This is a genomic window from Pseudooceanicola sp. (assembly GCF_041987405.1).
GTDB lineage: Bacteria > Pseudomonadota > Alphaproteobacteria > Rhodobacterales > Rhodobacteraceae > Pseudooceanicola.
The window spans coordinates 905586-960765 of record NZ_JBHIWR010000001.1 but is presented as its reverse complement, the minus strand read 5'-3'; the positions used below and the strand labels follow the sequence as shown (position 1 = coordinate 960765).

The 55180-nt window shown below is 65.6% G+C and carries 53 protein-coding genes, 1 tRNA gene and 1 pseudogene (1 of these 55 running past the window's edge); 26 read left to right on the top strand and 29 right to left on the bottom strand.

The annotated features are described in order from the left end of the window. The first annotated feature begins 34 nt into the window (after positions 1–34). A complete protein-coding gene (locus ACFC2Y_RS04270; protein ID WP_375175293.1) occupies positions 35–640 on the top strand; it encodes a flavin reductase family protein in 606 nt (201 codons plus the stop codon). Between the two features lie 141 nt (positions 641–781). Then, positions 782–1534 (top strand): hypothetical protein, encoded by a 753-nt coding sequence (locus tag ACFC2Y_RS04265; protein ID WP_375175294.1) that lies wholly within the window; start codon positions 782–784, stop codon positions 1532–1534. Positions 1535–1635: 101 nt separating this feature from the next. Here the strand turns inward: ACFC2Y_RS04265 and ACFC2Y_RS04260 are convergent, their stop codons facing one another. Beyond that, entirely contained in the window at positions 1636–3264 is a 1629-nt protein-coding gene (locus tag ACFC2Y_RS04260) for a SulP family inorganic anion transporter (protein WP_375175295.1), read from the bottom strand. 206 nt (positions 3265–3470) lie between these two features. Here ACFC2Y_RS04260 and ccmA point away from each other — a divergent pair, with 206 nt between their 5' ends. The 7 genes from ccmA (at position 3471) to ACFC2Y_RS04225 (ending at position 7957) form a co-directional block, all read left to right on the top strand. Further along, the gene (ccmA, locus tag ACFC2Y_RS04255) at positions 3471–4088 is read left to right on the top strand and encodes a heme ABC exporter ATP-binding protein CcmA (RefSeq protein WP_375175296.1); all 618 of its coding nucleotides are present in this window, start codon (positions 3471–3473) and stop codon (positions 4086–4088) included. Next, positions 4085–4741 (top strand): heme exporter protein CcmB, encoded by a 657-nt coding sequence (ccmB, locus tag ACFC2Y_RS04250; RefSeq protein WP_375175297.1) that lies wholly within the window; start codon positions 4085–4087, stop codon positions 4739–4741. The genes ccmA and ccmB overlap by 4 nt, the downstream gene beginning before the upstream one ends. A gap of 40 nt (positions 4742–4781) precedes the next feature. Next, positions 4782–5513 (top strand): heme ABC transporter permease, encoded by a 732-nt coding sequence (locus ACFC2Y_RS04245; protein WP_375175298.1) that lies wholly within the window; start codon positions 4782–4784, stop codon positions 5511–5513. Continuing rightward, positions 5510–5668: a heme exporter protein CcmD gene (ccmD, locus tag ACFC2Y_RS04240; RefSeq protein WP_375175299.1), complete on the top strand. Its 159-nt coding sequence runs from the start codon at positions 5510–5512 to the stop codon at positions 5666–5668. Before ACFC2Y_RS04245 ends, ccmD begins: the two co-directional genes overlap by 4 nt. Next, the gene (locus ACFC2Y_RS04235) at positions 5661–6200 is read left to right on the top strand and encodes a DsbE family thiol:disulfide interchange protein (protein ID WP_375175300.1); all 540 of its coding nucleotides are present in this window, start codon (positions 5661–5663) and stop codon (positions 6198–6200) included. The genes ccmD and ACFC2Y_RS04235 overlap by 8 nt, the downstream gene beginning before the upstream one ends. A gap of 352 nt (positions 6201–6552) precedes the next feature. Next, entirely contained in the window at positions 6553–7422 is an 870-nt protein-coding gene (locus tag ACFC2Y_RS04230; RefSeq protein WP_375175301.1) for an S-methyl-5'-thioadenosine phosphorylase, read from the top strand. Position 7423: 1 nt separating this feature from the next. Further along, positions 7424–7957 (top strand): adenine phosphoribosyltransferase, encoded by a 534-nt coding sequence (locus tag ACFC2Y_RS04225; RefSeq protein ID WP_375175302.1) that lies wholly within the window; start codon positions 7424–7426, stop codon positions 7955–7957. A 270-nt stretch (positions 7958–8227) separates the two neighbouring features. On the opposite strand, the gene ptsP is transcribed toward ACFC2Y_RS04225, so the two are convergent. Together ptsP and ACFC2Y_RS04215 are read right to left on the bottom strand one after the other, a co-directional pair. Next, positions 8228–10474, bottom strand: coding sequence for a phosphoenolpyruvate--protein phosphotransferase (gene ptsP, locus ACFC2Y_RS04220; protein ID WP_375175303.1), 2247 nt, complete (start codon positions 10472–10474; stop codon positions 8228–8230). 101 nt (positions 10475–10575) lie between these two features. Continuing rightward, positions 10576–11049 (bottom strand): MarR family winged helix-turn-helix transcriptional regulator, encoded by a 474-nt coding sequence (locus ACFC2Y_RS04215; protein ID WP_375175304.1) that lies wholly within the window; start codon positions 11047–11049, stop codon positions 10576–10578. A 78-nt stretch (positions 11050–11127) separates the two neighbouring features. Between ACFC2Y_RS04215 and ACFC2Y_RS04210 the strand changes: the two genes are divergently transcribed. After that, positions 11128–11865: a hypothetical protein gene (locus ACFC2Y_RS04210; protein ID WP_375175305.1), complete on the top strand. Its 738-nt coding sequence runs from the start codon at positions 11128–11130 to the stop codon at positions 11863–11865. Between the two features lie 9 nt (positions 11866–11874). Here the strand turns inward: ACFC2Y_RS04210 and ACFC2Y_RS04205 are convergent, their stop codons facing one another. The 5 genes from ACFC2Y_RS04205 to ACFC2Y_RS04185 all read right to left on the bottom strand — a co-directional run bounded on the left by ACFC2Y_RS04205 (position 11875) and on the right by ACFC2Y_RS04185 (position 15278). Next, positions 11875–12255 (bottom strand): SH3 domain-containing protein, encoded by a 381-nt coding sequence (locus tag ACFC2Y_RS04205; protein WP_375175306.1) that lies wholly within the window; start codon positions 12253–12255, stop codon positions 11875–11877. Positions 12256–12335: 80 nt separating this feature from the next. After that, the gene (locus ACFC2Y_RS04200) at positions 12336–13571 is read right to left on the bottom strand and encodes an aspartate kinase (RefSeq protein ID WP_375175307.1); all 1236 of its coding nucleotides are present in this window, start codon (positions 13569–13571) and stop codon (positions 12336–12338) included. Between the two features lie 96 nt (positions 13572–13667). Beyond that, complete coding sequence (locus tag ACFC2Y_RS04195) at positions 13668–14318, bottom strand: SDR family NAD(P)-dependent oxidoreductase (RefSeq protein ID WP_375175308.1); 651 nt, start codon at positions 14316–14318, stop codon at positions 13668–13670. Positions 14319–14321: 3 nt separating this feature from the next. Further along, the gene (locus tag ACFC2Y_RS04190; protein WP_375175309.1) at positions 14322–14741 is read right to left on the bottom strand and encodes a DUF1178 family protein; all 420 of its coding nucleotides are present in this window, start codon (positions 14739–14741) and stop codon (positions 14322–14324) included. Positions 14742–14804: 63 nt separating this feature from the next. Continuing rightward, entirely contained in the window at positions 14805–15278 is a 474-nt protein-coding gene (locus tag ACFC2Y_RS04185; protein ID WP_375175310.1) for an NUDIX hydrolase, read from the bottom strand. A gap of 317 nt (positions 15279–15595) precedes the next feature. Between ACFC2Y_RS04185 and ACFC2Y_RS04180 the strand changes: the two genes are divergently transcribed. Beyond that, complete coding sequence (locus ACFC2Y_RS04180; protein WP_375175311.1) at positions 15596–16294, top strand: CDP-alcohol phosphatidyltransferase family protein; 699 nt, start codon at positions 15596–15598, stop codon at positions 16292–16294. A 579-nt stretch (positions 16295–16873) separates the two neighbouring features. Here the strand turns inward: ACFC2Y_RS04180 and ACFC2Y_RS04175 are convergent. After that, positions 16874–16947, bottom strand: a tRNA-Cys gene (locus ACFC2Y_RS04175). A 206-nt stretch (positions 16948–17153) separates the two neighbouring features. On the opposite strand from ACFC2Y_RS04175, the gene ACFC2Y_RS04170 reads away from it, so the two are divergent. The 3 genes from ACFC2Y_RS04170 (at position 17154) to ACFC2Y_RS04160 (ending at position 20758) form a co-directional block, all read left to right on the top strand. Continuing rightward, positions 17154–17807 (top strand): protein-L-isoaspartate O-methyltransferase, encoded by a 654-nt coding sequence (locus ACFC2Y_RS04170; RefSeq protein WP_375175312.1) that lies wholly within the window; start codon positions 17154–17156, stop codon positions 17805–17807. Positions 17808–17841: 34 nt separating this feature from the next. Then, positions 17842–19260, top strand: coding sequence for a TolC family outer membrane protein (locus ACFC2Y_RS04165; protein WP_375175313.1), 1419 nt, complete (start codon positions 17842–17844; stop codon positions 19258–19260). Between the two features lie 73 nt (positions 19261–19333). Beyond that, entirely contained in the window at positions 19334–20758 is a 1425-nt protein-coding gene (locus ACFC2Y_RS04160) for a hypothetical protein (RefSeq protein ID WP_375175314.1), read from the top strand. A gap of 135 nt (positions 20759–20893) precedes the next feature. Here the strand turns inward: ACFC2Y_RS04160 and ACFC2Y_RS04155 are convergent, their stop codons facing one another. After that, positions 20894–21214, bottom strand: a complete 321-nt coding sequence (locus ACFC2Y_RS04155; RefSeq protein ID WP_375175315.1) for a DUF6280 family protein — start codon at positions 21212–21214, stop codon at positions 20894–20896. Between the two features lie 231 nt (positions 21215–21445). On the opposite strand from ACFC2Y_RS04155, the gene efp reads away from it, so the two are divergent. Beyond that, positions 21446–22009 carry an elongation factor P gene (gene efp / locus ACFC2Y_RS04150; protein ID WP_375175316.1) on the top strand — a complete coding sequence of 188 codons (564 nt, stop codon included), beginning with the start codon at positions 21446–21448 and terminating at the stop codon, positions 22007–22009. 114 nt (positions 22010–22123) lie between these two features. On the opposite strand, the gene ACFC2Y_RS04145 is transcribed toward efp, so the two are convergent. Next, a complete protein-coding gene (locus ACFC2Y_RS04145; protein WP_375175317.1) occupies positions 22124–22876 on the bottom strand; it encodes a YgfZ/GcvT domain-containing protein in 753 nt (250 codons plus the stop codon). Between the two features lie 75 nt (positions 22877–22951). Between ACFC2Y_RS04145 and ACFC2Y_RS04140 the strand changes: the two are divergent. Next, positions 22952–23557, top strand: a pseudogene (locus ACFC2Y_RS04140) (glycosyltransferase); the annotation flags it as partial. On the opposite strand, the gene ACFC2Y_RS04135 reads toward ACFC2Y_RS04140, so the two are convergent. The 3 genes from ACFC2Y_RS04135 to ACFC2Y_RS04125 all read right to left on the bottom strand — a co-directional run bounded on the left by ACFC2Y_RS04135 (position 23493) and on the right by ACFC2Y_RS04125 (position 27318). Continuing rightward, a complete protein-coding gene (locus tag ACFC2Y_RS04135; RefSeq protein WP_375175318.1) occupies positions 23493–25388 on the bottom strand; it encodes an ABC transporter ATP-binding protein in 1896 nt (631 codons plus the stop codon). The pseudogene ACFC2Y_RS04140 and the gene ACFC2Y_RS04135 sit on opposite strands and share 65 nt — an antisense overlap. After that, positions 25385–26065: a tyrosine-protein phosphatase gene (locus tag ACFC2Y_RS04130; RefSeq protein ID WP_375175319.1), complete on the bottom strand. Its 681-nt coding sequence runs from the start codon at positions 26063–26065 to the stop codon at positions 25385–25387. Before ACFC2Y_RS04130 ends, ACFC2Y_RS04135 begins: the two co-directional genes overlap by 4 nt. 86 nt (positions 26066–26151) lie before the next feature. Then, positions 26152–27318: a flavin-containing monooxygenase gene (locus ACFC2Y_RS04125; RefSeq protein WP_375175320.1), complete on the bottom strand. Its 1167-nt coding sequence runs from the start codon at positions 27316–27318 to the stop codon at positions 26152–26154. Positions 27319–27437: 119 nt separating this feature from the next. Between ACFC2Y_RS04125 and ACFC2Y_RS04120 the strand changes: the two genes are divergently transcribed. Continuing rightward, complete coding sequence (locus ACFC2Y_RS04120) at positions 27438–28637, top strand: pyridoxal-phosphate-dependent aminotransferase family protein (RefSeq protein WP_375175321.1); 1200 nt, start codon at positions 27438–27440, stop codon at positions 28635–28637. Between the two features lie 233 nt (positions 28638–28870). Further along, a complete protein-coding gene (locus ACFC2Y_RS04115; RefSeq protein ID WP_375175322.1) occupies positions 28871–29002 on the top strand; it encodes a hypothetical protein in 132 nt (43 codons plus the stop codon). Between the two features lie 81 nt (positions 29003–29083). Here ACFC2Y_RS04115 and ACFC2Y_RS04110 read toward each other — a convergent pair whose 3' ends face one another. Continuing rightward, complete coding sequence (locus ACFC2Y_RS04110; protein WP_375175323.1) at positions 29084–30193, bottom strand: pyridoxal phosphate-dependent aminotransferase; 1110 nt, start codon at positions 30191–30193, stop codon at positions 29084–29086. 120 nt (positions 30194–30313) lie between these two features. Here ACFC2Y_RS04110 and ACFC2Y_RS04105 point away from each other — a divergent pair, with 120 nt between their 5' ends. Continuing rightward, a complete protein-coding gene (locus tag ACFC2Y_RS04105) occupies positions 30314–31099 on the top strand; it encodes a crotonase/enoyl-CoA hydratase family protein (protein ID WP_375175324.1) in 786 nt (261 codons plus the stop codon). 86 nt (positions 31100–31185) lie between these two features. Here the strand turns inward: ACFC2Y_RS04105 and ACFC2Y_RS04100 are convergent, their stop codons facing one another. From ACFC2Y_RS04100 to rpiA, 7 genes are all read right to left on the bottom strand, one after another. Next, positions 31186–32028: a hypothetical protein gene (locus tag ACFC2Y_RS04100; RefSeq protein ID WP_375175325.1), complete on the bottom strand. Its 843-nt coding sequence runs from the start codon at positions 32026–32028 to the stop codon at positions 31186–31188. Between the two features lie 222 nt (positions 32029–32250). Then, complete coding sequence (locus ACFC2Y_RS04095) at positions 32251–33606, bottom strand: Do family serine endopeptidase (RefSeq protein WP_375175393.1); 1356 nt, start codon at positions 33604–33606, stop codon at positions 32251–32253. A 319-nt stretch (positions 33607–33925) separates the two neighbouring features. Continuing rightward, the gene (locus ACFC2Y_RS04090; protein ID WP_375175326.1) at positions 33926–34123 is read right to left on the bottom strand and encodes a DUF2065 domain-containing protein; all 198 of its coding nucleotides are present in this window, start codon (positions 34121–34123) and stop codon (positions 33926–33928) included. Beyond that, positions 34120–35208: an SPFH domain-containing protein gene (locus tag ACFC2Y_RS04085; RefSeq protein WP_375175327.1), complete on the bottom strand. Its 1089-nt coding sequence runs from the start codon at positions 35206–35208 to the stop codon at positions 34120–34122. The genes ACFC2Y_RS04090 and ACFC2Y_RS04085 overlap by 4 nt, the downstream gene beginning before the upstream one ends. A 2-nt stretch (positions 35209–35210) precedes the next feature. Next, complete coding sequence (hflK, locus tag ACFC2Y_RS04080; RefSeq protein WP_375175328.1) at positions 35211–36371, bottom strand: FtsH protease activity modulator HflK; 1161 nt, start codon at positions 36369–36371, stop codon at positions 35211–35213. A 65-nt stretch (positions 36372–36436) separates the two neighbouring features. After that, on the bottom strand, positions 36437–37798 hold the full coding sequence (gene gor / locus ACFC2Y_RS04075) for a glutathione-disulfide reductase (RefSeq protein ID WP_375175329.1): 1362 nt from the start codon (positions 37796–37798) through the stop codon (positions 36437–36439). 145 nt (positions 37799–37943) lie between these two features. Beyond that, positions 37944–38732, bottom strand: a complete 789-nt coding sequence (gene rpiA, locus ACFC2Y_RS04070) for a ribose-5-phosphate isomerase RpiA (protein WP_375175330.1) — start codon at positions 38730–38732, stop codon at positions 37944–37946. 180 nt (positions 38733–38912) lie between these two features. Between rpiA and ACFC2Y_RS04065 the strand changes: the two genes are divergently transcribed. Next, a complete protein-coding gene (locus ACFC2Y_RS04065) occupies positions 38913–40283 on the top strand; it encodes an L-serine ammonia-lyase (RefSeq protein WP_375175331.1) in 1371 nt (456 codons plus the stop codon). 63 nt (positions 40284–40346) lie between these two features. Here ACFC2Y_RS04065 and ACFC2Y_RS04060 read toward each other — a convergent pair whose 3' ends face one another. Further along, positions 40347–40919 (bottom strand): hypothetical protein, encoded by a 573-nt coding sequence (locus ACFC2Y_RS04060; RefSeq protein WP_375175332.1) that lies wholly within the window; start codon positions 40917–40919, stop codon positions 40347–40349. A 303-nt stretch (positions 40920–41222) separates the two neighbouring features. On the opposite strand from ACFC2Y_RS04060, the gene ACFC2Y_RS04055 reads away from it, so the two are divergent. Then, the gene (locus tag ACFC2Y_RS04055; RefSeq protein WP_375175394.1) at positions 41223–42170 is read left to right on the top strand and encodes a DMT family transporter; all 948 of its coding nucleotides are present in this window, start codon (positions 41223–41225) and stop codon (positions 42168–42170) included. On the opposite strand, the gene ACFC2Y_RS04050 is transcribed toward ACFC2Y_RS04055, so the two are convergent. After that, positions 42088–42798: a thiamine diphosphokinase gene (locus tag ACFC2Y_RS04050; RefSeq protein ID WP_375175333.1), complete on the bottom strand. Its 711-nt coding sequence runs from the start codon at positions 42796–42798 to the stop codon at positions 42088–42090. The two genes, ACFC2Y_RS04055 and ACFC2Y_RS04050, sit on opposite strands and share 83 nt — an antisense overlap. A gap of 198 nt (positions 42799–42996) precedes the next feature. Between ACFC2Y_RS04050 and ACFC2Y_RS04045 the strand changes: the two genes are divergently transcribed. Together ACFC2Y_RS04045 and ACFC2Y_RS04040 are read left to right on the top strand one after the other, a co-directional pair. Beyond that, positions 42997–45420, top strand: a complete 2424-nt coding sequence (locus ACFC2Y_RS04045; RefSeq protein ID WP_375175334.1) for a hypothetical protein — start codon at positions 42997–42999, stop codon at positions 45418–45420. A gap of 247 nt (positions 45421–45667) precedes the next feature. Continuing rightward, complete coding sequence (locus tag ACFC2Y_RS04040; RefSeq protein WP_375186406.1) at positions 45668–46084, top strand: hypothetical protein; 417 nt, start codon at positions 45668–45670, stop codon at positions 46082–46084. 69 nt (positions 46085–46153) lie between these two features. Here ACFC2Y_RS04040 and ACFC2Y_RS04035 read toward each other — a convergent pair whose 3' ends face one another. After that, on the bottom strand, positions 46154–46720 hold the full coding sequence (locus ACFC2Y_RS04035; protein WP_375175336.1) for a peptidoglycan-binding domain-containing protein: 567 nt from the start codon (positions 46718–46720) through the stop codon (positions 46154–46156). Positions 46721–46768: 48 nt separating this feature from the next. Continuing rightward, positions 46769–47230 carry an OB-fold nucleic acid binding domain-containing protein gene (locus ACFC2Y_RS04030; RefSeq protein WP_375175337.1) on the bottom strand — a complete coding sequence of 154 codons (462 nt, stop codon included), beginning with the start codon at positions 47228–47230 and terminating at the stop codon, positions 46769–46771. Between the two features lie 123 nt (positions 47231–47353). On the opposite strand from ACFC2Y_RS04030, the gene ACFC2Y_RS04025 reads away from it, so the two are divergent. Both ACFC2Y_RS04025 and ACFC2Y_RS04020 read left to right on the top strand, forming a co-directional pair. Beyond that, the gene (locus ACFC2Y_RS04025) at positions 47354–47677 is read left to right on the top strand and encodes a 2Fe-2S iron-sulfur cluster-binding protein (RefSeq protein WP_375175338.1); all 324 of its coding nucleotides are present in this window, start codon (positions 47354–47356) and stop codon (positions 47675–47677) included. 3 nt (positions 47678–47680) lie between these two features. Further along, positions 47681–48439, top strand: coding sequence for an FG-GAP repeat domain-containing protein (locus ACFC2Y_RS04020; protein ID WP_375175339.1), 759 nt, complete (start codon positions 47681–47683; stop codon positions 48437–48439). 25 nt (positions 48440–48464) lie between these two features. Here ACFC2Y_RS04020 and ACFC2Y_RS04015 read toward each other — a convergent pair whose 3' ends face one another. The 3 genes from ACFC2Y_RS04015 to ACFC2Y_RS04005 all read right to left on the bottom strand — a co-directional run bounded on the left by ACFC2Y_RS04015 (position 48465) and on the right by ACFC2Y_RS04005 (position 51602). Continuing rightward, positions 48465–49022: a hypothetical protein gene (locus ACFC2Y_RS04015; protein WP_375175340.1), complete on the bottom strand. Its 558-nt coding sequence runs from the start codon at positions 49020–49022 to the stop codon at positions 48465–48467. Beyond that, positions 49019–50284, bottom strand: a complete 1266-nt coding sequence (gene purD / locus ACFC2Y_RS04010) for a phosphoribosylamine--glycine ligase (RefSeq protein WP_375175341.1) — start codon at positions 50282–50284, stop codon at positions 49019–49021. The genes ACFC2Y_RS04015 and purD overlap by 4 nt, the downstream gene beginning before the upstream one ends. Positions 50285–50354: 70 nt before the next feature. Then, a complete protein-coding gene (locus tag ACFC2Y_RS04005) occupies positions 50355–51602 on the bottom strand; it encodes a DUF3422 family protein (protein ID WP_375175342.1) in 1248 nt (415 codons plus the stop codon). 486 nt (positions 51603–52088) lie between these two features. On the opposite strand from ACFC2Y_RS04005, the gene ACFC2Y_RS04000 reads away from it, so the two are divergent. Continuing rightward, positions 52089–55180, top strand: partial view of a tandem-95 repeat protein gene (locus ACFC2Y_RS04000; RefSeq protein ID WP_375175343.1) — the 5' portion only. 29443 nt of this gene lie beyond the right edge of the window; the window shows 3092 of its 32535 coding nt (coding positions 1–3092); it begins with the start codon at positions 52089–52091; the stop codon falls past the right edge of the window.

Here is a 55180-nt window from a genome sequence, read left to right as displayed (position 1 = left end):
GGCGATACCAACAGGGCAAACAGGAGGAACGCGCGTGTTCTACGAACCCAAGGACGGCCATGGCCTGCCCCATAACCCTTTCAACGCCATCGTGACCCCGCGCCCGATCGGCTGGATCTCCAGCCGGGGTACGGACGGGGCGGACAACCTGGCGCCCTACAGTTTCTTCAATGCCGTGGCCTATACGCCGCCACAGGTCATGTTCGCCTCCACCTCCGGCAAGGAGGATCGCGCCTTTGGCAAGGACAGCACGGAAAACATCCGCGATACCGGGTATTTCTGCGTCAATATCGTCGAATACGCCGCCCGCGACGTGATGAACAAGACCTCCGCCACGCTGCCCGCCGGGACCGATGAATTCACCCATGCCGGGATCGAAAAGGCCGACTGCACCCTGATCCCCTGTTCCCGCGTTGCCAATGCGCCCGCCGCCCTGGAATGCCGGATGACGCAGATCGTGACCCTCGAGGGCCAGACCAACCGCCTGGTGCTGGGCGAGGTGATCGGTGTGCATATGCGCGACGATTGCCTGACCGATGGCCTGTTCGACGTGACAAAGTTCCAGCCCCTGACCCGGCTTGGCTACCGCGATTATTCGGTGATCCGCGAGGTCTTCTCCCTCGCGCGGCCCGACGACTGACAGCTGACTGCCATGCCGTCAGGTCACCTGCAAATATGCAACAGAGGGTGACCCCCTCGACACATATCCCGCCGTTTTTAACCCCGGCGAAACCCGCCACGCCAATCTCCGTCATAAGACCAAGAAGAACGGATGGCGGGAATGAACAGGCATATTCTGGTGACCGGGCACATGCGCGCAGGCAGTTCCCTGCTCTACAGCATGTTGCAGCGGACGTTGCGTGGGTTCAACATTCCGGGGCCGGAGTTTCCGGCGCGCGCGGTGATCCATATGCCCGGAAACACCTGTTCCCGGCGCGGATATGACCTCTTTGACTTCGACCGCATCGTCGAGGCCGCAGAGGGGCGCAAGCGGCTGGATGTCATCGTCATGCTGCGCGACCCACGCGATATCCTGACCAGTTTCGACGAACGCCTGCCCGACGATCACGTCTGCTCCGCCGACCGCAGCTATTTCGTCGCCGCCCAGGGCGGGCCGCAGCAGATCCTGCCCGGCCTGCTGGAAACGCATCAGAGGATCGCCGATATCGCCACCTCCGACCGGTTGCCGCAGGGGGTTGTCATGCTGAAATACGAACACCTCGTGGCCGAACCCCGCCGGGTGCAGACCCTTCTGTCCGGCGGGCTGGAGCTGGAGTTCACCGGCGATTTCAGCCAGTACCACACGCGTGAGATCGACAGCCACGGCCCCGATCTGGCAGGCGTCCGCCCCGCCGATGCGCCCAGGGTCGAGAAATGGCGCGCCCCGCATCACCGCGAACGCATCATCGACCAGTTCACCCGCTTTCCCGCCCTGCACGACATGGTTGTCGGGCTGGGGTACGAGGCCGACCGGGGCTGGTTCGACGCCTACATCGCCGAGGGGGCCGAGACGGGGATCGCTCTGGGCGCCTGACGGCCGCAGGCTCGTATCCGACATAGTCCAAAATAAACAGGCCGCCCGGATGTCCCCCGGGCGGCCTGTCTGCATCCATCGACTGCGAGGTCCCGCAGGCCTCAGTGCCCGCCAAGGATCCCGGTGCGGACGTCGTAATCCACCGCCAGCCCGTAATCGGGGTCATCCGCGCTATCCACCATCAGATGGCCGGCCTTGGTCAGCAGCTGGTGACAGTCGCGGCTCAGGTGGCGCAGCTGGATCTTCTTGCCCGCCGCCTCGTATTTCGCCGCCACCGCCTCGATCGCCTGCAACGCCGACTGATCGACCACGCGGCTGTCGGCGAAATCCACGATCACCAGCGAGGGGTCTTCCTTGAGGTCGAAGAGCTCCACGAACCCGTCGGAAGAGCCGAAGAAAAGCGGCCCCTGGATCTGGTAGACCTTGGCCCCCTCCGGCGTCCGGTACGATGTCGCATGGATGCGCCGCGCGTTGTTCCAGGCATAGGCGAGGGCCGACACGATGACGCCCACCACGACGGCCACCGCAAGGTCGGCATAGACCGTCACACAGGTCACCAACACGATCACCACCGCATCGGTCATCGGCACCCGCGCCAGGATGCGCAGCGAATTCCAGGCGAATGTGCCGATCACCACCATGAACATCACGCCGACCAACGCCGCCAGCGGGATCTGTTCGATCAGCGGCGAGGCAAAGAGGATGAACATCAGCAGAAATAGCGCCGCCGCGATCCCCGCGATACGGGTCCGGCCGCCGGATTTCACATTGATCATCGACTGGCCGATCATCGCACAGCCGCCCATGCCGCCGAAGAACCCGGTCACGATGTTGGAGGCCCCCTGCGCCACGCACTCCTGGCTGGCTCCGCCGCGCTGGCCTGTCATCTCGCCGACGAGGTTCAGGGTCAGCAGGCTTTCGATCAACCCGATGGCCGCCAGGATCACCGCATAGGGCAGGATGATCTCCAGCGTCTCCAGTGTGAGGGGGACGGCCGGAATGTGGAACGGCGGCAGCCCGCCCTGGATCGAGGCCAGATCACCGACCCGCGGCACATCCAGCCCGAAGGCGATGACCACGCCCGCGGTGATCGCGATACCCGCCAGCGGGGCCGGAATGACCTTGGTGATGCGCGGCATGACCCAGATGATTGCCATGGTCGCCGCCACGAGGCCCAGCATCATCAGCAGTGGTGCGCCGGTCAGCCACTCGCCCCCGCCCGCGCCATGGCCGGTGCTTTCCACCGTGCCGGGCACCTTGAACTGCGTCAGCTGCGCCAGAAAGATCACGATGGCCAGCCCGTTGACAAAACCCAGCATGACCGGATGCGGCACCAGTCGGATGAACTTGCCCCATCTCATCACCCCGGCGAAGACCTGCAGAATGCCCATCAGAACCACCGTGGCAAAAAGGTATTCGACCCCATGCTCCGCCACCAGCGCCACCATGACCACCGCCAGCGCCCCCGTCGCGCCGGAGATCATGCCGGGCCGCCCGCCAAAGATCGCCGTGATCAGCCCGACAAGGAAGGCCGCATAAAGTCCGACCAGCGGATGCACCCCGGCGACAAAGGCAAAGGCCACCGCCTCGGGCACCAGCGCCAGCGCAACCGTCAGGCCTGCCAGCAGCTCGATCCGGATGCGGCCGGGGGTCATCTTCTCCCCCTGCGAGATCCGCAGGTCGGGCATGGTGATACGGTTGGCGAAAGAGGCCAGGAGGGTCCGGGGCATGGTATTGAGCCTTATGGGGGATGGCTGATGCGCCCCGATACCGGATGCGCTGCAATGCAGCAACCCCCGAGACCCCCGATGCATCGCCTCGGGGGCATCCGGTCGCGGTCTCAACCCTCGGACTTTGCCCCGTACTGCGGAGGTGTCGTAGCATGTTGCGCCACTTGGCGCTTTGCGGCACGGGGCAAATCGGATAGGGCCGAAGCATGAGTTTCAAGGTCGTGGATCTGGGCGTCGCCCGCGGGGGCCTGCCGGTGCTGGAGGGCGTGAACTTTGCCGTTGATCCCGGCGAAGTCATCGTGCTGACCGGCCCGAACGGCGTGGGCAAAACCACCCTCCTGCGCACCCTGGCCGGGCTGCAACCGCCCTATAGCGGCAAGGTGATCGTCCCGGATGTGGAGGCGATGACCTATGCCGCCCATGCCGACGGCATCAAGGCGGTGCTGACCGTGGCCGAAAACCTCTCCTTCTGGGCCAAGGTCCATGGCACCGAGGGGATCGAGACGGCGCTGGACGGGTTCGACCTGCAGGAGCTGCGCGACCGCCCGGCGGGCAGCCTCTCTGCCGGGCAGAAGCGACGCCTGGGTCTGGCGCGGCTGTCGGTGACCGGGCGGCCAATCTGGCTGCTGGATGAACCGACCGTCAGTCTCGACAAGGCCTCGGTGCAGCTCTTCGGCGATGTCGTGCGCGCCCATCTTGACCGGGGCGGCAGCGCGATCATCGCCTCGCATATCGACATGGGGCTGGAGGTCCGGGTGATCGACCTGACCCCGTTTCGCGCCCGCGCCAAGGTGTCGCGCGACTATGACGAGGCCTTCCTGTGATCGCGCTTTTCGTCCGCGACATCCGGCTCGCCGTGCGGGCAGGGGGCGGCTTTGGCCTGGGCCTTGCCTTCTTCCTGATCGTGGTCGTGCTGGTCCCCTTCGCCGTCGGGCCGGAGGTCGCCCTGCTGGCCCGGATCGCCCCCGGCGTCCTCTGGATCGGCGCACTTCTGGCCTGCCTCCTGTCGCTGGACCGCATCTTCGCGCTGGACCGCGAGGACGGATCGCTCGACCTGCTGGCCACCTCCCCCCTGCCGCTGGAAGGCGTGGTGGCGGTCAAGGCCCTGGCCCATTGGGTCACCACCGGCCTGCCGCTGGTCGTGGCCGCCCCCGTTCTGGGCGTGCTGATGTCCCTGCCCGAAGAGGGCTATGTCTGGCTGGTCATCTCGCTGGCCATCGGCACGCCGGCCCTGTCGGCCATCGGGGCCTTCGGCGCGGCGCTGACCGTGGGGATCAAACGCGGCGGGCTGCTGATGTCGCTGCTGGTGCTGCCGCTCTATGTCCCGACGCTGATCTTCGGGGCAGAGGTCGCGCGCGCCGGGGCCACCGGCCTGGCCCTGGAAACCCCGCTGGTCCTGCTGGCGGCGGTCAGCTGCGTGGCCCTCGCCCTCTTGCCCTTTGCCAGCGCGGCGGTATTGAGGATGAACCTGCGGTAATGTGATTTGCCGCCCCCATCTGAGGAGATAGAGAGGGCGCATGGGCTCGATCTGGGAATATGCCAATCCGAAGAAATTCACGCGGACCGTCGACGTGGTGTTGCCGCCCGTGGCTGTCCTGGCCGCCCTCTCGCTGGTCGTGGGGCTGGTCTGGGGCTTCTTTTTCACTCCGGACGACTACAAGCAGGGCTCCACGGTCAAGATCATCTACCTGCATGTCCCCTCGGCCCTGCTGGCGATCAACACCTGGCTGATGATGCTGGCCGCCTCTCTGATCTGGCTGATCCGGAGGCACCATGTCTCCGCCCTCGCGGCCCGCGCCGCCGCACCCGTGGGCGCGGTGATGACCGTGATCGCACTGGTCACCGGGGCCATTTGGGGTCAGCCGATGTGGGGCACATGGTGGGCCTGGGACCCGCGGCTGACCTCCTTCCTGATCCTCTTCCTCTTCTATCTCGGTTACATCGCGCTCTGGGCCGCGATCGAGAATGACGACACCGCCGCCGATCTGACCTCGGTCCTCTGCATCGTCGGCTCGGTCTTTGCGATCCTGTCGCGTTATGCGGTGAATTTCTGGAACCAGGGTCTGCACCAGGGCGCCTCCCTCTCCCTCGACAAGGAGGAGAACGTGGCCGATGTCTTCTACTACCCGCTGCTGATGACCATCGGCGGCTTTGTCCTTCTCTTCATTGCCCTGGTGCTGCTGCGCACGCGGACGGAAATCCGCGCACGGCGCACCCGGGCGCTTCTGGCGCGGGAGCGGATGATATGATCCCCGATCTGGGCAAATACGCAGGCGCCGTCCTGTCCTCCTACGGGGCCTCGCTGGCGCTGATCGCGGCGCTGGTGGCGGTCAGTGTCTGGCGGTCGAAACGCGCGCTCCGGGCGCTGCGCGAGGTCGAGGCGCGGGTGAAACGCGATGGCTAGAATATCTCCGCTGATGATGCTGCCGCCGGTGCTGTTCGGCGGTCTGGCGGTACTGATGCTTGTCGGGCTTCAGCGCGAGGATCCCGACCAATTGCCCACGGCCTTCGCGGGCAAGCAGGCCCCCGGGGTCGAACTGACCCCGCTTGGCGAGATGGCCCTGTTCGATGACGCGACGCTGCGCGACGGCGAGGTGAAACTGGTGAATTTCTGGGCCTCCTGGTGCGCCCCCTGCCGCGTCGAACATCCCAGCCTGACGCAACTGGCCGAAGAGGGGATCACCGTGCTCGGCGTCAACTACAAGGACCAGCCTGACAAGGCGCTCGGCTTCCTCGCGGAACTGGGCAACCCCTATGATGCGGGCGGCGCCGATCCCAATGGGCGCATGGCGCTGAACTGGGGCCTCTACGGCGTGCCGGAAACCTATGTGATTGATGGCGAAGGCAATATCGTGCTGCGCTTCGCCGGCCCGGTGACGCAGCGGGTCATCGAGAACGACATCCGCCCCGCGCTGGCGAAGGCGGCGGGGGAATAGGGGCGCTTCTCTGCGTCCCACATGGCTGGAAAACATGGGCGCAATACGCGCAATCGGCTTAACCTGGCTCACGCTGATCTGTCTTCCTTGATGAGGGCAGCGCCGCCCGTCACGCCAAAGGCGTGCCAGCCTATTTTGGCGCACCTTCGGTGCGGCGGGACGCTTGATCGGAGTTGGTCTTAATAGATAGGCGTAGAGGCGACCGAATATACCGCGATGGCTCGCCCACGGTCGCGCCTATATATGGACACCCCAGCCCCGTCCCCGGAACTATCGCGCAGCCCTGCCCACAGCCGCCTTGTCCTCCGCCCTCAGACACGCCAGAAATGCCGGGGCAACAGGGGATTGCAAAATGACAGAACCGATGCTGGCCGTGATCGGCGGCTCCGGCCTTTACGAAATCGACGGGCTGCAGGACGCACGCTGGCACCGTGTCACCACGCCCTGGGGCGATCCCTCCGACGCGATCCTCACCGGCACGCTGGACGGGTTGCGCCTGGCTTTCCTGCCGCGCCACGGACGCGGCCATGTGCACAGCCCGACCGATGTCCCCTACCGCGCCAATATTGACGCGCTAAAACAGCTTGGCGCGACCCATGTGCTGTCGGTCTCCGCCTGCGGCTCCTTCCGGGAGGAGATGGCGCCGGGCCATTTCGTCATCGTCGATCAGTTCATCGACCGCACCGTGAACCGCGAGAAGAGCTTCTTCTCCTCCGGCTGCGTCGCCCATGTCTCCATGGCCCATCCGACCTGCACCGCCCTTGGTGCGGTGGCCGCACAGGCTGCCCGTGACGCCGGCGTGACCGTCCATGAGGGCGGCACCTACCTGGCGATGGAGGGGCCGCAGTTCTCCTCCCTCGCCGAAAGCCGGATGTACCGCGAGCATTGGGGCTGCGATGTCGTCGGCATGACCAACATGCCCGAGGCCAAGCTCGCCCGCGAGGCGGAGCTGCACTACGCCACCGTGGCCATGGTCACCGATTATGACAGCTGGCACCCCGATCACGGGGAGGTCGATGTGACCCAGATCATCGCCACGCTCACCGCCAATTCGAACCATGCCCGCCAGATGATCGCCGCACTGCCCGCCCTGATGCCGCCCGCCTGCACCCAGGGCTGCGACCGGGCGCTGGAGTTCGCCATTCTGACCGCCCCGGACAAACGCGACCGGGCATTGGTCCATCGCCTGTCGACCGTGGCGGGCCGGGTTCTGGGAGGCTGAGATGACGAGAACGGTCAAGGATTACATCCGCACCATCCCCGATTTCCCGCACGAGGGGATCATGTTCCGCGACGTGACGACGCTCTTCTCCGATCCGCGCGGCTTCCGCATGGCCATCGACCAGATGGTCGCCCCCTTCGCCGGGCAGCGCATCGACAAGGTCGTCGGGCTGGAGGCGCGGGGGTTCATCCTCGGCGGCGCGGTGGCGCATCAGCTGTCGACCGGCTTTGTCCCGGTGCGCAAGGCGGGCAAACTGCCGGGCAGGGTGATCGGACAGGATTACACGCTCGAATACGGACAGGCCCGGGTGGAGGTGCACGACGACGCCATCGCCGCCGGAGAGCGCGTGCTGATCGTCGACGACCTGCTCGCCACCGGTGGCACGGCGGAGGCCGGGATCAAGCTGGTCGAACGTCTGGGCGGAGAGATCATCGGCTGCGCCTTCATCGTCGACCTGCCGGAGTTGGGCGGGCGCAAGCTGCTGCAATCGCTCGGGATACCGCTAGTCACACTGTGTGACTTCGAGGGCGCCTGACACGACCGTCCCGGCCCCCGCGCCGGGACCCCGCTGGCCATGGGTGGAAACGGATCCTTACCCGCAGATCCCCCGACATTCAGTGGTCACCTCGCTGCCCGCTGTGTGATCGTGTTGCGCGGGGCCCCGGCGCGAGGCCGGGGCAGACCTTTGGCCCTCCGCTCCGAACCTTCCCCCATGTCCCGGCCCCCGCGCCGGGACCTCGCGGTTCCGCGCGACCCGTTGACCCTTGCCGCCCCCCCGAGGCCCCGGCGCAAGGCCGGGGCATGCCTACCCCTCCGACGAGCGCAGGAACTCCATCACCGGGCCGCGCACCGATTGCAGACCGTCCTCGCGCGCCTGTTCGATCACCTGCCGCAGTGCCCCAAGATCGGTCCGCATCAGCAGGGATTTCACCGGCCCGATCGACGCCGGCCGCATCGACAGCGTGCGCAAACCGATGGCCGCCAGACACAGCGCCTCGACCGGCCGCCCGGCATCCTCGCCGCAGAAACTCAGCCGCGTGCCGGTGTCGGCGCAGCGATCCACGATCCCCTGCAGGAAGGTCAGGAAGGACACGTTGAGCGTGTCATACCGCCGCCGCACCCGTTCGTTTTCCCGGTCAGCGGCAAAGAAGAACTGCTTCAGGTCGTTGCCCCCGATCGACAGGAATCCCACCTCCTCGAAGAAGCGTCGCGGCGCATAGGCGAGGCTGGGTGTTTCCAGCATCGCGCCCAGCTCCAGGCTTTCGGGGATCGGATGGCCGAGGATGCGTTCCCGCTCCAGCGCCTTGTCCATCTCCGCCCGGGCGGCGCGATATTCGTCATATTGCGCGACAAAGGGGAACATCACCGACAGCGGCCGACCAGAGGCCGCCCGGATCAGCGCCTGCAACTGCATCCGCATCACCCCCGGCTTATCCAGGCCCACGCGGATCGCCCGCCAGCCAAGCGCCGGGTTCGGCTCGTCCGTCGGCTTCATGTAGGACAGCACCTTGTCCGACCCGATGTCGAGCGTGCGGAAGACCACCTTCTTGCCGCCCGCGCTGTCCATTACCTTGGCATAGAGCGCCGACAGCTCAGACCGGCGCGGCATCTGGTTGCGGATCAGGAACTGCAGCTCTGTCCGGAACAGACCAACCCCTTCGGCCCCCGACCCCTTGAGCGAGGGCAGATCGGCCATCAGACCGGCGTTCATCATCAGGTGCACCCGCTGGCCGCAGGCCGTCACCGTGGGCATGTCCCGGATCGAGCCGTAGCGCTCCTGCGCCTTGGCCTCCATCGCCATCTTGTCGCGGAAGGCGGTGACGACGGTATCCTCGGGCCGGAGGTGGGCCGAGCCATTGTCCCCGTCCAGCATGATATGATCGCCGTTCAGCGCCTCGGTTGTGATCCGGTCTGCATGGATGATCAGCGGGATCGCCAGCGACCGCGCCACGATGGCGGCATGCGACCCGACGGAGCCCTCTTCCAGCACGATCCCCCGCAGCGACCGCCCGTAGTCCAGCAGCTCCGCCGGGCCGATATTGCGCGCCACCAGGATCGGGTCGGGCGGCATATCCGCGCCGGTTTCCTTGCCCTGACCCGACAGGATGCGCAGCAGCCGGTTTGACAGATCGTCCAGGTCGTGCAGCCGTCCGCGCAGGTAGGGGTCGGTGATCGCCTCCATTCGGGCGCGGGCGGTGGATTGCTCCTTCTCCACGGCGGCCTCGGCGGACAGACCGCGGGCGATGTCCTCCTCCATCCGCCGCATCCACCCGCGGGAGTTGGCGAACATCCGGTAAGCTTCCAGAACCTCCAGCTGCTCCTTGTCGCCATTGGCGATGCCGGAGACCATGCGATCCACCGCATCGCGCAGCTGTTCCGCCGCATCCAGCAGCCGCTCGCGTTCGCGGTGCGGGTCGTCGGCGATCGGGTTGGTGATGACCACGCGCGGTTCGTGCAGCCAGACATGGCCCTCCGCCGTGCCCTCCTGACCGGTCGCGCCGCGAAAGACCACCGGCTTGGTATGCAGGGCCGTCAGCGCCGCGCCTTCGCCGATAAAGGCGCCCAGCTCGGCCATTTCCGCCAGCACCATGGCAACCACTTCCAGCGCCGTGATCTCGTCTTCGGAGAACCGCCGTGCCACCTTGGACTGAACCACCAGAACGCCCAGCTTTTCGCCCAGCCTCTGGATCGGCAGACCGGCGAAGGAGGAATAGATCTCTTCCCCGGTTTCCGCCATGTAGCGGAAGCCCGGTTCTGACGGCGCATCGGGTGTGTTGATCGTGCGCCCGGTCCGGGCAACCCGACCGACCAGACCCTCGCCCAGGCGCATCCGCGTCTGGTGGACCGCCTCGGGCTTCAGGCCCTCTGTCGCACAAAGCTCCAGCGTTTCGGAATCGCGGAACAGATAGACGGAACACACCTCCGTCTTCATGGAATCGGCGATGAGGTGGGTGATCATGTCCAGACGCGCCTGGCCTGCGGTCTCTTCGGCCATGGCCGTACGCAGCCGCGCCAGCAATTGGCGGCTATCTGTCTGGAAGTCGTTGCTCATGTCGTCCGACGCCACCTTCTCTACTCTTTGCTGATTAGACCAGTCGCGGTTCAATTACCAACCGCTTATGCCGGGGGGCGACGATCCGTCTGCACCGGGGGTCATGCAACAGGGGATCCGCCGTCCCCGCTGACCGGGGGACCGGGCGCGTCGAGGTTGGCGGAAACCTGACGCAGAATGGCGAGTACGCGGGACGCGTCCTCCGCCGTCACGCCCGCCATGGCCCGCGCGATCAACGGGGTGATCACCGACATCACCTCGGGCTCAAACGCCGCGCCGACAGGCGTCACGGCGATGCGCACAGTGCGGCGGTCGTCTGCGCTGCTTTGCCGTTCGATCAGCCCTTTGCGAACCAGCCGGTCGATCATCCGGGTCACCGTGGTCCGGTCGCGGAAGGTCGTCGCGGCAAGTTCGGTCATGCGCTGAGGCCCACGTGACCAGATGACCATGAGGATCGCCCATTCCTCCGGCGTCAGGTCGATGCCCTTTTCAGTAAAGGCCTTTTGCGCCTCGGACCGGATTTGAAAGGACAGGCGGTTGATCCAATGGGGCAGGGTGTCTTCGAAAGCGAACAAGGGTGGCCTCTTGCATTTAGGTGCAAATGCACATATGTGAGTTTACACATAGTTTAGCGCCGGGCGGAAGGGAACGAAATGACAGACCTCAAAACGACCGGCCTCAGAACAACCGGCTTGGAAGCGGACTATCCCAAGGTGTCCCTGATCGACGCCGACGGGCGCGGCTATGTCTGGATCGGGGCAGAGGTCGATTGGCGGCCCCCGTTTCTCTACGGCTGGATGAGCCGTCGCAAACGCAGGGTCCTCGCCCTCATGAAATCGGTGAAGCCCAAGGGGGCCGAGGTGTCGGTCTTCCGGGCCTGGCTGGTCCCCCCGGGCCGGGGCCGATATCTGAAGGACAGGCCGGAGGTGCATGTCGCCCGCTACGACGCCGTCCTTCTCCTGGCCTTTCCCACCCTGGCAGAGGCGCGGGACTGGATCGACGGTGCGGAAGCATTTCTGTCCGAAATCAGAGCCGTGTCGAAACGTGTCGATCACCACGTGCTGACCAATGCGCGCCGGATCGGTCCGGTGGATCACGACCGGGATGGGATATTCCTCTTCAACTACTTCGTCGCCGACGACCGGGATGTGAACCTTGCCATCTGGGAACACACCGCCGGATGGTTCCAACATGCGACCGGTCTCGACAATTCGACCCTGCTGATCCCGGAAGAGGCCTCCGACTATACCGTCATCAACCATTGCAGATGGGACGGGCCGTCCGACATCCTTCCGGCGCTGATCTTCCGCCGTGATTTCCGCAGCTTCGTCCTGCGCTCGTTCGAGCTCAACAAAACCGCCGCGACGCCGGTGCTCTACAGGCTGGCCTGACCGACCCGGTCAGCCGATATCCAGAACCTTGACCCAGTTCCGGTGCACCCATCCCTTGTAGGTATAGGGCAGGGGGCGCGGCGTGGTGGAACAGCCGAAATCCTCGCCATTGCCGCGGTAGACAACACCCAGCCAGTCACCGCGCACTTCGTAGATCTCCAGCTTGTCGCCGTTATAGACCTCATCGAGCTTGCGGTAATTCGACCCTGGACCGGAGCGCACTGAGAGGAACCCGTCCCCATCGGCCTTCAGCCCCTGAACCTGCCCGATGGAATACCAGGCGGCCTGACAGTCGCGATAGGGGTTCTCGGTAATCGGCACGTCCAGGTCATTGGCCTGGGCGGAGAGCGGCAGAAGGGAGAGAAGGAAACAGAGGGTCAGTCGGCGCATGGTAACCTCACAAGGAAAAGGGGGCATTCAATGCCCCCATCCTAATCCCGATTCTGTCTAATCAGAAACCCCCTCGCGGGTCAGATCTTCTCCAGCTCAAACGCATCATGCAGCGCCTGCACGGCCAGCTCCATGTACTTGCGGTCGATCAGGACGGAGATCTTGATCTCCGATGTGGCGATGACCTTGATGTTGACGCCCTCGTCGGAGAGCGTCTTGAACATCTTGGCCGCGACGCCCGACTGCGACCGCATCCCGATGCCGACGGCCGAGACCTTGGCGACATTGGTATCCGCGACGAGATCGTGGAAGTTGATGTCGCCCTTGTCCTTCGCCGCGTTCAGCGCCTTTTCCGCCCGCGCCACCTGATCCACGGGGCAGGAGAACGTCATGTCCGTCCGCCCCTCTTCGGCGATGTTCTGGACGATCATGTCCACGTTGATCCCCGCTTCGGCCAGCGGACCAAAGATCGCCGCGGCGATGCCGGGACGGTCGGCGACCGAGATAAGGGTCATCTTCGCCTCATCCCGCGAATAGGCAATGCCGGAGACCGGACGATTTTCCATGATTTCCTCCTCGGCACAGACCAGCGTGCCGGCTTCATCAGATTGTTCCTCGAAGGACGACAGCACCCGCAGCCGCACCCCGAACCGCATCGCCAACTCGACCGAGCGGGTCTGCAGCACCTTCGCGCCAAGCGAGGCCAGCTCCAGCATCTCTTCGAACGCGATCTTGTCGAGTTTGCGGGCCCTGTCGGTGATGCGCGGGTCGGTCGTGTAGACCCCGTCGACATCGGTATAGATATCGCAGCGCTCCGCATTGAAGGCGGCGGCAAAGGCGACGGCGGTCGTGTCCGACCCACCCCGGCCAAGCGTGGTGATGCGCCCCTCGGGGCTGATCCCCTGGAAGCCGGCCACGACGGCCACCTTCATGCCCTGGGCAAACTTGGCGCTGATATTGTCGGTCGGGATCTCCTCGATCCGGGCCGAGCTGTGGGCGTTGTTGGTCTTCAGCGGCACCTGCCAGCCCTGCCAGGAGCGCGCGGGCACATCCATTTCCTGCAGGGTCAGCGCCATCAGGCCCGCCGTGACGTTCTCGCCCGAGGACACGACGGCGTCATATTCCCGGGCATCGTAGAACTTGGAGGTCTCGCCGACCCAACCGACAAGCTCGTTCGTCTTGCCGGCCATGGCCGAGACGATGACGATCACGTCATAGCCCTTGGCGACCTCCACCCCGACGCGTTTCGCGGCGCGGCGGATGCGGTCCAGCGTGGCGACAGAGGTGCCGCCGAATTTCATCACGAGAACGGGCATGAACGCTCCCCAACCTTGTTCCGCGGCGGTTTAGTGAGGTCGGGGGGAAAGCGCAAGATGCCCCGGATTTCGGGGCGTTGATCGCGCACGAAGGTGTCAGTAGGGCACCGGCACCCCGTCATAGGTTTCGAAACATCCCGTGGAGGCGACCGATAGGGCATCGAACCGCGCCATCAGCCCCGTAACGGAGGTCGCGACGTCGATATCCGCCCCAGTCCCGCCCATGTCCGTCTGAACCCAGCCCGGGTGATAGGCGCCAACGGCGATCCCCTCACCCGCCAAATCGCGGGCCAGGTTCCGCGCCAGGTTCACCGCCGCCGCCTTGGAAGACCGATAGATATAGGACCCGCCCGGTGCCCGTTCCTGGCTGCCCATGGCCGAGGCGATCACCGCCACACGCGCGCCCGTCGTCCGACGCAGCGCAGGCAGCAGGGCCTGGACCGTCAGGAAGGGCCCGGCGACGTTCACCGCCATGGCGCGGGACCAGTCGGCGGGCGCAAAACCGCTTTCGATCGCGTGCCCCTTGTCCGGATAGATCCCGGCATTGCACAGCAGCAGATCCAGCGCCCCGTCCCCGACCGCCGCGGCGAGCGGGGCAAAATCCGGCTCCGCCTGCGCCAGGTCCAGCGGGATCAGACCGTTGCCGCCCGTGGTGGAGGTGCCGATGACCTCGTCCCCCCGCGCCCGGTAACGCGCGGCAAGCTCCGCCCCGATGCCGCGGCTCGCCCCGGTAATCACGATACGCATAAGTCAGTTGGCCTTTCGGTTCGGTGCAAAGGGCAGCGGCAGGACAGGCACCCCGTCCTCCAGCAGTTGGCGCGCCTCGTCCAGCTTCGCCTCGCCGTGGATCTGTCGCGCCTCGGCCTCGCCGTCATGGATGCGACGGGCCTCTTTCGCGAAATCCGCGCCGACGTAATCCGACTCCGCCTCGATCTTCCGGCGCAACTCCGCCAGGGCCTGTTCCGCCGGGCTGGCCGGTTCGGACAAGGGCCGCGCCGCCTCGCGCCCTGTGCGGACGCGCGGGGCCATCACGGCCTTTTCCACATGGGTGGAGCCGCAGACAGAACAGCCGACCATCCGCTGCGCCTTGAGCGTTTCGAAGGCGTCTGCCGATTTGAACCAGCTGTCGAACCGGTGGTCGCGGTCGCATTTGAGGCTGAACTGGATCATGGGAACCCGGGTTGTGAACCTGTTGACATACATAGCGCGCACCCCGGGTGATGCAAGCGCGGGTCACTTCAGTTTGGAGGGGTCGAACTCCCGGATCAGGGCGGCCAGGTCCGGCTCGTCCACCTTCTTGGCGGCCTTCTTGCGGCTGAACCACTTGCGGTCGCGTTCGTTCGCTTCCGGGTATTCGGCCCGCAGAAGGCGCACGCGCACGGGGAACAGCGTGCCGACACAGGGCACCTCCTGTCCGTCATCCAGCACCTTGTAATAGGTGTAATGGCCGATCGGCTCTTTCCGGACGCGGCCGATCACCCCGGCCTCTTCGGCGGCTTCGGTCAGCGCGGCCTCATGCGGCGCCTTCCTGGACATGGGCCAGCCCTTGGGGACGATCCACCGTTTGGTGCCCCGGCTGGTGATCAGCAGGACGCGGACCTTGTCGTTCACGACCCGGTAGCAGAGCGCCGCATATTGCTCGCGGATTGAATCCTCGTCCAGTTTTCGGAAGTCCTTCGGCATGGCCAAACGGCGAATGAAACTCACAACCGACCTCGTACCCTGAAGTGGCCCTGCGACCGGCGGGGCTGACCAAATGCTCGTACTTGGAATAAGTGTAGTATGGTCCCGCCGTTCAAACAACCATATCGAGCCCGGATAGCCCCATGTTCTCCGCGCCCCGGCCCGCATCACAGGCCGCGCGGCATTTGGCCCCCGCGCCGGATCGCATCTGCCGGTGCCGACGCAATGCGCCCCGATCTGCGCCACGGCAGGCCCCTCCTTCGCCCGAAATCCTCTGCCGATCCGGGCAGAGGGACACCGGTTCTGCTTTCTTTTCGCCTTGGATGCGCTAAGACAGACAGATGTCGTCCACCGTGCTCAGAGCCTTTTCGGTCCACGTTCTGACCGCCACCGGTGCGGTCTTTGCCATGCTCGCGCTGCTTGCAGCCGTGGATGAGCGATGGGGAAACATGTTCCTCTGGCTCGTCGTGGCCTTTGCCGTGGACGGGGTGGATGGGCCGCTGGCGCGGAAATACGACGTCCGGACCCATGCGCCGCATATCGACGGCGCCCTGCTGGATCTGATCATCGACTATCTGACATATGTCTTCATCCCGGCCTATGCGCTGTTTCAGTCCGGCATTCTGCCCGGCATCTGGGCCTGGAGCGCGCTGTTCCTCATCACCCTGACCAGCGGCCTGTACTTTGCGGGTAACTGGATGAAAACAAACGATAATTCATTCCAGGGGTTCCCGGGGTGCTGGAACATGATGATTCTGGTCCTCTTCGCGACCGAACCGCCGACCTGGCTGATTCTGGTTCTGATCGTGGTGCTGGCGGCGGCGATGTTCATGCCGTTGAAGTTCATTCACCCCACGCGAACGAAGCGCTGGCGGCGCATGTCGCTTCCCGTGGCGGTGCTGTGGACGGTCTTCGGGGCCTGGGCCTCGCTGGCGCATTTCGACCCGGGCCCGTTGGTGCAGGTCGGACTGTTCGCGACCAGCATCTATCTGCTGGGGGCGGGCATTGCCCAACAGGCGCTGGACCTTATCCGCGGATAAGTCATTAATAATTCAGTAATATTTCTTAAGGCACCGTACGGTGGGTCGGCAGGGTGAGCTAATTCGCCCCTTCGGTTCCGTCGGCAGGCGTCAGCTCTGGCCGTCGGGTTTGGGAGGCTCCGTCAAGGGATCGTCCGGCATGTCGAGGAACGGATCCGAGGCAAGGTCCGGGGGCACGTCGTGATCGGGGCCTGTCCGGCATCGGCGTCGGCGTCCGGCAGGGATGCCAGGTCAGGCCCGGTCTGAGCGCGATGATCCGTGGCGTCGGCAATATGCTGGACCGTGTCCTCCAGCCCGGCGGCGACATCGTCGGGCGAGATCGGATGCGGATCGCCGGATCAGATCCCGGCCCCGCAGCGTGCCAGCACCTCAGCGATGGGCAAACACTTGTGTAGCTTGGGCGAGCGTAAGCGTTGGCCTCGACCAAGTAGCGGCACAGCATCAGGCAAGACACGGTTGACGCAAAGTAGATCGTCGCGCCGGACCGGTGGAGTATTCGGCTAGCCAAACAATGGCCAAGTAAGCCAATTGATCATAGACCGCCATATCTGAGATATGCTGCAATTGTTTGGAAAACCGTGGAGGCGAGTACCGGAATCGAACCGGTGTACACGGATTTGCAATCCGCTGCGTCACCACTCCGCCAACTCGCCTCGGAACGGTCCGCGTGGACTAGCCGATCTCGGGCGGCGCTGCAAGCCTTATGCGGTGGCCGCATGTGGGGCGACAGCCGGGGTGGAAGCCGGGGGTGGGGCGCTTGGTCCACATATTGGTGTCATATGTGCCCGGGACATTGCCCGGGCCCGCAAGATATGTCAGAACCGCCTCCAAAGACAGTACCGGACGGACAAGCTCACAGATGACAGATTTCGCCGCGCGCCGCACCATGATGGTCGATACCCAGATCCGGCCTTCCGATGTCACCAAATTTCCGATCATCGAAGCCATGCTGGCCGTGCCGAGAGAGGCCTTCGTGCCCGCGGACCGGCAGGATGCGGCCTATCTGGGCGACAATATCGACCTCGGCCAGGGCCGGGTGATGCTGGAGCCACGCACGCTGGCCAAGATGCTGGACGCGCTGGATGTGCAGCCGGATGAACTGGTGCTCGATCTGGGCGCGGGGTCGGGCTATTCCGCCGCCGTGCTCTCGCGCCTCGCAGAGGCGGTGATCGCACTGGAAGAGGATGAGGCCCTGCTGGGCGATGCACAGTCCACCCTTTCGGATGTCGGCGCCGACAATGTGGTCCTGCACGAGGGGCCGCTGACCGAAGGCGCGGCGGATCTCGGCCCCTTCGATGCGATCATTGTCGAAGGCGCGGTGGAGCATCTGCCGGAGACGATCACGGATCAGCTGAAGGATGGCGGCCGTATCGCCGTGCTGTTCCAGGAAGGGCGGCTGGGCACCGTGCGGATCGGCTATCGGATCGACGGCCAGATCAACTGGCGCTTCGCCTTCAATGCCGGGGCCCCGGTTCTGCCGGGGTTCCAACGACATGAGGCCTTCAGCCTCTGAACAACAAAGAACGGGCCGGAGCAGGGGAGAAAACATGAGCAGGTTGACCTTTTCGATGAAATCCGCCGCCATGGCCCTGAGCCTGGTTCTGGGGCTCAACGCCGCGCCGGCCAAGGCCGAAACCCTGGCCGATGCCATGGCCGCCGCCTACGAGCACTCCGGCCTGCTGGAGCAGAACCGGGCGCTGCTGCGGGCCGCCGACGAAAACGTGGCCCAGGCCATCGCGCAGTTGCGTCCGATCGTCGCCTGGAGCGGGAACCTCGCCCGCGACCTGGGGCGGAATGCGACCGCGGCCAGCGGCTTCACTCTGGTAAACTCGGACAGCGCGTCGCTCTCGCTCACCCTCTCGGCGGAGCTTGTGCTTTATGATGGCGGCCAGACCGCCCTTGGGGTCGAGGTGGCGAAGGAATCCGTGCTCGCCACGCGTGAGGGCCTGACCTCGCTCGAGCAGCAGGTGCTGCTGCGGGCGGCCAATGCCTTCCTCAATGTCCGCCGGGCCTCCGAATTCGTGGCCCTGCGCGAAAGCAACACACGGCTGATTACCCAGGAACTGCGCGCCGCGCGGGACCGGTTCGAGGTGGGCGAAGTCACCCGGACCGATGTTTCGCTGGCCGAGGCACGGCTGGCCGCTGCCCGATCCGGCCTCGCCGCGGCCCAGGGCGATCTGGCCCGCGCGCAGCTGGAATACCTGGCGGCCGTGGGTCACAAACCCGGTCGTCTGACGCCCTCAAGTCACGTTGGCCGCCTGCCCACATCGCTGGAGGCGGCCAGCACCACGGCGCTGCGTCAGCATCCGGACATGGCCCAGGCCCGGCGACAGGCCACTGTCGCGGATCTGCGCGTGCAACTCGCGGATGCCGCGCTGAGCCCGACATTTTCGCTGACCGGTCGTGCCACGCTGAGCGATACCCTGAGGTCCGGGGCGCATGGGCGCAATGCGTCGATCGGGATCACCGGGCAGCAGACGATCTATGCCGGCGGGCGGCTCAGTTCGCTGCAGCGACAGTCGATGCAGAATCGCGATGCGGCGCGGGCCAACCTGCACGTCGTGTCCCATACGATCCGGCAAAATGTCGGCAACGCCCTGGCCACCCTCCAGGTCGCGCGGGCCTCGATCCAGGCGGGGCAGCAACAGATCCGTGCCGCGCAGGTGGCCTTCCGTGGCGTGCGCGAAGAGGCGCAGCTTGGCGCCCGGACCACGCTGGATGTGCTCAACGCCGAACAGGAATTGCTCGACGCGCGGGCAACTCTCATCTCGGCACAGGTTGACGAATTATCTGCAGGATATACGTTGCTCGCGGCGATGGGAGAACTCACCGCTCAGAAGCTGAAGCTCAAGGTCAGAATCTACGACCCTGCGGGCTATTACAACATGGTCAAGGATGCACCGGCTGGCCTGAGTGAGCAGGGCAAGAAACTCGATCGGGTTCTGCGCCGCATAGGCAACGATTAAAATCAGCCACATCCATTGAGATAACCCGCCCTTCGCGTTACCTTGACGCGGAGGCAAGATCGGCTGGAAATCGATGTCAGATTCTGTAACCAATGTTCAGATCGAAGACGTCCTGTCTTCAATTCGCAAACTCGTGTCCGAAGAGGTCCGCGCCCAGGCGCGGGATGGACGCAAGATCGAAGCCGCCCAGGCGCAGGAAACTGCCCGGGAGGAGGCGCGGGCCGCGGCATCCGGGACGGATGACCGGCTGTTGCTGACACCGGCGCTGCGGGTCCAGCCGGGATCGGAGACGACTTCGTCCGACGAGGCCCCCTTCACCCATGCCGAAGACACGAACGAGGAGGCGGATCTGCTGGATCTGATGGCGCGTGTGCGCGCCGCCGGATCGAAACAGGCCAAGATCGACGCCGCCCGCCCGATCGGGATCGCCCCCGTCCAGCGCCCGCCCGTGCCCGAACCTGCCGTCCCCGTGACTGAAGAGGCCGTCCGATCCGCCCTTTTCGCGCTGAGCGGGGATGAGGACGCTCTTGTGACACCGTCCAAGGCGCCTGCCGTCGCACCGGAAAAGGAAACGGTCGACGGCGGCGCGGCAATGGGCGACGAGGATAGTTCGCTGGCCGAGGCCGACGATGGCCTGTCCTACGCCGATCACGACGACCGGATCACCGACGCCGATGACGTGGATGAGGATGACACGACCGCAGAGGCGGAGGAGGCCCAGACCGTCCCCAGGTTCCTGCATCGCAGTGGGATCACCTCCCTTGGTCAGCGCATTGCGGAGGTCGAATCCGTGGTCTCCACCAGTGGCGGAGAGTGGGAGCCGGAAGCCGACGAGGTGAGCGAAGCCTCGCCCGGTCCGCTGACCTCCTCCGTGCCGTGGGATGATGCGGCGGCGGACCGGGATCTGGTCCAGCCGGAGGTTGCCGACGAGGTGCACGAGGCGGAGGCGCTGGAAGGTGACGACAGCGACCTGGCCGGGGCTCATGGCGAGGCTGTCGAAGCGTTTTCAATCGAGGCGGAGGACGCCGAGGCCATCGAAGATGCGCTGACCCCCGAGGTTGAGGCGTCGGACGACGACGTCATCTCCGTGCAGGCGGAGGCAGACTATCCGGACGACCTCGCCGTCGCCCTGGACGACGCAGAGGCGGAAGAGTTCGCCGCCGCCGCGCCCGATGAACTGTCCTCCTTGGACGAGGACGTCGTGGATTTCCCGCCGCAGGTGGACGAGCCGCTGGAGCCGCACCCCTACGCCGCCAACGCCACGCAGGAGCCGGAGGATTACGCCCGGGGCCACTATGCCCCGGATCACTACTCCGACGATCGCCAGACCCTCGCGGAGGAGGCGACGATCCTCGACGAGGAGATGCTGCGCGACCTCGTGGCGGAGATCGTGCGGCAGGAGCTGCAGGGTGCGCTTGGCGAACGGATCACGCGCAATGTGCGCAAGCTGGTGCGCCGGGAAATCCACCGCGCCCTGACCGCGCAGGACCTCGGCTGACGCTCAGGCGGGAGGCGGGGCGATCTGACCGCCCCGTCATGCCACGCACGGGCAGGGCCCTGACATCCATCATCATCGCAACAAAAAACGCGCCCCGTGGGGCGCGTCTTTTTTGTAGTGCTTCCTGCGAGAGGATCAGGCGGCGTCCGCCTGCTCCGCTGCGTGGCGGCGTTCGCTCTCTTCGCGCGACAGCGCGACAGAAGTGCGGACACCACGGCCCACGAACTCCATCAGACCGGCGACGACACGTTCATTCGGGTCGATCCCGGCACAGCTCAGAACTTCGCGACCATCGCGCGAGCGCGCCCAACGGGCGATCTGTTCCGGGCCGTTGCCGTATTTCTTGTCATCGGCGATGGCATCGTCGAGGGCAGCAAGCACCACGGCGGCAAACAGTTTGCGCGAGCGGTTACCTTGCTCGTTGTTGTATGCCGTTCCGTCAACGAAATCTTTCATAGTGCGACCTTTGTTATTGCTCTTGCAGTTCGGGCGTGCCGCCGTTTATGGCGAAATTGTGTCGATTCGGGCGGGCAACTTTCTCAACCCTGTTATGCGTCCAGTGCATAGCTGCGTGAGGCATCACTTTGGCACCCGTCCCTTGTCAGGAACCGGAGGTCCAGATATAGGACCGGACTGATGGCGATCAACCCAATTGCCCGAAACAGGCGTATTTAGGCGGAAAATGGCATGCCAAAGATTAACGGAAACGAAATTCGTCCCGGAAATGTGCTGGAACACAACGGCGGCCTCTGGGCTGCGGTCAAAGTCGACCATGTAAAGCCGGGCAAGGGCGGGGCTTTCGCCCAGGTCGAGATGAAGAACCTGCGCAACGGATCCAAGCTGAACGAACGCTTCCGCTCGGCGGACAAGGTGGAGCGCGTACGGCTGGAGCAGAAGGACATGCAGTTCCTGTTCGAGGCCGATGGCATCCTGACCTTCATGGATACCGAAACCTACGATCAGGTCGAACTGCCCGCCGATATTCTGGGCGACCGGCGCCCCTTCCTGCAGGACGGGATGACCATCCTGGTCGAATTCCATGAAAGCGAGGCGCTGAACGCCACCCTGCCGCAGAAGGTCACCTGCAAGATCGTCGAGACGGAGCCGGTGGTCAAAGGTCAGACGGCCGCCAACAGCTTCAAACCCGCGGTGCTGGACAACGGCGTCCGCGTGATGGTGCCGCCCTTTGTCGGTCAGGACGAGGACATCATCGTCAACACCGAGACGATGGAATATACCGAACGGGCGTAACCAGCCGTTCCGCAGCAACAGAAAGCCGGGCCCCCAAGCCCGGCTTTTGCTATTTCAGGACCCCTCTAAACCCGTCGCGCCCGTAGGATGGGTGCTCTGCACCCATCCCCCGTCTCACACCAACACGGTCACCTGCGCCTCGCCCGCGACCATGCCCGTCCCGATCCGGTCGAACCGCAGATAGGCCAGCGCCATGTCACCCGCCTGGGTGAAAAGCGTGCCGACAACCTTGCCGTCCCGCGTGATCTCGGCCCCCTCCGGCGCCTCGCGGTCCAGCCGGACGATGCGCAGCCCCTTCTTCAGCTCGGTCTTGTGCTTCATCCGGGCCGTGACCTCCTGTCCGACATAGCAGCCCTTCTTGAAGTCCACCCCGTTGAGCCGCTCGAACCCCAACTCCAGGATATAGCTGTCCGGCCCAAGTTCCGCGCCGGAGGCAGGCACGCCCTGCGCCACCCGGATCGCGTCCCAGTCCGATCCGTCATCGCCCCCCTCCGCGCCATAGAGCCGCCAGCCAAGCGCCGGGTTGCGCGGGTCGCTCACCGCGCCCTCCGGCGCCTCTCCGGTCCCGCGCCGGACCTTCAGCGTGGTCTCCTCGATCTGCACGTCCGCCCGCAGCTTGTACATCGACAGGCGTTGCAGCAGCGGCGCGGCCCAGAGGGCCGCCACGTCGATCAGGATCGCCTCTCCGTCGGCCTGCATGATGAAATCCGCGATCAGCTTGCCCTGCGGGGTCAGCAGGGCGGCATAGACCGGCCCCTGGGCCAGCCGGTCCAGGTCATTGGTCACGAGGTTCTGGAGGAACTCCCGCGCATCCCCGCCGCTGACGCGCAGCACGGTCCGGTCGGTTTCGGCATTTTGGCTTGTCATGGTCCTGCTCTCCCCGCATGGGTTACGGGCCAGATATAACACCGCCACAGCCCGACAAAACCCCGTGACCGACCCATGCGTGCCCCCATTTCCGTGATCATCCCCACCCTGAACGCCGCGCAGAGCCTGCCGGGCTGCGTTGCCGCGCTGATGGAGGGGCTGAACGCCGGGCTGATCCGCGAGGTGGTGGTGAGCGATGGCGGCTCCTCCGACAGGACCTTGCGCATCGCGGCCGAGATCGGGGCGGAGGTCGTCACCGGCCCGGCCTCGCGCGGCGGGCAGTTGCGCCGGGGCTGTGCCGCGGGGCAGGGGGAGTGGCTGCTGATCCTACATGCGGACACGCAGCTGGACCCGGACTGGTCTGACGTCGTGATGGCGCATCTGGCGTCGGGCGCCCCCGCCTATTTCCGTTTGGCCTATGGGGCCCGGGGCCTCGGCCCGCGCCTGGTTGCGGGCTGGGCCAACCTGCGCAGCCGGGTGTTCGGCTTGCCCTATGGCGATCAGGGGCTGTTGATCCGGTCGGATCTTCTCATGCAGGTCGGGAACTATCCCGATATTCCACTGATGGAGGATGTCGCGCTGGTCCGTCGCCTGCCGCGCCTGACCGCCTTGCCCGTCACCGCCCGAACAAGCTTCGCCAGATACGCCGCGGAAGGCTGGCTTCGGCGGGGCGGGCGGAATCTGGTCCTTCTGCTGCGCTACCTGTGCGGGGCCGACCCGCACGCTCTAGCGCAAGCCTATCGGCCGTCATCCCGTCGGTCTTGAACTGCAGCTCGTGCAGCCGGGCATAGATCCCGCCGCGCTCCAGCAACTCTTCATGCGGGCCTTCGTCGATGACGCGCCCGCCATCCATGACGACGATCTTGTCCGCCTCCCGCACCGTCGACAGGCGATGTGCGATCACGATCACCGTGCGCCCATGCGAGAGGCGGTCCAGCGCGTCCTGCACCACCTTCTCGCTTTCCGCATCCAGGGCCGAGGTCGCCTCGTCCAGCAGCAGGATCGGCGTGTCGCGCAGCAACGCCCGGGCGATGGCCACCCGCTGCCGCTGACCGCCCGACAGGTTCGATCCCCGCGGGCCCACAGGACTGTCCAGCCCCTGCGGCAGCTTGTCCAGGAAATCCGCCACATGGGCGGCGCGCAGCACCTCCTGCAGCCGCGTCTCGCTGACGTCGGTGCGGCCGAGCAGAATGTTCTCCCGCAGGGTTTCGTCAAACAGGGCCGCATCCTGCGAGACGACCGAAATCAGCCCCCGCAGATCGCTCAGCGCCATGGCCGATACGGCCACGCCGCCGATCTCCACCGTGCCGCTTTGCGGCTCCACCAGCCGGGCCAGCAGGTTGAAGACCGTGGATTTCCCGGCCCCCGAGGCCCCGACCAATGCTGTCGTCTGCCCCGGCTCCGCTGTCAGTGTCAGCCCGTGCAGCACCTGAGTCTCGCCATAGCTGAGGTTCACACCGCGCAGTGTCACCCCCGGCACGCCTGTCGGCGCGGCAACCGGATTGGCGGGGGAGACGATGGTCGGCTTGGCCTCCATCAACTCGCGCACCCGCTCCATCGCCGCGGCGGCGACCTGCCAGACGCCCGAGACGGCGCCCAGGCGGCGCAGCGGCTCGAAGGCGAAGCCGATGGCGGTGAAGAAGGACATGAACTGGCCAACGGTCTTTTCGCCCGAGATGATCTCCTGCCCGCCGAAGATCAGCACGCCCAGAAATCCGATCCCTGCCATGGCGTCGATCAGCGCGGGGATCGCCGCCGTGCCGGTGATCGCCCGGACCTCGGCCCGGACCAGATCATTGGTCAGCGCGCCGTAGCGGTCGGACTGGTAACGCTCCAGCCGGTTCAGTTTGACTGGCACTATGCCGTGGAACACCTCGTCCAGCCGCGTCGCCAGCCGCGCGCCCAGATCGCGCGCCTCGCGCGAGCGCCGCCGGACGAAACGCTGAACCACGACAGAGGGCAGGACCAGCAGCGGCGCCCCGATCAGCGCCACCAGGGTCCAGCGCCAGTCGACGGAGAGCGCCACCACCATCAGGATCACCAATGCCACCGCGTCGCGCCCCGCGCCCGTCAGCACCGCGTTCCAGACGTCGTTGATGGAGGACACGTCGCCCTGCACCCGCTGGATCAGGAAGCCCGGGGGATGGGTCTGGTGAAACACCCCGTCCTGCCGCATCAGACGGGCCAGCAGATCGGTCCGCATATCTGCCGAACTGCGCTGCGAAATCCGCGCCAGCAGCACCTTCTGCGCGATGGAGGCGACGGCCCGGCCAAAGAAGATGCCCAGGATCGCCCCGCCGACCCAGCCAAGCGCGCCGGTATTGCCCTGGATGAAGACCTCGTCGAACATCGGCTTCATGATCCAGCTGAGCGCGCCCAGCATCGACCCTTCCAGCGCCATGAAGGCCAGCGCCAGCAGCAGCAGCCAGATATGTTTGTGCAGATAGCCGCGCCACAGCCAGCGCAGCAGGCTCAGCCCTTCATCCGAGCGCGGAGAGGGCGCGCCGCTCACCGTCCCGACCTTTGGGCTTCGTAGGCGCGCTGCATCTCCATGTGATCGTATTCGGTCGCGATCCAGTCCTCGAAGCCGATCCCCGTTTCAGCCTGTCGGGCGGCATAGCGGTTCAGGATGTAATCCAGAATGCCGGTCTTGCTCCATTTCAGGTGCACATATTTGACCGACAGCATTTTTCTGGCCTCGGAGACCGGCCGCCCCTCGATCACCATCAGGTAGATCGCGCTGGCAAACCCCGCACGGTCCGCGCCGGATTTGCAATGCATGACAAAGGGTTTTTCGATGGTCCGGAAGGCCGTGATGACATCGAGGATGTCCTGACGCGGTGCCGCATGGCGGGCCTGCAGGTTGCAATCCACCAGCGTCAGGCCAAGCGCAGCGCAGCTTTCCTTTTCGGTCAGGTAATGCGCCGCCCCGCCGGCCCCGCGCAGGTTGAGGACCGTTTTGATCCCCATGGCCTTCATCTTCACGAACCGTTCATGCGTCGGATGGTTCGAGCGGTAGACCCCCGGGGCGATCTGGAAGAAGTTGGTCCAGACCTTGCGCAGGATCGCATGGTCGAACCACAGGTTGTAGATATGCGCCCGCCGCCGGTTTTCCGGCGTCGAGAGGTCGACATTGTAGGAGGCGCGCAGGTTGCGCTCCCATTCCTGTATCCGTGCGATCAGGCTCATCGGTCCTCGGAGGCTAGCAGGCTTCGGTCCGCCCCATGTAGGCGACCCGATCCCGGCAGGCAAGCAAGGCGAGGGCAGACGGGACGTCACGCCGGGGCGGCCTGCATCCCGACCACATGGTCCGCAATCGCCTGCGCTTCCATGCCGGAGGCGCGCAGCTGCCCGTCCGCTGTTGCCCGGTAGGAGCAGAAGTAGAGGCCGGGGCAGGGGGTCGGGCCGCCGCTGACCTTCGGCTGTCCTTTGTGGTCCAGCGCCGCGCAGCTTTCGCCCAGCAAGGGCCGCAGGTCCAGCTCATAGCCAGTTGCCGCGATGATGGCGTCGAACTCCGCCACGCTGCCATCGGCAAAACAGACCTCCCGCCCTTCGACTGCGGCGACACCGGGTTGCACGGCGATCTGCCCCGCGCGGATCGCGCCAAGCGTGCCAACGTCGATCAGCGGGATCCGCCCGTCCTCGGCCACCATCGTCGCCGGCCCTTTGGGATGGGAGTGCAGCCCATAGGATTCCGGCCGTCCGACCTTTGCCCGCAGGATCGGTGCGGTCAGCCGGTCGGCGACGCGGGGGCCCAGTAGTTTGCTCATCGTCCCGAAAGAGGTGATCGGCACGCCGAACAGCTCCTTCGGCAGGATCTGCACCGGCCCGCGCACCGCCAGTGCAACGGCTACCCCCGCCCGCGCCAGATCGAGGGAGATATCGCCGCCGGAATTGCCGAAGCCCACGACTAGCACCCGCTGGCCCCGGAACCCTTCGGCGTTCTTGTAGTCGGACGAATGCAGCACAGGCCCGTCGAAACTGTCCGCCCAGCCCGGCAGGCGCGGCGTCCCGTTGAGGCCGGTGGCCATCACGACGATCTCTGCGGTCTCCTCCCCGTCCTTGTGGACGACATGCCAGGTCTGTCCGTCTGACTGGATCGCGGTCACCTCGCAGCCAAACCGCGGTGCCAACCCCTTGGCCGCGGCATAGGTCTCCAGATACTCCACCACCTCCGCCCGCGTCGGGTAGCGGTCGGCGCTGGCCGGAAAGGGCATCCCCGGCAGGCCAGACCGCCCCCGGACCGTGTGCAGCCGCAGGCAATCGTAATGCCCCCGCCAGGACGATCCGACCTCCGCCGCCCGCTCAAGGATCAACGCCTCCACATTGTGTTCCTTCAGGCATGCCGCCACCGCCAGCCCCGTCGGGCCGGCCCCGATGACGATTGCGCGCCTCGCCTGTCCTGTCATGTCGTTCTCCTCATCCCGGATGAAACGTTCCATCCGGTCCCCTTCCATGTCAATCCGTTCGGTTTTTCCCCACGAATATTCATGACACCGCGGATTGACCCTGCCGACGGTGCCGCTAACACTTTGCCGGTCCACGTCTTCGAAGGTGTCAGATGTCCCTAGCCGCAGGTCGTCCCTATCTCGCCATTCCAGGTCCCTCCGTCATGCCCGACGCGGTGCTGCAGGCCATGCATCAGCCCGCGCCCAACATCTACGAGGGCGATATCGTGGCGATGGTCCAGGCCATGGTGCCGGACCTGAAAAAGGTGGCGATGACCGAGGGCAAGGTGGCGATCTACATCGCCAATGGCCACGGCGCATGGGAGGCGTCTCTTTCGAACATCGCCTCCGCCGGGGATCGCATCCTGGTCTGCGTCACCGGGCGTTTCGGCCATGGCTGGGCCGAGATGGCCGAGGGGCTGGGCCTGCAGGTCGACAAGCTGGACTTCGGCACCAAATCGGGCATCGACGCCGCCCGGCTGGAGGAGGCCCTGCGCGCAGACAAGGGCCATGAGTACAAGGCCGTCCTCTTCAGCCACGTCGACACGGCCACCACGGTGCGGAACGATCCGCGGCCGCTGCGCGCGGCGCTGGACGCGGCGGGGCATCCGGCCCTGCTGATGGCGGATTGCATCGCCTCCATGGGCTGCGAGGAATTCCATATGGATGCCTGGGGCGTCGATATCGCCGTCACCGGCAGCCAGAAAGGCCTGATGGTGCCGCCCGGCCTGTCCTTCGTCTTTGTCAGCCCCCGGGCCGAGGCCGCGCGCGACGCCACCCCCCGCGTGTCGCGCTACTGGGACTGGAAGAACCGGATCGACCCGCAGGCCTTCTACCAGTTCTTCGGCGGCACCGCGCCGACGCATCACCTCTTTGGCCTGCGCGCCGCGCTCGACATCCTGCATGCCGAGGGGATGGAGCAGGTCTGGAAGCGTCACGAAACCCTGGCGCGGGCCATCTGGGCCGCCTGCGAGGCCTGGGGCGCGGACAACGGGGCGCTGCGGTTGAACGTGGCCGATCGCGCCCTGCGCAGCCACGCCGTCACCGCGCTTGGGCTGGGAGAACGCAACGGCTCCGCCCTGCGCCAATGGGTGGCGCGCAATGCCGGGGTGACCCTGGGCATTGGTCTGGGCATGGAGACGAAGGAGGACCCCAAGGGCGAGGGCTTCTTCCGCATCGGTCACATGGGCCACCTCAACGCGCACATGGTGCTGGGCATGCTGGGCACGCTGGAGGCGGGGATGCAGGCCATCGGCGTGCACCACGGCCCCGGCGCGCTGGCCGCCGCCGCCAAGGTCATCGCAGAGGGCTGACACCGGTCCGGCATGGGCCCGCCAACGGTTGCCCGATCCCGCGCTTCGGTGTGCTGCGGCCCCTTGTCAGGTGACCGGCGCAGGCGTAGATTCTCGCCAGTACCAATGACCCGGTCAGGTCAGGTACGACTCACCGAAGTCATCGCCCTGAGCCGTTCAGGCAACCTTGATCTTCCTGAGGATCGATCCGCCCGGCATGTCGTCGGCGCGGAACTTCAACCCGTGAGGGCGCGATGGGAAAAGGCAACAACAGACGCGGAAACAAGGAAGTCAAAAAAACCAAGCAGGAGAAGCCGAAGGTCTTGGCAACGGCCAATTCCGGTGCGGCCAAACCGATCTCGCTTGGTGAGAAGAAGGGCAAGTAGCCCGATCACGGGCGGGCGGGGCACCCTGTCCGCCCGGACCCGCAGGCGAGCCGTCGCCACGCCGCCGACGGGACCGCGTGATCAGACCGCCGCCCGCGCTTCTGCAAGCGCGCCGGGCAGCTCCGTTTCCAGAACTGCCAGATCCTCCGCCCGGCCACAGCTGATCCGGATGCAGCGATCCTCCGGCGCGACAAAGGGCATCCGGACGAAGACCCCCCGCGCACCAAGCGCCTTGACCACCGCCCGCGCAAGATCGCCGGTGCCGCCGCAGTCCACGGTGACGAAGTTGGTGGCGGAGGGCAGGGCGTTCAGCCCGTTCGCCGCCGCGATCCGGGTGATCTCGGCCCGCGCCGTGGCCACATCCGCCAACACCTGCGCCAGCCAGTCCTGATCCTGCAGCGCCGCCAGAGCGCCGACCTGGGCCGAGCGGTTCATGCCGAAATGATTGCGGATCTTCTCGAAGGCGCGGATCACCTCCGCCGCCCCCATGGCATAGCCGACCCGCGCCCCCGCCATCCCATAGGCCTTGGAGAAGGTACGCATCCGGATCACGCGGTCGTCCTCGATCTCCACCGGGGCCATGGCATCCTCGGGCGCAAATTCCGCATAGGCCTCGTCCAGCACCATCAGCGTGTCCGGCCCCAGTCCGTCCAGCGCCGCCGCAATCTCCTCGCCGCGCCAGTAGCTGCCCATGGGGTTGTCGGGATTGGCCAGGTAGACCAGCTTGGCCCCCACCTCCGTCGCGCGGGCGACAAGGGCGGGCAGGTCCTCGCGGTCCTCTCGGAAGGGCAGCATCTCCAGCACGCCGCCATGGCCGACGACATGGTAGTTGAACGTCGGATAGGCCCCGGCAGAGGTCACGACGCGATCGCCCGGCTCCACCACCAGCCGCACCAGATAGCCCAGAAGCCCGTCGATCCCCTCGCCCACCACGATATTGCCCGGGGCCACGCCGTAATGCGCGGCCAGCGCATGGCGCAGGTCGTGACTGGTGGAATCGCCGTATTTCCAGATCTCCGCATCCGCCGTCCGCATTGCCTCCAGCACTTTCGGGCTGGGGCCGAAAACGCTTTCATTCGCGCCAAGCCGCGCGGCAAAGGGCGCGCCCCGGTCGCGTTCCTGGGTTTCCGGTCCGACGAAGGGCACGGTTGCGGGCAAGCTCTGCACGAGATTGGTGTAACGCGGTGGCATGGCTGTCCTCCCTCAAGGCTGAGGAGGAGATAACCGTGACAGGATGCGGGACGCAAGGTCGGGTCTGGTCACTGCGCACGGCACGTTGCACACTCCGCCGAAATCCGAGGGAGGACCCAGATGACCCGAGTCAAAACCGAAATCCGCGACCACGTCGCCCATGTCACCCTGACCCGCGGGGACAAGATGAACGCCGTCGATCCGGACATGGCCGAGGCCATCGTCGCGGCGGGCGAGGCGTTGATCGGCAACGAGGAGATCCGCGCCGTCCTGCTATCGGGCGAGGGGAGGGCCTTTTGCGCCGGGCTCGATGTGGCCTCCTTCGGCAAACATGCCTCGGGCGGGGATCAGACGGACCGGATCGTGACGCGGACCCACGGGGACGCCAACCTGATGCAGCAGGTCGCCATGGTCTGGCGCCGCGTGCCCGTGCCGGTGATCGCCGCCGTGCAGGGCGTGGCCTTCGGGGCCGGGTTTCAGCTGGCGCTTGGCGCGGATGTGCGCATCGCCGCGCCGGGCACCAAGTTCGCCGTGATGGAGGCCAAATGGGGCCTGGTGCCCGACATGGGCGGCATGGTCCTGATGCCCACGCTGATGCGCTCCGACGTGATCCGGCTGATGACCTATACCGCCGATCCCGTCCTGGCGGAAAAGGGCGTCGACTGGGGCTTTGTCACCGAGATTGCCGAGGACCCCCACGCCCGCGCCCTGGAACTGGTGACCGCGATTGCCGAGAAATCCCCCTCGGGCACCCGACTGGCCAAGGCGCTGATCGAGGTGGCCGAAACCGGGACAGAGGCGGAGGTGCTGATGGCCGAGAGCGTCGAACAGGCCAAGCTGATCGGCGGCGCGCATCAGATCGAGATCGTGTCGGCCAACATGGCGGGGCGCAAGCCGCAGTTCTGAACCTACCGGGTGAACAGACGTCTATCGAACGGCAAAGGCCCCGGCTGATCCAGCCGGGGCCTTTGCATGACATCTGGGGCTGGCGCTTACTGCACGACGCTGCGCAGTTCCGCCATCGCCTCGCTGGTTTCCGCGTCCAGATTGAACGGGGCCTTCAGGAATGCCAGATCGACGATACCTGCGTTTTCAGCAGGCAGATTGGTGTCCAGGACCGACAGCATGTGCGGCGACTGTTCCATGATCTTTTCGACATTGCGAGCAGGCAGGCGGGAATAGGAGACCTCGTAAGATCCGTTCTCCGGATAGGCCGCCAGTTCACAGCTGGGTTCCATGTAGGTCCCGGGGAGGGAGCAGCGCATTTCCGCCACGACCTGGTTGCCGTCCAGGAACCAGAAACTCCGGTACTCGCGTTTGGGGTCGAAGCTCGCGCTTTCGGCCTGACAGGTGGCGAGGTGTTCCGGCAGCAGGGTGACCGTGGTGCCATTGTCCCCGCGCGGAACTGCGGCCAGCCAGTTCGGCAGGTCGACCGACAGGGTCGTGCGGCAGCTCTCGTCCGCCATCGTATTGCGCGCAGCGACCTGCGCCCAGAGCGGTTCCGGCAGGCTGGTGCGCAGAGCGCCCGGCATGTCCGGCGTCTCGGCGCGGGTGCGGTATTCCGACAGGATGATCCAGGCCTGCCCGTCGCAGGACCCTTCGCCGTAATTCAGGCTGCACCCCTCGACCAATTCGACCTCAGGCAGCTCCATCCGGAAGAACAGGCGTTTCACCTCTTCCTCGGAGGCAACCGTTTCGGTGCTGTTGAAGCCAACGGCGAAATAGAATGCCAGGGAGCCCCACAACGCGGTCCCTGCCGCACCCATGGCAACGGTCTTTACCGTAGTGCCCCAAGTGCCGGCCGTCGCGGCGACCGATGTACCAGTAGATTGCATGGTTTCTGCCTGCATCTGTGTTCAACTGTTGCGTGATCTACTGATCGTTTTGGACCAGAATATGGCATTTATCAGAAAATTGTTTCGTAATTGGCAACGTATTTACCATTTTTTAAGTATTGGGCTCATTCTTTCTACTTATGGGTGAATTCTTTAATAAACCGGCACGTAAAAAGGGCCGCGCATCGCACGGCCCTTTCGGTTTTCCAATTCTGTCGGAAATCAGCTGTCTTCGATCGGCAGGGCGACGAAACGCGGCTCTCCCTGGCGGCGGATCAGCAGCAGGATGGATTTGCGTCCGGCCTCCCGCGCTTCTTCCACGCGCTCTTCCAGATCGCTGATCGCTTCGACCTTCTGCTGACCGGCCTCGGTGATCAGATCACCCGCGCGCAGACCCTTCTCATAGGCATCCGACGCCTCGTCCACCTCGCGGACCACCAGGCCCGTGTCCGCATCGCCGAGGTCCAGCTGTTCGGCCAGCTCCGGCGTGATGGAGGACAGGGACATGCCCATCAGATCCTTCTCCACCGGTTCGTCCTGGCCCGGCTGTGCGGCAGGTACGGCCTCGGCCTCGGCGTCTTCGCGGCGGCCGAGCGTGACCTTCAGAGTTTCGGTATTGCCGTCGCGCCAGACCGTGACGCGGACGGTTTTGCCGACCTGGGTGCTGCCGACCTGGCGGACCAGGCCACGGGTGTCCTCGACATCGACACCATCGAAGTTGACGATCACGTCACCGGCCTTCATGCCGGAATCCATCGCGGGGCCCTCGGGCACGTCGGAGACCAGCGCCCCCTTGGCTTCCGGCAGGCCCATGGCATCCGCCATGTCCTCGGTCACGTCCTGGATCCGCACGCCGAGCCAGCCGCGGCGGGTTTCCCCGAATTCCTTCAGCTGATCGACCACGCCCTTGACGACGTTGGACGCCATGGAGAAACCGATGCCGATGGAGCCGCCAGTGGGCGACAGGATCGCGGTGTTCACGCCGATGACCTCGCCATCCAGGTTGAAGAGCGGGCCGCCGGAGTTGCCCCGGTTGATCGCCGCATCGGTCTGGATGTAGTCGTCATAGGTCCCGCTGAGCGCTCGGTTGCGCGCCGAAACGATCCCGGCCGAAACCGAGAAACCCTGACCGAGCGGGTTGCCCATGGCCAGAACCCAATCGCCCACTCGGGCCAGATCGCTGTCGCCGAAGCTGACGAAGGGCAGAGGCTGATCCGCCTCGACCTTGAGCAGCGCGATATCGGTCTTCTCGTCCGTGCCGACCAGTTCCGCGTCCAGCGTGTCGCCGTTGAAGAATTCGATCTTGATCTCATCCGCGCCGGAGATCACGTGGTTGTTGGTTACGATGAACCCGTCCTCGGAAATCACGAAGCCGGACCCGAGCGCCGAAGACCGGCGCGGCGCGCGGTCGCCACGGTTGCGGTCCTGAAACTCGCGGAAGAAATCCTCGAAGGGCGAGCCTTCGGGGACCATCGGGGTTGCCTGGTCGCGCCCTGCGACCATGGTTGCGGTGGTGATGTTCACCACCGAGGGGCTGAACCTGTCGGCCAGATCGGCAAAACTTTCGGGCCGGGCCATGGCCTGGATCGCCTGGGCCAGAACCAGCAGGGTGGCCAGCAGCAGGGTCCAGAAGGCTCTGGTGGAAACCAGTTGCCGTTGCTCTGCCTGGGCCGCTCGGGGTCGGGAAAATGCCTGAGTACTCACTCCCGTTTCTCCTCTTAATGGGTGACTCTCTGGCGCATTCACCGGAACGCGCCGTCTGTGATGTCATGCAACGTAGGCTCGCATGTCGGCAACTCAAAGCCAATCGCATCCCGACAAGTGACCGTGATTGTCATGTGAAAACCTGTAACAACTCATGAAGGCACCGCACGGTGCCCCGTGCCCGTGCCCGTGCCTATGCCCCCAGCCATTTCGCCGCCCAGACCAGAACGACACCGAACGTCATCGCGGCCAGGCCAAGTATCCGCCGCTGGTCGAACGGGAGGGCGCGCAGCGCCTCCAGCAGACGCTCCACAAGCGAAGGGGCCAGCGCATAGGCCAGCCCCTCCACGATCAGAACCAGCCCGAGGGCCAGAAAGGCGACGCCGATCATTCCGTCGCCGTACCTGAGGGCGCCTGCTCCGAGGGCGCAGGGTCTGCTGGTGTCTCGTCCGCGGGTGCCGAATCTGCAGGCGCCTGGTCCGCGGGCGCTGTGGTTTCCTGATCGGCGGGTGCCGGTGCGGCCTCTTCCGCGGGTGCCGAGGACTCCTGATCAGCGGGTGCTGACGACGCCTGGCCTGCGGGCGTCGAGGGCGCGGAACCTGCGGACGCCGTGGGCGTCGCGGACTTCAGATAGTTGAAGAACTCGCTGTTGGGTGACAGCACCATGGTCGAATTGTTGCCCCGCAGCGCGCGTTCATAGGCTGTGAGCGAGCGATAGAATTCAAAGAACTCCGGATCGCTGCCAAAGGCCTCGGCATAGATCGCGTTCCGACGGGCATCCGCCTCGCCTCGTACGATATCGGCCTGGCGGTTGGCGTCGGAGACGATTTCCACCTGGGTCCGTTCCGCCTGCGCCCTGATCCGCTGCGCGGCTTCGTTCCCGCGCGCGATCTCGTCCGCCGCCTCGCGTTCCCGTTCGGCCCGCATCCGGGCAAAGGTTGCATCGAGGTTCTCGCGCGGCAGGTCGGTCCGCTTCAGTCGAACGTCGATGATCTCCAGCCCGAGGTTGCGTGCCTCGTCGATCGCCCCGTTGCGGATCCGCAGCATCAGGGCCGCACGGTCCGCGCTGAGGATCTCGTTCGAGGTGACGGAGCCGAGGATTTCCCGGGTCTGCGACCGCAGGATGCTGTCCAGCCGGGTTTCCGCAGCGGTGACCCCGCCGGCGCCGACCGCCTGCCGGAAGCGTTCCACATCGGTGATGCGGAAGCGGGCAAAGGCGTCGACCACGAGACGCCGGTCGTCCAGCGGCGTAACCTCCAGCGGGTCGATATCGCGGCTGAGGATACGGTCGTCATAGCGCACCACGTCCTGGATCAGCGGGATCTTGAAGGCGAGGCCCGGGTCTTCCTTCACATCGACCACACGGCCGAATTGCAGGACCAGGGCCTTCTCGCGTTCATCGACGATGAAAACCGAGCTAAGCCCGATCACCACCAGAACCACCACTACGGGCAAAAGAATTGCTGACTTTTTCATGATCAGTTTCCTCCCGTCTGGCTGGAACTGCGCGACCGCGTCAGCTCATTCAGGGGCAGGTAGGGCACAACGCCCGAACCGCCGCCAGCGGCATTGTCTTCGAGGATGATCTTGTCCACGTCACCCAACACCTTTTCCATGGTTTCCAGATAGAGGCGCTTGCGCGTCACCTCCGGCGCCTTTTCGTATTCCTGCAGAACGGCGGAGAACCGGCTGGCTTCACCTTCGGCCTCGTTGACGACGCGGGCGCGATAGCCCTCGGCATCTTCAAGAACCTGGGCGGCTTCACCCCGGGCCGCAGCCAGCACGCGGTTGGCGTCCCGGTCGGCTTCGTTCGTCAGGCGTTCCCGCTGCTGTTCAGCTGCCTGAACTTCGCGGAAGGCGTCGATGACCTGTGCAGGCGGGTCGGCCTTGTCAAAGGTCACACGGACAACGGACACGCCACTTTGGTAGCTGTCCAGCGTCGCCTGGATCAGATCCTGCAGACGGCCCGCGATCAAACCCCGGTCCCGGTTGAGGATCGGTGCCAGTTCCGACTGGGCGATAATCTCGCGCATGGCGGATTCCGACACGGCGCGGATGGTCATCCGCGGATCGCGCAGGTTGAACAGGAACTTGGCCGGGTCGTTGATGTTCCAGACCACCTGGAAATCAATGTCGACGATATTCTCGTCCCCGGTCAGCATCAGCCCCGCATCGCCACCGCGCCCTGCGACGCCGATGTCTTCGGTCTGTTCCCGGGTCACCGGGATCACCTCATAGGTGACGACCGGCCAGGGGGCGAAGTTCAGACCGGGAAAGCCGGTCGAGGAGTAGTCGCCAAGGAAGAGTTCGACAGACTGTTCTTCGGGCTTCACGGTGTAGAAGCTGGCGCCGAGCCACAGTGCCACGGCCACGCCGAGGCCGATCAGGACGGTGCCGCGGGTCATCTTCGGCCCGCCGCTGCCGCCACGCCCCGAACCGCCGTTGCCGCCATTGCCACGACCGCCCATGAGCACACGAAGCTGATCCTGCCCCTTGCGCATCAATTCGTCGATATCCGGGATCTGCGGTTTGTCCCCGTCGGGACCACGTCCGCCCCCTCCTCCTCCGGAAGGCGGCTGCTGCCGCCCGCCGCCGGAATTTCCGCCGCCCCCCCAGGGGCCGCCCGAATTGCCAGCCATGATGTTCCTTCTCACTTGTCGTAACTTCTGTTCTTGGTCCCAAACTGTGCATTTGGGGGCGAATTTCAAGCTTTGCGGGTCGGCGTCCGCATTGTCACCATCTCTTCCGACATGGTCGGGTGGACGGCGACGGTCCGGTCGAAATCTTCTTTCGTCGCCCCCATTTTGACGGCGATCCCGGCCATCTGAATCATTTCTCCCGCCTGAGGCGCGACGATGTGGCACCCCAGAACCCGGCGGCTTTCCTGGCTGACGATCAGTTTCATCAGGACACGCGCGGACCGCCCGGCAAAGGCCGTCTGCATCGGTTTGAAGGAGGTCGCGTAGACCTCGATCGGCTCCTGGTCGCGCGCCTCTTCCTCCGTCAGGCCGACGGTGCCGAATTCGGGCTGAGTGAAGACGGCCGTCGGGATCAACTCGTGATCCGGCTTGGTCGGATTGCCGTGGAACACCGTTTCGACAAAGGCCATGCCCTCGCGGATTGCGACGGGGGTCAGGTTCATCCGGTCGGTGACATCGCCGATGGCGTAGATCGAGGGCACGGCGGTCTGCGAATAGTCGTCGACCTCGATCTCGCCGCGACGGCCCAGCTTCACGCCAACCTCCTCCAGCCCCATGTTGTCCGAATTCGGACGACGCCCGGTGGCAAAGAGCACCTGGCCGAAGACCCGCTCCGTGCCGTTGGTGGCCTTCACGCGGATGCCCTCGCCGTCCTTCTCCATCGAGATCAGGTCGCTGCCGCAATGCAGGTCGACGCCGTTCGCCTGCATCTCTTCGGCGATCAGCCCGCGCGCCTCGTCATCAAAACCACGCAGGATCTGCGCACCACGGTAATACTGTGTTGTCTCCACGCCCATCCCGGCCAGCACGCCGGCAAACTCGCAGGCGATATAGCCGCCGCCGACAATCAGGATGCTCTTGGGCAGCGTGTCGAGGTCGAAGATGTCATCGCTGACGATCCCCAGATCGGCATTCTCCAGCTCCGGCCGGACGGGCCGCCCGCCGGTGGCGATCAGGATATGTTTCGCCGTCTTGCGCGTGCCGTCGGCCAGTGCGACCGTATGGGCATCGGCAATCACCGCGCGCTGATCGAAGCGTTCCACGCCCGATCCATCCAGCAGGCGTTGGTAGATGCCCTCCAGGCGATCCAGCTCCGTCTGCATTTTCGGATGAAAAGCACCCCAGTCGAAACGCGCATCGCCGATCTGCCAGCCGTAGTCCCGGGCCTCTTCGACCGCGGGGCCGTAGCCGCTGGCAAAGACCATCAGCTTCTTCGGCACGCAGCCCCGGATCACACAGGTCCCGCCGTAACGGCTTTCCTCTGCGAGGGCGACCTTCGCCTTGGCCTCTCCCGCCGCGACCCGCGCCGCCCGGACGCCGCCGGAGCCGCCGCCGATCACGAAGAGATCATAGTCGAAATCGCTCATGGAAAGTCTCCTGCCGTGCTGCTGTTCTATCCCACATGGGGCGCGCATTGGCCAGCGCAAGCCTGCTGCAAAGCGCCCCGGTCGTCGTGTCGTCGAAAATACCTTTGGGTGAATTGAGCCGCAGGCTCAAGAAGGGCAGGGCCCTTCACTCGCCGAGGTCGGAAAACAGGTTGTCGTCTTCCAGGAAATCCAGACGCGTCTCCTCGATCGTGCCGGCGTTGATGTCGCGCAGCTCCACCCGGCCATCGCCGTAACCGATGATCACGCTGTCGCAGATGTCGATGAAGAGCCCGTTCTCAACCACCCCCGGCATCTGGTTCAGGACCATGGCCAGTTGCCGCGCCTCGCCGATGCGATTGAGATGCAGATCGAGGATATAGTTCCCCTCATCCGTCACGAAGGGCCGCGCGCCGTTCATTCGCAGCGTTGAATTGCGCCCCAGCACATCCATGGAAATCAGCATCTCCTCCACCAGCGCCTGAGTGGTCTGCCAGCCGAAGGGGATCACCTCGATCGGCAGCGGAAAGGCGCCCAGGGCCTCGACCTCCTTGCCGATATCCGCAATCACGATCATCTGGTCGGAGGCCGTGGCGACGATCTTTTCCTGCAGCAGCGCGCCGCCGCCGCCCTTGATCAGGTTCAGGTCGCCATCGAATTCATCCGCCCCGTCGATGGTCAGGTCCAGCCATTTCGCCTCGTCCAGCGAAATCACGTCGATGCCCACTTCGCTGGCCAGCTGCGCGGTGCGGGACGAGGTGGGGATGCCCTTGATCTTCAACCCGTCTTCGCGCACCAACTCGCCCAGACAGCGGACCATCCAGGCGGCTGTCGATCCGGTGCCCAGCCCGACACGCATCCCGTCTTCCACGAAATCCACCGATCTCTTGGCGGCCACGTATTTCGCCTTGTCGATGGGCGACAACTCTCCGGACATGCTGCACTCCTCGCCTCGATTTGCGCAGCTTATAAGTTGCGCGACCGCCTGTGGCGAGGGGCAATCCCGCGTCATGTCAGGCTCAGGGGCCGTTTCGCCCACGACTTGCGTCGTTTCCGGTCGGACATGTCGCCCTAACTGAGGCAGGATCGGTGGAAAGAACCCAAGCGAGGTCCAGACGTGTTCCTGTCCGTTTTCGATGTCTTCAAGATCGGGGTTGGCCCCTCGTCCTCCCATACCATGGGGCCGATGGTGGCGGCGGGGCGGTTCCTGGACCGGCTGCGCGCCGCGCCGTTCTCCGCGCATGGGCTGCGCGCCACGCTCTACGGATCGCTCGCCTTCACGGGGCGGGGCCATGCGACGGACCGGGCGGTGATCCTGGGGCTGGCAGGGCATAAGCCCGACACCTTCGATGCGGAGGCGGCGGAGGAGAGCCTGGCGACCATTACCCGGACGCAGCAGGTCAGCCCCGAGGGGCTCTCGCCCCTGGCCTTCGCGCCGGAGAGCGACCTGCGCTTCGACTTCGACCAGCCGCTGCCGGGCCATGCCAACGGGATGGTGCTGGAGGCTCTGGACGCCCAGGGCGACGTCATCCTGTCAGAGACATATTATTCCATCGGCGGCGGTTTTGTCCTGACCGCCGAGGAACTGGCCGCCGGCGCCGCCAAGGAAGAGGGGCCGCCCGTGCCCTTTCCCTTCAAATCCGCCGCCGAGATGCTGGACATGGCCCGCACCTCCGGCCTCACCATCGCGCAGATGAAGGAGAGGAACGAGGCCGCGCGTGGCACCGGCCCGCTGAAACAGGGCACGCTGCGCATCTGGCAGGTGATGAAGGATTGCATGGATCGGGGCCTGGAGAGCGAGGGCATCCTGCCCGGCGGGCTCAAGGTGCGCCGCCGCGCCCCCGGCATCCTGGCCAAGCTAGAGGAGGAGCGCGGTCGCAACCTGAACGCCCCGCATGTCATCAACGACTGGATCGGCGTCTATGCCATGGCGGTGAACGAGGAAAACGCCGCCGGAGGGCAGGTCGTGACCTCGCCCACGAACGGCGCGGCTGGCGTCCTGCCCGCCGTCATCCGTTACTGGCTGGATCATGTGCCCGGCGCGTCCGAGGCCCGGGTGCCGGAGTTCCTGCTGACCGCCGCGGCGATTGCCGGTCTGGTCAAATTCAACGCCTCGATTAGCGGGGCGGAGGCCGGCTGCCAGGCCGAGGTCGGATCGGCGGCGGCCATGGCGGCCGCGGGCCTCTGCGCGGTGCTGGGCGGCACGGCGGAGCAGATCGAGAACGCCGCCGAAATCGCCCTGGAACATCACCTCGGCATGACCTGCGACCCGGTGAAGGGCCTGGTGCAGGTGCCCTGCATCGAACGCAACTCCCTGGGCGCGATCAAGGCGGTCAGCGCCGCCTCGCTCGCCCTGCGCGGCGACGGCCAGCATTTCGTGCCGCTGGATGCCGCGATCGAGACGATGCGCCAGACCGGGCGGGACATGCATGCGAAGTACAAGGAAACGTCGCTCGGCGGGCTGGCGGTCAACGTGCCGAACTGCTGAAGGCCGCATGCGAAAGCCCCCCGCTTGCAGTGCACCGGGGGGCTCTCTCACGTTCAGGCGTGATTACGACCGGTCATCAATCAGGACTTCAAAGCCGCCATCGGCCTTGGAATAAACGCCGATCACGTCATCTGCCGCGTAGCCTTCGGCCTCCAGCATCGCCTGGAAGTCGGCGTTTGCCGCGATCATGTCCTGCATGGACGCCATCTCGCCCTCGGCATCTGCAAGCGCATTGTCGAGAGCCGAGGCGTTCTCGCCAGCTTCGCCTTGTAGTTCGGACAGGGCGATGGTTTCGACCTGGCTGTCGGCCGTGATACCCGCGATGTCGGCCTGCGCGTTCTGGCCTGCCCGGATCGACGAGATCACGCGACCATAGTTCATGTCATCCGACGTGCCGGACGCGGCCATGTCGGTATCGGCCTCGCCGGTCGCAGTGGACGAGGCGTTGCCGCTGTCGCCCATGGTGCCGGAATCCGCCGTCACATCGGCCCCGACATCTGCCGACACGCCACCGTCATCGGCCCCGACCGACGCCCCGGCGTCAGCGCCAAGGTTTGCGCTCTGTGCCAGAGCGGCGCCGGACACGGATGCGGCAAGAATGGCTGCGAGGCCTGCGGATTTCGTGATGAAGGTCATGGTTGTCTCCTCTCTATTTCGGACGCCGGATGCGACGCCCAGTGAGTGAGGAATGAGAAGGACGCCGCATTGGTTCCCGGGCCCGGGCCCCGTCGGTCAGATCACGCCGGACCGTCGTTGCAGGTGAGCGGACAGCTGCCGAAATTGGCGGTGTTCCCGCGTTTCCTGTCGCGGCACAAAGATATTTCGGTTGCGCGATAAGACCCAGACGATGCAGCCCCGCTCTTGCACCATGCAATGACACCTGCGCTTGCCTGCCGGGCGTTCCCATGCTTCGTTTCGGGGGTTTCTGAAAGGCTGATGATGAGCGCGGACCGCCCCCTTCTGGCCATCGCCCTGATGGCAGGTTTCTGTTTCGTCGCCCCCCTGTCGGATGCGACGGCAAAACTGCTGGGGCAGGCGGCCTATGCGCAGCCGGTGTTTCAGGTGCTGGTGCTACGCTTCGCCATGCAGGCCCTGTTCCTCATCCCGCTCGCCATGGCGACCGGGCGCAGCCTGCGGATGACCGGGCGCGAGACCTGGTTGGTTCTGGCCCGGACCCTGCTGCATATCGTCGGCGTCGGCTTCATGTTCACCTCCCTGCGGTTCCTGCCGCTGGCGGAAACCGTGGCGATTGCCTTTGTCATGCCCTTCATCCTGCTGCTCCTCGGCTGGCTCCTGATGGACGAGGAGGTCGGCTGGCGCCGTCTGGGGGCCTGTGCCGTCGGCTTTGTCGGCACACTGCTGGTGATCCAGCCCAGCTTTGCCGAGGTCGGGTGGCCCGCGCTGCTGCCGCTTGGCGTGGCGGTGAGTTTCGCGCTCTTCATGCTGGTGACGCGGGCGGTTGCGAAATCGCTCGACCCTATTGCGATGCAGGGGGTCAGCGGCGGCATGGCCATGGGTCTCATGGCCCCTTTCATCGTCGCGGGCCTGGTCTGGCAGGGGCCGCTCAGCCCGGCGCCGATCCCGGGGGCGGCGCTGCCGCTCTACCTGATCCTCGGGCTGATCGGCTCCTTCGGGCATCTGCTGATGACTTGGTCGCTGCGCTACGCGCCCTCGGCCACGCTGGCGCCGATGCAATACCTGGAAATCCCCTTTGCCACGGCCATCGGGTTCCTGATCTTCGGCGATCTGCCGAACGGTCTGGCCGCGCTTGGCATTGCGGTGACGGTGGCGGCGGGCCTCTACATCATTCTGCGCGAGCGGGCCATCGCGCGTCAGACCGTGACAGCGCCGCAAGCAGCGGGAGGAGGGCCGGGCGCGGCAATATGAGCAGCATCGCCGCCGTCTGCATGGTCAGCTCTACAGTTGCGGCACTCACCCGGTTCGACGTGCCGACCCGACCATCGGGCCGCAGGGGCAGCCCGTCGATCGGCCATTCCAGCCCCTGCGACGTGCCGCGCATCTCCGCCAGCGGATAGAGCGACAGGCGCGATCCCACGGGCAACTCCAGCGACAGGCGGGGCGGGCAGAGGCAGATCACATCCTCTTCCCCGACCAGCACGCAGGGCCGGTCGGGCTGCAAGGCCAGGCCCGTCATCACCGCCAGCTGATGATCGAGCCGCCCGCCGGTGAAGCCGACCCCCAGCACCACCGGCGCGCCGATCCGCGCCAGCGCCTTGTCGAAATCAGTGCTCTCCTGTTCGTCCACCTCGTAGAGCCGGGCCGGGTCGAGGGCGGCGCGATCCTCCGACAAGATACTGTCGAAATCGCCGATCACCGCGACCGGGTCCAACCCGGCCCGCCGCGCCAATGCGGCCCCGCTGTCGGCGCAGACCACCGGCATATCCGTCACCGGAACCTCGTCCTTCAGCCCGCGCAGCAGGTCCAGCGCCCCCTCGGGGTCTGCCCCGCCCAGAAGCAGAACCGCCTCATCCGTGGTCACGATTTGTTCAATCATCCCGCGATATTCCTTTGCCTGTTGGCAATTTCATTGTCCTCATTCCTGGGCCAAAGTGGACAGGCACCACGAAATTGTCACAAAATGAAACGACCCATTCCTTAGATTCGAACCGTCTAAGTCGCATGGTCTGGCCGACAGAGGTGGAAGAAGAGCAGTCCCACCCGGTGCGGCAAGTGACAAGAAGCGAGATACATCGTGGCAGATTCGAATAAAATCCTCACCGTGTCCTATGGCACGTTCTCCTGCACTCTGGAGGGGTTTGACGACGCCTTCACCACCATGAAGGCGATTGCGGAGTATTTCCGGGACCTCGCCGCGGATGACCGGTTCTTCGGCGCCGAGCCGCCGACCCCGGATGCGGAAATGCTGGCGCGCCTGGCCAGCCGCACCGCATCGCGCCGGGTCGAAGCCCATCAGGACGAAAACGGCATCACGCTGCGCCAGGACACTGCCGCCCTGTCGGCACCGGCCCGCGCGGAACCAGACGTGGACGAGACGGCGGAGCCCACGGTGGCCGAGGTCGAAGAGGCCCTCGACGCGGCCCCCGTTGCCGAGGCCATGGAAGAGGCCGCCGAGGACCACGTCGAAGATCTCTCCCAGGTCGCTGACGCGCCGGTCGAGGCCGCAGAAGACGAAATCGACGAGGTCGACGAAGACTTCGCCGAAGTCGAAGCTATCGCCGAAGCGGAAGAAGAGGCCACCGTTGCCACCCCGCGCCCGGTCATCGCCAAGAACATGTCCGCCACTGTGCGGCGTCAGCCCAAAGCCTCGCCCGCGCCGCGCATTCAGCCGAACCGCCCCCGGGTCCAGGTCACGGGCAGCCGCCCGGTCCGCGTGACCACCGGCGCGCCTGGCCCCGCCCCGCATCCCGACCAGACCTCGGTCGCCGCGAAACTCGCCCGCATTCGGGGCGTGGTGGCCAAGACCGGCAAGGGCGAGGCGACCAACGGTTATTCCGAAGATCAACATGCCGAGGGCAATACGCCCAGCATCGGCGCGCAGTCGCTTGCCGAGGCTTTCAAGGACGATCTGGCCGATGACGCCGTCGACACAACGGTTGAGCCCGCCAAGTCCATTGCGGCGGCGACCCAGGCGGCCATCGCTGCCGAGCTGGCCGAACGCGATGCCGATACCACAGTGGAGACTGACGACGCCGAGGATTTCGATCTCAGCGCGGCGATGGACTTCGCCGAGAGCGAAGAGGACGACGAGGCTGGGTACACCTCTGACGAGTACGCAGCCGATGAAGACACCGCCGAGGTCGCCGTAGAGGACGACGCGGACGCTGACGAAGAGTTCGATGAGGAGGCCTTCTTCGCCGATATGGCGGAAGATGACGCCGACGACGAGGGTGAGTTCGAAGCGGCGGACGAGGTCGAGGTTGCAGAGGCCCCGGTTCAGCCGCGCCCTGTTGCCCGCGTCCTGAAGGTCAAGCGCCGCCATTTCGAAGCCGCGGTCGAGGACGGCACCCTGGAAGAAGAGGCGGAGGCGTCGGTCCCCGATGCCATCCTGCGCGGCGAAAGCTCGCTCAGCCCCGAAGACGAGGCCGATCTGCAGGACGAACTGCAGGCCCTGGAAGCCGAAATCGCGCTTGGCGCCGAGGATGACGCCGATGCGGTCGAAGAGGCCGAAGAGGACGACAGCTTTGCCGCCTATGCCGAGGACGAAGACGAGGACGACGCTGATCTGGACCCCGATCTGGATGAAGACATGTCCTGGGACTTCGACGATGAAAGCGGCGACGACGGCGACCTGGAAGATCAGGAGTTCGCCATCGGTGCCGACACCGAAGTTGCGGAGGCCGAGGATGACCTCGCCGCGGCAGAGGACGAGGAGGCGATTGCCGCCGATGCAGAACCCGTCCAGCCTTCGCGCAGCCGTCTGCTGCGTAAGGCCGATGACGACATGGACCGCATCCTGAAGGAAACTGACCACCACCTGGACGACAGCGACGGCACCCGCCGCCGGTCTGCCATCGCGCATCTGCGCGCCGCCGTGGCCGCCACCAAGGCGGAAAAACAGGCGGGCGGCGTGGCCGAGGACGACGAACAGGAGGTCGCCAACGTCTATCGCGACGATCTGGCCCAGGTGGTGCGCCCGCGCCGTCCGGTGACCCCGACGAGCCGTGGTGAAAGCCCCTCCCGCCGGGCGGAGGATCGCCCGGCCCCGCTGAAACTGGTCGCCGAACAGCGCGTCGACATCCCCGGCGCGGATGCAGGTCCGGTCCGCCCTCGCCGCGTGCGGATGTCCGACCTGGCCAAGCACGAGCCGATGCCGGACGAGGACGCGGATGTCGATGCGCAGGCCCATGCCCGCGCCGCCGCCGCCAATGCCGCCTCCTTCAACGAATTCGCCGAACGCGTCGGCGCGGCCGGTCTGCCCGACCTGCTGGAAGCCGCGGCCTCCTACCTCTCCTTTGTCGAGGGCCGCGATCAGTTCACCCGCCCGCAACTGATGGTGAAGGCGCGTCAGGCGCTGGAGGACGAATTCTCCCGCGAGGACGGGCTGCGCCACTTCGGCCGCCTGCTGCGCGAAGGCAAACTGCGCAAGGTCTCGGCCGGACATTTCACCGTCTCCGACCGGATCAGCTTCCGCCCGGAGGAACGCGCCGCGGGGTGAGTTTCCGCGACAAGAGACAAGGGGCCGCTCCGGGAGGGGCGGCCTTTTCTATTGAAAGATGCTTTTCAGACCCGGGAATGCCGCCATGGTCGCACCGATAATCCTTCTGTTGCTGTCCTGTGTCGGCCTGCTTGTCGGGCTACTCCTGCCCGGGTTGTCAGATTTGCTCTTGTTGGCAGTGCCTTGCGCCGTCGCAAGCCTGATCCTCCTTTTCGTGCACCTTTGGCGCAGAGGGGTCGCGACGGGGGTGAAGAAACGCTGGATCGTTCTGGACGGCTCGAACATCATGCATTGGAAGGGCAATGGCGCGGATCTCGCAACCGTCCGGGAGGTGACGCGGCGATTGGGCGAAATGGGCTATGTGCCCTGCGTCGTCTTTGATGCGAACGCCGGATACAAGCTGAACAATCGCTACCAGGATGACGCCGAACTGGCGAAGCGCCTGGGGCTGCCGAGCGCCCGGGTCCTAGTCGTCGCCAAGGGCACCATTGCGGATGAGATTATCCTGTCCGCGGCGCGGGACCAGAATGCCAGGATCGTCACCAACGACCGCTTTCGGGATTGGGCCGACCAGCATCCCGAGGTCGAGGAGGAGGGCCACCTGGTACGCGGCGGGTATCGCTCCGGCCGACTTTGGTTGAACTTGCCGGACGAGGCGCCATGACGGTTTGGAGTCGCCCGGTCTCATAGCCGACACCCACCTTGGGCGGCCCTGTCTGCCACCGAACCCCCTTCACCCCTCCGTGATCAGCGCCACCGACCGATCATCCTCGGTCACATCCACCACCGCCAGCCCCAGCTTGCGGGCCGCCGCGAGCGAGAGGATCCCGCTGTCGAGCCCGAGCGGGGCCTGGTAGTTGCGCACGCCGCGCCGGGTCTGGCGGTCCATACGGCCGTTGATCGGCCCGGAATAGAGCCCCCGCGCAGCAAGTGTGCGCTGCAGCGAGGCGACGAAGTCCTCGGTCAGCTCTGCGGGGCAGGGGGTGCGGAACCACAGCTCCTGCCGTTCGCGAAGGATGCGTTGCTGGGTTTCGGTCTTGTACACCGCCGGGGCCAGGACCGTCCCGTCGCGATGGACCTGCGCCGGTTGCAGCAGGATCTGTTCCGTCACGGTTTCAACCACGGCGGGGCTGGCCTCCTGTCCCCAGCAGGCCCCGGCGGGCGATCCCGGTGGCGGTTCCGATCGGATCTGGATGATGTCCGGTTCCCCCACGCCGGGCACGGGCAGGGGCATGCCGCATCCCGCGAGGGCGGACAGCGACAAGAGCCCGGCTGCGGCGGTCCAGCTCCTTCGGGTCATCGGGGGGTACCTTCTGCTCGTCCGGGTCTGGGGCCCGGCCGGGCCATTCTATCCGTTTTTTGCGTGTCGCGGAAGGGCGCGGGGCGGGGTGCGCGGGTTGCCTCCGCCCCCCGGCATCCGGTCGCCCGGTCCCCCCGGCCGCAGCAGATCGTCGAGCATATAGGAGATATCCTCCACCCGTTCGGCGATCACATGGGTCACCTCGTTCTCGCGCTGCAGCCGCCCGGTCACGCGCAGCATCCGCCCGGCGATCACCGCCCGGCGGAAGGCCTCGTACAGCTTGCGCCAGACGATCACGTTCACCACCCCCGTCTCATCCTCCAGGGTGAGGAAGATCACCCCCTTGGCCGTGCCGGGCCGCTGCCGCAGGATGACCAGCCCCGCCACCGCGACCCGCGCGCCCTGTGGTGGCAGGTCGAGCATCCCCGCCGGGAGGCAGGCAGGCGGGCGGGGCCAGGGATAGGGGTCGGGCCTGCGCGGATCGGGAAAGGGCGGGGGCAGGGGCGTCATGGAGAACATATAGCGAACAACGTCACGTTTCTCAACCCTGCGTGACTGGGGGACGGAAAGGGGCTGGAACGGCCCGCCCGGCATCGTTAGATACGGGCGAAGCGAGAAGCCAAGGAGACGCGAATGGCGAAGATCACCTATATCGAGCACGACGGCACGGAACACGTGGTGGACGTGGCCAACGGTATGACCGTGATGGAAGGCGCCCGTGACAACGGTATCCCGGGGATCGAGGCCGATTGCGGCGGCGCCTGCGCCTGTTCTACCTGCCATGTCTACATCGACCCCGCCTGGGTCGAGAAGCTGCCGGAAAAGCAGGACATGGAAGAGGACATGCTCGACTTCGCCTATGAACCCGATCCCGCCCGGTCCCGCCTGACCTGCCAGATCAAGGTGACCGATGCGCTGGACGGCCTCGTCGTTCAGATGCCCGAAAAGCAGATCTGATCCATGCGCGACCGCGCGCGGCCCGTGATGTTGCGCGCGTGGCGGCCGATGGCCCGCCGCGCCCTTCTGGCCGCGGGCCTGTGTCTGACTGCGTTGAGCCCGGTACAGGCCGAAGGGCGCATCACCGCAGCCACCTACGAGGGCCCGACCGACCGCTATGACCACGGTGTCCTGGGCGACAAGCTGGAATGGACCACGCTCCGCCTGACGCTGGAGGACGGGACCGTACGGCGCTTTACCCTGCCCGAAGATATGGTGTTCGAGGACCTCTCCCCCCGCCTGGCCGACGTCACCGGTGATGGCGTGGCCGAGGTCATCGCGGTGGAAACCAGCCTGCGCCTGGGCGCGCGGCTGGCCGTCTACACCGCCGAGGGGCGGCTGGTCACCACAGACCATATCGGCCAGCGCAACCGATGGCTGGCCCCGGTCGGCGCGGCGGATTTCGATGGCGACGGCCGGATCGAGATCGCCTTTGTCGACCGCCCGCACCTGCTGCAGATGCTGCGGCTGGTCCGGCTGGAAGCAGGCGAACTGCGGGAGGTCGCCACCCTGCGCGGGGTGACCAATCACCGGTTGGGCTGGGACTACATCGTCGGCGGCGTGCGGCATTGCGCCGGACGGCCGGAGATCATCCTCTCCACCGGCGACTGGCTGGCCAATCTTTCGGTCTTCTGGTCCCGGGATCAGCGCCTCGACACGCGGGCCGAGGGGCGGTTTACCGGCCCGGAAAGCCTGGAAAAACTGATACGCTGCGAGACCTAACCGGCGCGCGCGGCCTGTTAGTAAGCTATGTCTTAAAAGCGGCGATCAGCGCCGGGGCCATACCGACGCTCAGCACCGGCATCGACCTCCAGGGCCAGTAGCGGACAGCGATCACCAGCCCGAACACCGCGAGCACACCGATCGAGAGAAAGACCTCCGCATTGCTGCGTCCGTTCCCGACCACGACGGCGATGGCAAGGCCCGCCGCCGCGAGCAGCGAAAAGAGGCCCGCAAGGAACATGGTGACGCGGGGCGCGCCGCCCTCGCCGATGATCAGCGGAATATCCGCGTCGCGCTCGGCCAAACGGGCAAGGATCGCGCCAACGAGGTCTGCATGGGTCTGGACGTTCGTATCGGACGCCACCCCGGTCACGCCGATCGACAGCTTCCCCTCGGGGTGGGACAGGTCGAGCCTGCGGATCACGCCGCCCCGCTTGATCCCCATCTCGGTAAACCGGGTTTCCGTCACCAGATTCAGGTTGAACCGGTCATGCGGCGTGCGCAGGTCGCTGCCCTCCAGCACCCAGTCCTGCGCGCCGCGCAGCAGCGCGGGTTTGAACCGGAAGCTATGGGCATCGCTCACCCCAGAACCCGCCATCCGATGTCGGAGCGGTAGAAGCCGTCCGGCCAATCCACCGCCTCGGCCATTGCATAGGCCCGATCCCGCGCCTCCTGCAGCGTTGACCCGCGCGCCGTGGCGTTCAGCACCCGTCCGCCATTGGCCAGCACCTTGCCGCCCTCGGCCTTGGTGCCCGCGTGGAAACAGACCTCCGACGAGGTCGCGGGCAGGGCGTCCAGCCCCTTGATCTCGGTCCCCTTGGCATAGGCGCCGGGATAGCCCTCGGCTGCCAGCACGACGGTCATCGCATGATCATCGGCCCAGTTTACCCGGGCCTCACCCAGACGCCCCTCGGCCGCGGCATGCATCAGATCGAAGGCCTGCGCGCCCAGGCGCAGCATCAGCACCTGGCATTCCGGATCGCCGAAGCGGCAGTTGTATTCCACCAGCCGCGCTTCGCCATCCTTGATCATCAGCCCGACGTAGAGCACGCCGGAATAGGGCGTCCCGCGTGCGGCCATCTCGCGCAGGGTGGGATAGACGATGCGATCCATCACCTGCTGTTGCAGGGCGTCGGTCATCACTGGGGCAGGGGAATAGGCCCCCATCCCGCCGGTGTTCGGCCCCTCGTCCCCGTCAAAGGCGCGCTTGTGGTCCTGCGCCGTCCCGATGGAGAGCGCATCCTCGCCATCGCACAGCACGAAGAACGAGGCTTCCTCGCCCTCCATGAATTCCTCGATCACCACCTCGGCCCCGGCCGCGCCGAACTCTCCGCCGAACATGTCGTCGATGGCGGCCAGCGCCGTCGCCTCGTCCATCGCCACGATCACGCCCTTGCCGGCCGCCAGACCGTCGGCCTTCACGACAATCGGCGCGCCCTCGGCGCGGATGTAATCCTTGGCCGGACCCGGTTCCGTGAACCTGGCATAGCCTGCCGTGGGCGCGCCCGCGGCATCGCAGATTTCCTTGGTAAACCCCTTGGAGGCCTCCAGCCGGGCGGCCTCCTGCGAGGGGCCGAATACCAGAAACCCGGCATTTCGCAGGTCATCGGCCACGCCCGCCGCCAGTGGAGCTTCGGGTCCGACGATGATGAAGTCGATGGCATTCTCTTCGCAGAACTGCCCGACCACGCCGCCGTCCAGAATATCCAGATCCGCACATTCCGCGATATTGGCGATCCCCGCGTTGCCCGGCGCGACGATCAGCTTGTCGCACTTGGGATTTTGCAGCACCGCCCAGGCCAGCGCATGTTCACGGCCGCCCCCGCCGAGGATCAGGATGTTCATTGACGAAAGTCCCCTATCTATCTGGCCGCGGTTCTAGGCAGGGTCCGTCGCAAAGGCAATGGGCCGACCCTCAGTGCAGCCTGCGCCGGATCGCCCGCAGACCGGCCCAGACCCCCAGCACCACGACCGGCGTAACCAGCGCGGCGAGCCAGCCCTTTTCGACCCCGGCCTCCTTGGCAATCGGCCCCAGAACATAGAGCGCGAGGCTGGTCGCGTAGTAGGAAATTGCCACGACCGACAACCCCTCCACCGTGTGTTGCAAGCGGAGAGCTTCGTCCGAACGTTTGTCCATGCTGATCAGCAGGGCCCGGTTCTGCCGTGACAGTTCCACGTCGACCCGCGTGCGCAGCAACTCTCCCGCGCGGCGCGCCCTTTCGGTCAGGCGGGCGAGGCGGCGTTCCGTGGCATCGACCGTCCGCATCGCCGGATCGAACCGGCGCAACATGAACTCCTCGAAGGTCTGCCGGCCCTCGAACCGCTCTTCGCCGAGGGTGCCGATGCGGCTGGTCACGATCCGTTCATAGGCCATGGTGGCGGACCAGCGGAAACTGGCGCGCGCGGACAGACGTTCCAGCCGGGCCGACAAGTCCAGCAATTCCTGCAGCAGGGCCTCCGCCTCGCTGGTGCCCTCGCCCAACTGCCCGACCGCGGTTGACAGGCGTATCCCCGCCTCCGACAGCTTCGGCGCCATTTCCTGCGCCCGGATCCATCCCAGCATGGCCATGGCGCGATAAGTCTCGATCTCGCAGAGGCGTTGAACCGTGCGGCCAATTCGCTTTGGTCCGACATCCGTCCGGACCAGGACGGAAAACCGCATGTCGCCCGCCGCATCCGGGTTGAAATCCCCCGCAATCACGGCCTGGGCATCCAATACCCGAGCGACCGCCAGGCTGTCGCTGGAATGATCCGCCAGCAAAACCTCCTTCACCTGGGCATCGCCGTCGACCATCTGGATACGGAACCGGGCAGAGGCGATCCGCAGCCCCGGCGCATCCCGCAAGATGTCCTGCGACAGGGCCAGCACCTCCGCCTCTGTCCCGCCCCAGACCAGGAAGGTGACAAACTCGTTGTGGCTTTCCCACTTCACATGCAGCGGGCCCAAGCGGCCCGACCAATGTGTTGCTTCGGCGTCCGGCAGGGACAGGCAGGCACCGGAGATCAGACGATCCAGCTGCGCCCGTTCGGCGGCGCGATCCCGGTCCGACCGCTTCTCTGGACGCAGGGCGACGAACCAGGCGGTGGCCGGCGCCGGGATCGAGGGGAAGGGGCGGGCGTGCAACTCCTCGACAAGGGCGGCGCGGAGGGGGTGGTCGGTCATGGCAGGTTTTGGGTCCGGGGTCATGTTCGGCAACTCTGCGGTTCGGGGTTCGTCCAGTCTAGCCCGAAGCGACCGCTGCGCGTCACGCCCCCACATGGCGCCGGGACCATCTGCCGCAGCGGAAGGCATCCAGCACACGGCGCTCTTCAAGCCAGCCATCTGGTACGGTGGCCCCCACGTCAACCAGACCGTGTCGCGCCCGATTTCCGCCACAATCACAGAGGTGACATGGCGACCCGATAAGCCATCGAAAAATCAAGAAACTAAGTGTTTTTCCTGGCGGCGCGGGCACATTTTTCTTGTCAGATTTGTGCGTGGCACGCTAAAAAAAGGCAATATTGTGGCGTCCGGAAATTTCTCCGGGCGGTTTCGGTGGCAAATTATTTGCACGACCAAAAGGCCATTTCTCGGCCGGGCGGAGATTTTGTAGGGGCGGACCACCGCGTTCGGTCCGTATTTGATTAAGGGTTAGTACCGGCCATGGCTGTGAGCAGAAATCTTTACCTCGCCCTCCTGGCCATCGACGTCTACAACCGCGACTATGATACCGTCGTCACTGTCGAAGGTGACCAGATCGGCGATGTCACCGTCATTGATCCCTCCAGCTACGATCCCTCTGGGACCCTTCTGTCGGACTGGCAGGACACGGGCTTCTACGCCCTGGCTTATGACACCCGCAACGTCGAGGTCCTGGGCGACCCCTATGTCTTTTCCTATCGCGGGACCAACCCCAGCCCGGGCGAAGATTTCCTGACCTCGCCGCTCTGGCTGGACGCCAGCAACGGGTGGACTGCCGCCGTGGGGTTCCCCGGCGGCGACGGCGGGCAGGCCTCTCAGGCTTTGGATTTCTATTCGATCCTGATGGCCGACCTCGACGCCGAGGGCGGGCAAGTCACGATCACCGGCCATTCCCTCGGGGGCGGGCTGGCCGGGCTGGTGGCGAATGTCTTTGGCGAAGAGGCCCTGCTCTTTGACCATATGCCCTACGAATACGCGTCGCAGGCGCTGTATGACTGGGCGGCGTCGGACCAATATGCGCGCGACCGGTTCTTCGACGGCACCTTCCCGGGGCAGTTGGACGACAGCCAGATAGAGGCGCTCGCGACCCTGGGGGAATTCCTCTCATCCGTCCGCCTGGCCCTCGGCAGCGATTACGAGAGCATGCCCAGCTACGGCGGGACCCGCAGCCCGCTGGACCTGCATGCCATGGCGATGCTGGCGCATCTGATTTTTGCCGAGGACAAGGGCCATACCGCCTGGCAATCCATCGGCAAGTACCTCTGGGACGCCTGGCTGAGCGCGGATATCGCGGGCACCATTCCCGGTATCGAAGGCAAGGTCGGCGACCTGGGTGCGATCACCGACGTGATGCAGCACGGGCTGGCCTATTCCGCCCTGGAAAGCGGCGAGAAACCGTTTGGGGACACGGGCATCTGGGCGCTGTTCAACGATGCGGACGAGCTGGGCGGCGTCATCTCCGGCACGCCTTCCGATTTCTTCGAGAAATTCGTGGAGTTCGATTTCTCCATCGGGCTGGGCGGTGTCGATCTTTACAACGATATCACGCAGGTTCTGGCGGCGATGCTGGTGCAATACGGCGGCGCGCTGGCGGTGCAGGACATTACCGACAACCCGATCGCGCGCGATGGCATCCTGGAGCTGACGGATGACGGCGCGATCCTCGTCCTGGATGCGACGACGCCGGTCTGGCAAGACCAGCTCGACCTGGGAGAGAAGCTCGATCCGGTCAACATCGAGAACTTCCGCGATACCTTCTACGCCCAGTCCGATGAAACCTGGTTCGCCACCCTGGCCCGCTGGACCGGCCTTTCGACCGCCGACGACATCGCCAAGGTGGGCTGGGGCGCCGAGAATGACGAGATCTTCGACCGCTTTCACATGCGCGCCGATGACAATGCGACGAACTTCGTCATGCCCGATCGCAGCATCCCGGACTCCAACGGCGTCGACGTCTTTGTCGGCGCGGATGTAGACGAGTCGATCTCGGGCACCAGTGGCAACGACCTGATCTTCGGCTCCGGCGGCAGCGACATCATCCTGGGCAACAGCGGCGACGATTTCATCAAGGCAGGCTTCGGCGACGATGCCTTCTACGGCGGGGCGGGGCGCAACATCCTGATCGGCGGCGACGGCGAAGACCTCGCCATGTACAGCGGCGGCGGGCAGCCGAACGATCTGGTGATCACCATTTCGCCCGACATCTCTGCCGACGGCTTCGGCCTGATCGACCAGTACACGGTGCAACTTCGGATCGAGGGGACCAATTCCTGGGGCGAAGAGGTTGAGGATATCATCTTCAACACCGAGCGGGTGGTCCTTGGCGACATGGCCGACACGCTGACGATCAGCAAGGAACTACTGGTCGATATCTTCCGGGACGAGATCATCATCGACTTCGGCGGGCCGGGTGGCAGCGGCGCGCAGGGCGATACGCTGATTTTCGACACCCGCGATCTGTCGATCTTCGGCGATCAGGGTGTCTTCTATCACAACGGCCATGTGCAGGCCGCCGCGCCCTACCTCGAATACGCCTATATGGCGACCAATTTCCTTGGTGTGGGCCAGCCGCTGGCCGTCGCGGCGCTGGTCCTTGCGGAAAACCTTCTGGTGCCGGACGACAAGGTGTCGTTCACCGGGGTCGAGAACATCACCTTCACTGATCTCAGCGACCGCTTCGTGATGACCAGCGGTGACGAAGGGACACATACCGGCAACGGCGAAATCAACATGGGCGGCGGTCGCGACGTCGCCTTTGTCACCTCCATGCCCGAGGGTGATCTGACCATCGACGGCGGCGAAGACAACGACATCATCATCGTGTCGGGCGGCAAGGGCATTGTGACGGCCGGTGGCCAGGGCCGCGACCTCATCATCAACACCTCGCCGGGTGGCGAAATCTACGGCGACTTCCGCTCTGGCTACACTGACGGACCGGGCGGCGTCTCGGGGGTCAGCGACGATGACGGCGGCGAGAACGCCGACATGTTCTGGTTCGCCAACGACACCACGATCTACGACCCGCAGAAGAACGACGTCCTGACCTTCTACGGTGTGCCGCTCACCGGGGGCGACGCCGCGGCGACCTCCATTGCTTTCGCGCTTGGGGCAAAGACCGGCAGCCTCGATGTCATTGGCGCGGTCAGCGGGCTTGTCAGCTTTGCCTCGGTCATCAAGAGCGCGGTTGTCGGGGGCCTGCTGCGGACCTTCTACGACACCTGGATGCCGAACATTGCCTATATCGCCTCGACCGATGGCAATCTCTACCTCGCGAACATGACGGACAGCCTGTTCCGCATCGCGACAGGCCTGCCGGTGCCGACCGGGGTGGACTTTGGCGACGGCGAGGTCGAATTCACCGGCTACCAGACGATCAACCAGTACGACTTCGGCGATGCCTTCTTTGCATGGACCCAGGGGCCTTTGGGCGACCTTGCCGCCGAATTCGGAGGCCTCAAGAGCCTCTACGACAGCGGGGTCGACAATGTGTCGGACCTCGGGATGCTGTGGAATTTCCCTACGATCTTCTCGATCATCATGGGCGGTGTCGGCGCGGTAGC

Excerpts from the sequence above, each read along its gene's own strand:
- ACFC2Y_RS04125 (WP_375175320.1), bottom strand. The coding sequence starts at position 27,318 with ATGGAACGTTTCATCCGGGATGAGGAGAACGACATGACAGGACAGGCG.
- ACFC2Y_RS04205 (WP_375175306.1), bottom strand. The coding sequence starts at position 12,255 with ATGCGCCGACTGACCCTCTGTTTCCTTCTCTCCCTTCTGCCGCTCTCC.
- ACFC2Y_RS04095 (WP_375175393.1), bottom strand. The coding sequence starts at position 33,606 with ATGGCCCGGCCCGAAAGTTTTGCCGATCTGGCCGACAGGTTCAGCCCC.
- ACFC2Y_RS04085 (WP_375175327.1), bottom strand. The coding sequence starts at position 35,208 with ATGAAAAAGTCAGCAATTCTTTTGCCCGTAGTGGTGGTTCTGGTGGTG.
- ACFC2Y_RS04115 (WP_375175322.1), top strand. The coding sequence starts at position 28,871 with ATGGGAAAAGGCAACAACAGACGCGGAAACAAGGAAGTCAAAAAAACC.
- efp (WP_375175316.1), top strand. The coding sequence starts at position 21,446 with ATGCCAAAGATTAACGGAAACGAAATTCGTCCCGGAAATGTGCTGGAA.
- ACFC2Y_RS04180 (WP_375175311.1), top strand. The coding sequence starts at position 15,596 with ATGTCGTCCACCGTGCTCAGAGCCTTTTCGGTCCACGTTCTGACCGCC.
- ACFC2Y_RS04100 (WP_375175325.1), bottom strand. The coding sequence starts at position 32,028 with ATGCAATCTACTGGTACATCGGTCGCCGCGACGGCCGGCACTTGGGGC.
- ACFC2Y_RS04110 (WP_375175323.1), bottom strand. The coding sequence starts at position 30,193 with ATGCCACCGCGTTACACCAATCTCGTGCAGAGCTTGCCCGCAACCGTG.
- ACFC2Y_RS04195 (WP_375175308.1), bottom strand. The coding sequence starts at position 14,318 with ATGCGTATCGTGATTACCGGGGCGAGCCGCGGCATCGGGGCGGAGCTT.
- ACFC2Y_RS04225 (WP_375175302.1), top strand. The coding sequence starts at position 7,424 with ATGACGAGAACGGTCAAGGATTACATCCGCACCATCCCCGATTTCCCG.
- ACFC2Y_RS04260 (WP_375175295.1), bottom strand. The coding sequence starts at position 3,264 with ATGCCCCGGACCCTCCTGGCCTCTTTCGCCAACCGTATCACCATGCCC.
- purD (WP_375175341.1), bottom strand. The coding sequence starts at position 50,284 with ATGAACATCCTGATCCTCGGCGGGGGCGGCCGTGAACATGCGCTGGCC.
- ACFC2Y_RS04230 (WP_375175301.1), top strand. The coding sequence starts at position 6,553 with ATGACAGAACCGATGCTGGCCGTGATCGGCGGCTCCGGCCTTTACGAA.
- ACFC2Y_RS04245 (WP_375175298.1), top strand. The coding sequence starts at position 4,782 with ATGGGCTCGATCTGGGAATATGCCAATCCGAAGAAATTCACGCGGACC.
- ACFC2Y_RS04155 (WP_375175315.1), bottom strand. The coding sequence starts at position 21,214 with ATGAAAGATTTCGTTGACGGAACGGCATACAACAACGAGCAAGGTAAC.
- ACFC2Y_RS04025 (WP_375175338.1), top strand. The coding sequence starts at position 47,354 with ATGGCGAAGATCACCTATATCGAGCACGACGGCACGGAACACGTGGTG.
- ACFC2Y_RS04160 (WP_375175314.1), top strand. The coding sequence starts at position 19,334 with ATGTCAGATTCTGTAACCAATGTTCAGATCGAAGACGTCCTGTCTTCA.
- rpiA (WP_375175330.1), bottom strand. The coding sequence starts at position 38,732 with ATGTCCGGAGAGTTGTCGCCCATCGACAAGGCGAAATACGTGGCCGCC.
- ACFC2Y_RS04020 (WP_375175339.1), top strand. The coding sequence starts at position 47,681 with ATGCGCGACCGCGCGCGGCCCGTGATGTTGCGCGCGTGGCGGCCGATG.
- ccmD (WP_375175299.1), top strand. The coding sequence starts at position 5,510 with ATGATCCCCGATCTGGGCAAATACGCAGGCGCCGTCCTGTCCTCCTAC.
- ACFC2Y_RS04005 (WP_375175342.1), bottom strand. The coding sequence starts at position 51,602 with ATGACCGACCACCCCCTCCGCGCCGCCCTTGTCGAGGAGTTGCACGCC.
- ACFC2Y_RS04130 (WP_375175319.1), bottom strand. The coding sequence starts at position 26,065 with ATGAGCCTGATCGCACGGATACAGGAATGGGAGCGCAACCTGCGCGCC.
- ACFC2Y_RS04030 (WP_375175337.1), bottom strand. The coding sequence starts at position 47,230 with ATGACGCCCCTGCCCCCGCCCTTTCCCGATCCGCGCAGGCCCGACCCC.
- ACFC2Y_RS04200 (WP_375175307.1), bottom strand. The coding sequence starts at position 13,571 with ATGCCCGTTCTCGTGATGAAATTCGGCGGCACCTCTGTCGCCACGCTG.
- gor (WP_375175329.1), bottom strand. The coding sequence starts at position 37,798 with ATGAGCGATTTCGACTATGATCTCTTCGTGATCGGCGGCGGCTCCGGC.
- ACFC2Y_RS04060 (WP_375175332.1), bottom strand. The coding sequence starts at position 40,919 with ATGACCTTCATCACGAAATCCGCAGGCCTCGCAGCCATTCTTGCCGCA.
- ACFC2Y_RS04050 (WP_375175333.1), bottom strand. The coding sequence starts at position 42,798 with ATGATTGAACAAATCGTGACCACGGATGAGGCGGTTCTGCTTCTGGGC.
- ptsP (WP_375175303.1), bottom strand. The coding sequence starts at position 10,474 with ATGAGCAACGACTTCCAGACAGATAGCCGCCAATTGCTGGCGCGGCTG.
- ACFC2Y_RS04235 (WP_375175300.1), top strand. The coding sequence starts at position 5,661 with ATGGCTAGAATATCTCCGCTGATGATGCTGCCGCCGGTGCTGTTCGGC.
- ACFC2Y_RS04090 (WP_375175326.1), bottom strand. The coding sequence starts at position 34,123 with ATGATCGGCGTCGCCTTTCTGGCCCTCGGGCTGGTTCTGATCGTGGAG.
- ACFC2Y_RS04105 (WP_375175324.1), top strand. The coding sequence starts at position 30,314 with ATGACCCGAGTCAAAACCGAAATCCGCGACCACGTCGCCCATGTCACC.
- ACFC2Y_RS04190 (WP_375175309.1), bottom strand. The coding sequence starts at position 14,741 with ATGATCCAGTTCAGCCTCAAATGCGACCGCGACCACCGGTTCGACAGC.
- ACFC2Y_RS04035 (WP_375175336.1), bottom strand. The coding sequence starts at position 46,720 with ATGACCCGAAGGAGCTGGACCGCCGCAGCCGGGCTCTTGTCGCTGTCC.
- ACFC2Y_RS04210 (WP_375175305.1), top strand. The coding sequence starts at position 11,128 with ATGACAGACCTCAAAACGACCGGCCTCAGAACAACCGGCTTGGAAGCG.
- ACFC2Y_RS04120 (WP_375175321.1), top strand. The coding sequence starts at position 27,438 with ATGTCCCTAGCCGCAGGTCGTCCCTATCTCGCCATTCCAGGTCCCTCC.
- ACFC2Y_RS04165 (WP_375175313.1), top strand. The coding sequence starts at position 17,842 with ATGAGCAGGTTGACCTTTTCGATGAAATCCGCCGCCATGGCCCTGAGC.
- ccmA (WP_375175296.1), top strand. The coding sequence starts at position 3,471 with ATGAGTTTCAAGGTCGTGGATCTGGGCGTCGCCCGCGGGGGCCTGCCG.
- ACFC2Y_RS04170 (WP_375175312.1), top strand. The coding sequence starts at position 17,154 with ATGACAGATTTCGCCGCGCGCCGCACCATGATGGTCGATACCCAGATC.
- ACFC2Y_RS04145 (WP_375175317.1), bottom strand. The coding sequence starts at position 22,876 with ATGACAAGCCAAAATGCCGAAACCGACCGGACCGTGCTGCGCGTCAGC.
- ACFC2Y_RS04055 (WP_375175394.1), top strand. The coding sequence starts at position 41,223 with ATGAGCGCGGACCGCCCCCTTCTGGCCATCGCCCTGATGGCAGGTTTC.
- ACFC2Y_RS04265 (WP_375175294.1), top strand. The coding sequence starts at position 782 with ATGAACAGGCATATTCTGGTGACCGGGCACATGCGCGCAGGCAGTTCC.
- hflK (WP_375175328.1), bottom strand. The coding sequence starts at position 36,371 with ATGGCTGGCAATTCGGGCGGCCCCTGGGGGGGCGGCGGAAATTCCGGC.